This is a genomic window from Bradyrhizobium sp. (assembly GCF_035935975.1).
Lineage (GTDB): Bacteria > Pseudomonadota > Alphaproteobacteria > Rhizobiales > Xanthobacteraceae > Bradyrhizobium.
On the sequence record NZ_DASYWN010000007.1, the window covers coordinates 167,477 to 223,048 of the forward strand.

The following is a 55,572-nucleotide window of genomic DNA, read 5'->3' on the forward strand; positions in this document are numbered from 1 at the left end:
ATTGGTTTAGAGTAGTTTTCAATACATGAGTGATTCGCTCGAGCGGCTATATCTGGCTGTGCTCGCGGCCAGAGACCTTGATCCGGCAACATCGCGCACCGCGCGCCTGTTTCAGCGCGGCCCCTCCAAAATGGCGAAGAAGCTGGCCGAAGAGGCTATCGAAGTCGTGATCGATGCGGTCAACGGCGACAGCGAAGCCGTGGTTCGTGAAAGCGCCGATCTGCTCTACAATCTCACCGTGCTCTGGGCCTCGGCCGGCGTGCGGCCCGAGGACGTCTGGCGCGAGATGTCGCGGCGGGAAGACATGCTCGGCATCGCCGAGAAGCTGCCGAAATCGCCGATGAAGCTGCCCAAAGTCGCGTCACCCCGCATATCTACGCGGCGGCCAATTGTCGCGCTGGAAGGGCGCGGGACGCGCAAGCGCCACTAGATCGTCACAAAACCACGATGGACAAATCCGTCCCATGGTGCTTCATCGCGGCGCCATGCTGAAACGTATCTACGACTGGTGCATCGACGCCGCCCACAAGCCCTATGCGCTCTGGATCATGGGCGCGGTGTCTTTTGCCGAGAGTTCCTTCTTTCCGGTCCCGCCGGATGTGATGCTGATCCCGATGTCGCTGGCGCGCCCGCAGCGCGCCTGGGTCTATGCCACGGTCTGTACGATCACCTCGGTGCTCGGCGGCCTGCTCGGCTATGCCATCGGCGCGCTGCTGTTCGACTCGGTCGGTCACTGGCTGATCCAGGTCTATGGCCTCGGCGACAAGGTCGATGCCTTCCGCGCCTCCTATGCCGAATGGGGCGCGGTGATCATCCTGCTCAAGGGGCTGACGCCGATCCCCTACAAGCTCGTCACCATCACCTCGGGCTTTGCCGGCTATAATCTTCTCCTGTTCGTGCTCTGCTCGATCGTCGCGCGCGGCGGACGCTTCTTCATCGCCGCGATCCTGCTCAACCGCTATGGCGACTGGATCCGCGAGCGGATCGAGAAGCATCTCGGCCTGTGGGTCGCGCTCGGCGCCATCGTGCTGGTGCTCGGCTTCGTGGTCGCGATCAAGCTGATCTAGAGCATGATCCGGAAAAGTGTGAAGCGGTTTTCCGACAGGATCATGCTCGCTTCATAACACGCGCTTTGCCGCCGCGCCGGGTTCGGCTACGGTTGCGGTCATGATGGTTCGATCCGGCAATCCGGTCCTGCGACTGGGGACGCTGATAGCTGCGGCGCTTTCGCTCCTGCTCACAGCCGGCGGGACCGGCTGGCCGCAATCCGCTCCCACGCTCGGCTTGCGGGAGCAGGGGCCGCAGGCTGCGCCGCCGCCCTCGACGCCAGCGCCGGCCCGCGAGGAAAATCCCGGGCTGATCAACGAAATGGGCAAGCTGTTCGACAAGCTGCCCTCGATCCTGCCGCCGATCAAAAGCCCCAGCGAGACCATGAACGATCTGTCGCGGCTGGCGAAGCCGTCGACCATGGTCTCGGGGCGCGTGGTGTGCCCGGTCTCGTCGAACGGCGCGCCGGACTGCAAGCTCGCCGCCGACCAGCTCTGCCAGAGCAAGGGCTACAAGGAAGGCAAGGGCCTCAATGCCGACTCCGCCGAGAAATGCTCGGCCAAGGTTCTCATTCCGGGCAGGCAACGCAAACCGGATGACTGCCGCACCGATACCTTCGTCACCAGCGCGCTGTGCCAGAACTAAAGGACGTCGCGCGAGCATAGGAGTGCCCATGAGCCGCACGGAGCAGGACTTCCTCGGACAGCGTGAGATCGCCGACGACATCTACTACGGCGTCCAGACCATCCGCGGGAAGGAGAACTTCCACATCACCGGCATTCCGATGAACCAGGAGCCTTACTTCGTGAAGGCGCTGGGCTACGTGAAGAAGGCCGCGGCCATGGCCAACCGCGATCTCGGTGCGATCGACGCCAAGGTGGCCGACGCGATCATCCTCGGCTGCGACCGCGTCATCGCCGGCGACATGATGGATCAGTTCGTCACCGATTTCATCCAGGGCGGCGCCGGCACCTCGACCAACATGAACGCCAATGAGGTGATCGCCAATCTCGCGCTCGAGTCGCTCGGCTTCAAGAAAGGCGACTACCAGCACGTCAGCCCGAACGATCACGTCAATTACGGCCAGTCCACCAACGACACCTATCCGACCGCGTTTCGGCTGGCACTGATCCTGCGGCTCGAGAGCTACATGACGGCGCTGCGCCAGCTCCAGGAGGCCTTCTTCGCCAAGGGGCGCGAATTCGACCGCGTGCTGAAGATGGGCCGCACCCATCTGCAGGACGCGGTGCCGATGTCGCTCGGCGCCGAATTCCGGGGATGGGGCACCACGATCGGCGAGGAGGTCGACCGCATCTCGGAGGCGCGTGCGCTGCTGCGCGAGATCAATCTCGGCGCCACCGCGATCGGCACGTCGGTCACCGCAGCCGTCGGCTATCCCAAGCTGGCCGTCAGGCACCTGAGCGCGCTGACCGGCGTCGACTTCATTCTTGCCGGCGACCTCGTCGAGGCGACCTCGGACACCGGTGCCTATGTGCAGCTCTCCGGCGTCTTGAAGCGGACCGCGAGCAAGCTGACGAAGATCTGCAACGACATCAGGCTGCTCGCTTCGGGCCCGCGCGCCGGCTTCAACGAGATCAACCTGCCGCAATTACAGCCGGGCTCCTCGATCATGCCGGGCAAGGTCAACCCTGTCATCCCCGAGGTCGTCAACCAGACCAGCTTCCTCGTCATCGGGCTCGACACCACGGTGACGCTCGCGGCATCCGCCGGCCAGCTCCAGCTCAACGTGATGGAGCCGGTGATCTCGTTCGCGCTGTTCTTCTCGATCCGCACCATGGAGCGCGCCGTCAACAGCCTGCGCGAGAACTGCATTGTCGGCATTACCGCCAACGAGGATCACACCCGCAACATGGTGCTGAACTCGCTCGGCATCGTCACCGTGCTGAAGCCGCTGCTCGGCTACAAGCAATGCGCCGAGATCGCCCGCGAGGGCTACAAGAGCGGCAAGTCGCTGCACCAGATCGTCGTGGTCGAGCGCAAGCTGCTGACGCAGGAGAAATGGGACGAGATGTTCTCGTTCGAGCGGCTGATCAATCCGGATTTGATCGGGTAGGCGGTCGTTGTCCGCAGCTCTCGCCTCGTCATTGCGAGGAGCTCTTGCGACGAAGCAATCCAGACTGTCTCCACGGAAAGAGACTGGATTGCTTCCGCCTTCGCCAAAGGCTTCGGCGGACAAGTCGCTTCGCTCGCAATGACGGAGAAGACGGGTAACGGAAGGAATTCCGCGCGTTGGAATTGCGGTAACGGCATCCGCCACGGCGTCAAAACGCAATACTTGACAGTGGAAAGATTGCCTTGTTGGTATGGCTCCCAACTTCAGTTTGACCGCCAGAAGAGGATCGTTCCGCAATGTCCATGCCTGCCTTGTTCAAGGGGCGCCTGTCGATCCCCGTGATCGGTTCGCCGCTCTTCATCATCTCGGTGCCCGATCTCGTGATCGCGCAGTGCAAGGCGGGTGTGGTCGGCTCGTTCCCGTCGCTGAACGCGCGGCCGCCGGAACTGCTCGACGAGTGGCTGGCGCGGATCACCGAGGAGCTCGCGGCCTACGACCGCGCCCATCCCGACAAGCCGTCGGCGCCGTTCGCGGTCAACCAGATCGTGCACAAGTCGAACAACCGGCTCGACCACGACATGCAGCTCTGCGCCAAGTACAAGGTGCCGATGATCATCTCCTCGCTCGGCGCGCGCGAGGAACTGAACCAGGCGGTGCACGGCTGGGGCGGCATCGTCTTCCACGACGTGATCAACCAGAAATTCGCCCACAAGGCGATCGAGAAGGGCGCCGACGGCCTGATCCTGGTCGCGGCCGGCGCCGGCGGTCATGCCGGCACGATCTCGCCGCTCGCCTTCGTTGCCGAGACACGCAAGTGGTTCGACGGTCCGATCGCGCTGTCGGGCGCCATCGGCAACGGCAAGGCGATCCGCGCCGCGCGCATCCTCGGCGCCGACTTCGCCTATATCGGCTCGGCCTTCATCGCCACCAAGGAAGCCAACGCGGTCGAGAAGTACAAGGAGATGATCGCGGGCTCGACGGCCGACGATATCGTCTATTCCAACCTCTTCACCGGCGTGCACGGCAATTACCTGAAGCCGTCGATCCTCGCCGCCGGCATGGATCCGGAGAACCTGCCGACCTCCGATCCCTCCAAGATGAATTTCGGCACCGACGCCTCCGGTGAGCGCGCCAAGCCGAAGGCCTGGAAGGAGATCTGGGGCTCGGGCCAGGGCATCGGCAGCATCGAGGGCGTCGTCCCCGCTGCCGAGCTGATTGCGCGCTTCAAGAAGGAATATGACGAGGCGATCGATCCGCCGTTGTGATCGGTCTCGTGTCCCGGACGCGCTGCAGCGTGCAACGCTGCTGCGCAGAGCCGGGACCCATCGCCGCAGCACATGGACCCCGGCTCAGCAGCGCACCGCAATAGCGTCAAAGACGCGCGTAAACGCGCTGATGGCGCTGCGCTGCGTCCGGGGAACGCCAGACGAGACATCGAGCAAGATATGACTGCCATCTACCGCGTCGACGGCAACAGCGTCGTCACCAGCCCCAATGCCGCCGGGCCATGGGATCGGCGCATGCAGCACGGCTCGGCGCCGTCGGCGCTGGTGACGTGGGCGGCGGAGCGCATTCCGACGCCGGTGCCGATGAACATCGCGCGCGTTACCATCGACCTGATGCGCCCGGTGCCCGTTGCGCCGCTCACGATCGAGACGGAGGTGCTGCGCGAGGGCCGCAAGATCCAGCTCTGCGAGGTCAGGCTGCTCGCCGACGGCGTGCAGGTCGTCGGTGCCACCGTGCTCAAGATCAAGCAGCAGGCGCAGCCTCTGCCCGATGACGTCAGGGATCTGCCGGTCACGCTGCCATCGCCCGAGGACTCGCTGGTCGAGGACGGCCACGGCGCGACCAGTCCGTTCGCGGGCATGGTCTCGATGCGCGCCGCACGCGGCCGCTTCGGCCAGGCCGGCGCCGGTGCAATCTGGTTTCGCCTCGATCATCCGCTGGTCGAAGGCGAAGCGGTTTCGCAGGCGATGCGCGCTGTGGTCGCCGCTGATTTCTCCAACGGCACCGCCTCGATGCTCGACTTCCGCACCTGGACCTACATCAACGCCGATCTCACCGTGAGCCTCGCGCGCCCGCCGGTCGGCGACTGGATTTTGCTCGACGGTGAATCCTGGATCGGACCTGATGGTGCGGGGCTCGCGATGTCGCGGCTCGCCGATCGGCAGGGCTACTTTGGCCGCGCGGTGCAGAGCCTGGTGATCGAGAAGCGGTGAGCGTGACGTCAAACGCCGTGATCGCGCATTGGGCGATTGAACGGCAGGCTTCCGCCGCCGCGGAAGGGATGCTTGGCCGTGTTCGACGTGGCATCCTGCCAGTTCATATTCCGTAGAAGATCTTGATCTCCCACAGCACCACGACGATAGCCGTGATCAGCGTGATCGCGGCGACTGCACTTTCCAGGGAAGCGACTCTCATTTCTTACTCCGCTTCCCAGCCCCGTCAGCGGGTCTAGTTGATTCCCTGATTCGCCCGCAATCGGTCGGCCGCCGTGAACGTGCACTCCGCCGCGGGTTGTGGTGCCGGAGCCACAATGGCTCCGTAAAATCCCGGGGTTTTACCCCACCATCCGGTCTCGACCGCTCCAGAAGCCCGCTCGCAATACCTTTTTGTCGACCTTGCCGACGCCGGTCATCGGCAGCTGCTTGACGAACTGGATCTGCTTGGGCGCATGGGCCGAGCCCTTCCGCGACCGCACCATGTTGATCAGCTCGTCCGGATCGGGCTTTGCGCCCTCGCGCGGCACGACGACAGCGGTGACGGCTTCGCCCCATTTCTCGTCGGGAACGCCGACGACCGCGACCATCGCGACATCGGCATGCTGCGACAGCACGTCCTCGACCTCGCGCGGAAAGATGTTGAAACCGCCGGTGACGATCATGTCCTTCTTGCGGTCGAGGATGAACATGTAGCCGCGCTCGTCCTTGCGTGCGATGTCGCCGGTGTGCACCCAGCCGTTCTTCAGCGTCTCGGCGGTGATGTCGGCCCGCTTCCAGTATTCCGCCATCACGTGCGGGGCGCGCACGCAGATCTCCCCGGCCTCGCCCGTCTTCACCTCCTGGTCGTTGTCGTCGAGAATCTTGACCTCGCAGGCCGCGATCGGGAAGCCGCAGGACAGGAACAGCTCCGGCGTCTTGGGATCGTGATCGGCCTTGCGCAGCACCGAGACCGGATAGCATTCGGTCTGGCCGTAGAGCTGCGAGAACACCGGGCCGATGCGCTCGATACCTTCGATCAGCCGGCTCGGCGACATCGCCGACGCCCCGTAGAGCACGAGCTCGAGCGAGGAGAGGTCGGTCTTGCTCAGCGCGGGATGATCGAGCAGCACGTAGATCATGGTCGGCACGAACAGCGTGAAGTTGATGCGCTCGCGCGCGATCGTCGCCAGCACGGCCTCGGGATCAAAACCCTTCAGCATGTGCACGGTGCCGCCACGCATCAGCGTCGGCAGCACCTTCGTGCCCGCGACGTGGCTGATCGGGGCCACCGTGAGATAGCGCGCGGCCTCGGGGATCTCGAAGTCGGCGAGGATCGCGGCGGCGGCCCCGGCGTTCTCGCGGTGATAGCGCAGCGCGCCCTTGGACTTGCCGGTCGTGCCGCCGGTGTAGTTCAGCGTGGAGAGATCGTCGAGGCCCGCGAGGCATAGCGGGCTGGCGTGGCCTTCGATCTCGATGGCCTGCAGCAGATCGACGCCATAATCCGCCGGTCCCATGGTGAAGACCGCCTTGAGCATGCTTGCTTTCGCCGCGAGTTCGCCACCACGCTCGCGGTACGCGGCGGCATCGACCACCAGCACTTCGGCTTCGGAGTCCTCAAGCTGAAAGAGCTGGTCGCTCTGCGATCCCAGCGGGTGCAGCCAGGTGATGCAGCACCGCGACAATTGCGCGGCGACACCGGCGCACCAGGTGTCGGCGCGGTTCGCGGTGAGGAAGGCGACGCGCGCGCCGGGCTGCAGGCCAAGCCGCATGAACACGCCCTGGATTCGTCCAATCAGGTCGATGGTGCCCTGATAGCTCAGCGATCCGCCGGGCCAGGCGAACGCGGTACGATCGGGATAGCGCGCCAGCGCCCGTAGCGTCTGCGCGCAAGTCGGGGACGATGCGTGGAGCGGATCGGACATATGTTCCCTCGCTGCTTTTTTGTCGGCGTTTTGCGTGCCAATGTTTGCCGCAACGCTAGCACAGGGAATGCGGGATGGAACGACAAAGCCCGCGCGAGGGAGGCATGCGTGAGTTCAGATCGACTGCAACGTTTCGCTGATCGTCTCGCTTTGCCGCTGATCGCTGCGCCGATGTTTCTGGTGTCGGGCGTCGAGCTCATGGTCGCTTCCTGCCGGAGCGGCGTGATCGGCAGCTTCCCCACCGCGAATTGCCGCAACACGGAACAACTCGACGAGTGGCTCACTGACATCAGCGCGCGGCTGCGGCAGCACGAGGATCAGACCGGCCGGAGGGCGGCGCCGCTCTGCCCGAACCTGATCGTGCACCGCTCCAATGCGCGGCTCCCGCAGGATCTCGCCTTGCTGCTGCGGCAGAGACCGGAGATCGTCATCACCTCGGTCGGCTCGCCCGCGCCAGTGTTGAAGCCGCTGCATGACGCTGGCGCGCTGGTGCTGGCGGACGTCGCCTCGATCCGCCACGCCGAACGCGCAGCCGAAGCAGGTGCCGATGGGCTCGTGCTGCTCACCGCGGGCGCGGGCGGGCAGACCGGCTGGCTTAACCCGTTCGCCTTCGTTCGTGCGGTGCGCGCGTTCTACGATGGCATCATCGTGCTTGCGGGTGGCATCAGCGATGGCCGTGCGCTGCGCGCCGCGGAAGTGCTCGGCTGCGATCTCGGCTACATGGGCACGAAGTTCATCGCGACGCGCGAGAGCATGGCGGATGACCACTACAAGCGGATGCTGGTCGAGAGCAGCGCCGACGACATCCTGCTGACCACCGCGTTCACCGGGCTTCAGACCAGCATGCTGAAGCCGTCGATCGTCGCTGCGGGTCTCGATCCCGATGACCTGCCGGCGCGCGGGGCGATCGACATCGCCAAGGACATCGACGTCGCCGCGCGCGAGAACCGGCCCAAGCGCTGGCGCGATATCTGGAGCGGCGGGCATTCGACATCGGGCGTGACCGACGTGATGCCGGTCGAGGATCTCGTGGCCCGGACGGCTGCCGAGTACCGCGACGCCGGCGGCGCGTTAACGTTCCGCGCTGGCCAGCACGGTTAATCCCGCATGGCTCCGACAGCCCGCATTTAACGGCAGATTAACCAAGCCCCGCCAAGAATCCCCTCACGGCCGCCAATCAGGACCGAGAGGGACAGGCGATGGACTTCGATTTTCTCAACAGCAAGACAGCCGCAACGCTGGACGAAATTCGCGTCCGCGTCGCCCACGCGCTGGCCCGCCACCCGCTGTGCCGCAATGTGCGCTTCGACATCGTCAGCGTCCCCCGTACCCGCCGGGGCGGCAACTGGACGGTCACGCTGCAATCGGTCGAGCCGCGGGCGGTCTGGGAGGCCTCCGAGATCGTCGCCGACATCCAGGACGCCTACGATCTGGCCGCAGCCGCCTGATTTCCTTGGCTTTTTCGGGGCGTGTCGCTGCAGGCACAGCGATTGTCGCAACGAAGGCACACTCAAGCCTTATTTCGCGCCCTTTTTCCGGGCAACGCTAACAAACTCGTGAAGCCGGCACTTCCGGAGAGACGTTTGTCCAGAGCCATCACCATCGTCGTCCTGACCTGCTTCCTCGTCCTCGGTGCGGCCACCACCGCCATTCTCGGCCGCGACAGCGTACCCAGCGTCAGTGCCGAGATGATCACGCAGGCTCCGCCGAAGCAGCTTTCGACCAACCGCGCCGCCAAGGCCGACCGTCTGGTTCCGACGCTGGCGCTGGCCTCGGCCGCAATCGAGCCGGTGCAGGTGTCCGCCGACAAGCTCGCGCAGGCGCCGGTCCTGACCGAGCCGTTGCGCCAGGCCTTTGCCGCCGCCACGCCGTCCGATTTCCCGATGTCCAAGGCCAACGCGCATGAGGCGCCCGCCGCCGGGGCAGTTCCTGCCGTCGAGGTCCCGGCCAAGCCGAAGGTCGTCGCCAAGCCGCAGCCGCAAAAATCCTATTCGCTGCTGTCCGACGTTCAGATCTCGGGCATCAAGGATCGCCTGAAGCTGTCGTCGTCGCAGGAATATTACTGGCCCTCGGTCGAGACCGCGCTGCGCAACGTCGCCCGCAAGATCCAGGCGAACAAGCTGTCCAATCCGAACGCGCCGCCCGGCTCGCAGATCGATCCGAATTGCGACGAGGTGCAGGAGTTGAAGTCGGCCGCGATGCCGCTGTTGTTCCAGCTGCGTGACGACCAGAAGGAAGAAGTGCGCAAGCTCGCCCGCCTGATCGGGCTCGAGAAGGTCGCGCAGCAGATCTGAGGCGCGGTTCCCGCCGACATCAGGAACATCCGGCAATCCTCACGCGTTGCCCGCCCCAAACAGGGAGTGGGCTCATGCGCGCCTCGACAGCCTATTTCGTCGGTGCCGGAACGATCGTCGCCGCCATCGCCATTGGTCTCGGCGGCGGCATCGTCGCCGGCAATATCATGAATCCGATCGCGCCCAAGCAGGGGCCGGATACAAGCAAGATGGCGCAGCGCGCTGAAACCGCTGCGACACCGGCGACGACGAATGCGCCGTCCGAGCGCGTCCAATATCTCACCGGCACGCAGGCTTTCGGCGCGGTCATTGCGGTCCCCGCGCAGGCGCAGGACGAAGCCAAAGCTGACATCAAGCCTGCGATGAAGCCCGAGACGCAGGCCACGCAGGCGAACGCTGAATCGCCGGCGCCGCCGCCGTCGCAAGCGGCGGCCGTCGAGCCGCCCAAGCCGGCATCGGCTTCGCCGCTGCAAGCCGCAAAACCTGGCGAGCAGCAGACATCGACCGAGCCGTCCGCGTCCCCCGATAACGCCTACGCCAAGGCCAGGGATTCCGACGTGAAGCGTGCTGCGTCAGAGCGGCGCCGGGTGGAGCGTCGCGAGCGCTGGGCCGATCGCCATCGTTACGATTCGCGCGAGCAACGCGGTACGCGCGACCGCACCGACTGGGACGACGTCGCCCGCAATGTTCGCGAAGATTCAGATTCACGCGATGTTGCGAACCGTCCGCGCAGCGGCTTCCCACGAATGATGCTGTTCGGTCCCGACGACGATTGACGTGCCGGCGCGCCCAGCGGCTTGCTGAGCGCGCGATCTTCTTTCCGGAAAGTATCAACCGCCGTGCGACTCGACGACCTTGCGGCAGGGATCCGAGAGCTTCGACTTGTTCTCGCGCAGGCACGCGTTCATCTGCGGCGGCTTGCCGATATGCTCGGCGCAGAGTTTGCTGGCGTCGCTGCGGCAGGCCATCTGCTCCTGCGGAGTCGGGCCGGATTGCGCCGCGGCAGGAAGGACGGCGGCGGCGAGCAGCAGCGCGGCAAGAACTGAAGTCTTCATAAAGCACCTCTCTGGAATCGTGATTGGCCCCGCTTGGGATCGGGCGGGCCGGACCATCTCGCAGAGGCCTGCGGGCGGTCCATGCCATGTTCATGGCATCGGCGTGAGCTCCCCACGGCTGCACCCCCATCTTCATGGCATGTATCGGCGCGCCGTCTTTTGCCATTCAGGCTGCACGTCGGCTGCGAAACCCGGTGATTGCACCGGGACGCCGAACGGGAAGCAGGAGAGCAAGATGTCGATGAAAGTGGGAGCGCTGAGCGCCGGGCTGACGATCATGGTGCTGGCGGGTGCGGCGATGGTGTCGCTGGGCACGAGCCCGGCGCAGGCTGTGGTTTATTGCAAGACGGTCGGCGTGCCCAAGGGCTGCGTGGTGCGGCCGACGGCGGCGGTGGTGGTTGCGCCCGGCGCGCCGGTGGCTGCAGCCGCCGTCGCCACGCCCGGCGTCGGTGCGCCCGGTGTCGGCGTTCGCGCGGGAACGCCGATGAACCGCGGCGGTCCGGTCAACCGCGTCGGTGTGCGCTGACGATCTCGTTCGATTGAGTTGATTGCATCGTTTCGGGCAAAGGAGCCGTGCGGACGACCCCCCCGTCCTCCGCAGGCAGATCATCCAGCCCGTTCCCTCTCTCCGCGCGTCCCACCCGCTCGGGGAGGGGGCTTTTCAGCCCGCAGCCGCGTCGCTGTCGAGGAAAATCCGCGGCAATTGCAGCCGCACCCGCGTGCCCGAGGCATCCGAGCTCAGATCGAGCGTCGCGCCGCAACGCGCCGCGCGGCTTCTCATGTTGCGCAGGCCTCGTGCGGTGTGCCTCGCGCCGACGGCTTCGCCGTGGCCGGGCGGTAAAAAACCGCAACCATCGTCGATCACGCTGATCACGCCGTACGGTCCCTGGCTTCCGTCGAGCGTCTCGATCGTGACGGCGATGTTGTGGGCCTGGGCGTGCTTGACTGCATTGGTCACGGCCTCGTCGAGGATGCGCACGATCTGGATCACGTGCCATGGCCGCAATTCCGGATGCAGCGGCAGGCCTTGCGGCGTCGCCACGCGCCAGTCGAGCGCGATCTCGTGCGGCCGCAATTGAGCGGTCGCGCGCTCGCGCCAGGAGCCGAGCGCGAGCATGAGGTCGCCGCCGATGTCGTCCATGGAGTCGATGACGAGGCGGAGATCCTTCAGCGCTGCGCGGGCCGCATCCGTGATGGTCGCACCCTCATGGCCGCGCTCGGACAGCGCGACGATGCTGACGAGCTGGCCGCCGAGGCCGTCATGGAGGTCGCGCATCAGCCGTGTGCGCTCGTTGGCGAGGGCTGCGGCGCGGGCGCGCTCCTCCTCGCGGGCGAAGCTCGCCTTCAGCCGCTCCTCGGCCTCGCGCACGCGGGTCACCAATTGCCCGGCAAAGCTGTCGACCTGGTTCAGCGCGCGGGCAAAGCGCCAGGTCAGCCCGGCGCCGATCGCGACCAGCATCGCCGAATAGGACAGGCGCGAGACGAAGATGCGCTCGTTGGTCACGATCTCGAACACCGACAGCATGTCGTGGACCCAGCACGTCAGCACGATGGTCACCGCGCAGCCGATCGTGAAGCTGGCGGCGTCCTGCCGCCGCACCACCGCGGTTGCGGTCACGCAGGCCATCAGGAACAGGCAGATCCCGACCGTGGGGATGCCGAGCACGAGAAACAGGATGCGCGGCAGCGGCGGGCCGGCGATCAGCCCGACCGCGAACACGATGAGGCCCGGCACGAACAGCAGCATGCCGTAACGCGGCCAGCGCCAGCCGAAGAACAGCACGCCGAAGGTGACGATCAACGCGCTCTCGGTCGGCGCAGAGGCGAGCAGCACCGCGGCGAGCCGCGATACGGTGGCCGGCGGTACCGGCGGCGGCATGAATGCCTGGACCACGCCGAGCACCATCGCCACGGCCAGCACGCCATAGACCGGCTCGCGGCGCCGCATCAGCCACATGATCGCGAGGATGACGGCGAGGATCGACTGCCAGGCGGAGAACGCCACCTGCAGCGTGACGAACAGCAGCGTGCGTGTCTCGTAGGACGGGCGCAAGGCCGCATCCGGTCCGACATAGACGGTGTCGAGAAAGCCCTTCAGCGGTCCCCACACGAACAGCCGCACCGTGATCTCGTTGCTGCCGTCATGCAGCAGCGAAGAGGAGATGACGGCGATCTGCGGCGTGTTGCGGTCGGGCCGGTTGGCATTGGCATCGCGGCGGGAGTCGAGCACGACGACGCCGTTGACGGCGACCTCCACCGCATTGCTGAAGCGCGGCAGGTAGACCGACCAGCCCGATGCCGCATCGCCGCTTCGGAAGGTGAAGGCGCCGGTATAGAGCGGCGGATCCGCCAGCGAATAGCGTGAAGAAGTGAAGTGCGGCAGCGTCACCGCGCGCGTCACGCCATCCTCGCGCAGCGAAAATCCGCTCAGCGCAAAGTCTTCGGGATCGCTGGGCTGGAGCAGCCGCAGCCCGAGGATGGTGGCGATCACGATCAGCGCTTGCAGCAGCAGATAGGGTACGAGGCGCGACACGATCAGCCGGCGCCGTGGGCGTGTGGGGGCCTTCGCCGCGATCTCGCTCACAGCTTGATCAGGCCCTGCTGCACCGCCTCGAACACCGCCTCGCTGCGCGTGTGCACCTCGAGCTTGCGATAGATGTTCTTGATGTGGCCGGGCACGGTCTGCTTCGACAGGCCAAGATGGCTCGCGATCTCGGCGTAGCTGAAGCCTTTTGCGATGCCCCAGAGGATGTCGATCTCGCGCGGGGTGAGTCTTGCGGTGTTGAGCGCGGGGCCCGGCGGCGGCTCCGCCGTGCTCTGCGCGGTCCCCTGCGTCCTGCGCACGATGAAGCGGGCGATCGAGGCCGAGATCGGCGAATGGCCGGCGACCAGGTCGCGCACAGTGGTGGCGATGTCGGTCGGGAAGGCGTCCTTGAGCAGATAGCCGGTGGCGCCGACAGTGATCGCCGAGATCACGCTCTCCTCGTCGCCGAGCGCCGAGATCACCATGATCTCTGTGTCGGGAAAGCGCTGCCTCATCTCGCGGATCAGTTCGATGCCGTGGCCGTCGGGAAGCCTGAGATCGGTGAGCAGCACGCGCGGGGCCGCCTCGCCCAGCGCCGAGCGGGCCTCTGCCAGGGTGCCGGCGCTGCGGACCTCGTAGCCCGCCTTGACCAGCGCGTCCTGGAGCCGCCAGCAGGTCGGCGCGTCGTCCTCGACGAGGAGGATGGTGATGGCCTCACCCGTCTCGCCCTGTTCGCTCATGTTCATCGTCCCGCACCGCGTGTCCCCCGCGGCGCGAGGCCAAGTTTAGCCGCAGCGCGGATGCCGTGACACCCATAATCATGGGGCTCGACAGCCCGGTGGCTCCTCTATTGGGCAGACACGGTCTGCGCCGGCTTTTCAGGCGGCTGCGACGGCACCGGAAGCCGCTGCACCTTAATCCGCGCCGTGCCGCTGTTGTTGTCGTAGAATTTTTCGGTCCGCCCCTGGAAGGGAGCGAGCCACCGCGGAATCAAACCGCTGGGCAGCACGGTCGGAAAGATCTGGACGGCGTCGTTGACGTAGAAGAACAGCTCGCCGGAATCGGGGGCGACGAACTCGGCCACCACATGGCCGGTCAGATGCTGTCCCTTCCACACCTCACCGGCGGCCGGCAGGTCTTCGGTCGGAATCGGCTGAAAATCGCCGAGCGCTTCCAGTTTCGCGCTGCGCGGATCCTTGTCACCGAGCTCTTCCTCGACGCGGACCCAATATCTGTGCTTGGAGCTCTTATCCAGATCGTCCTCGGCTGGAAGTGTCGGGTTCTTCCGGCGCGGCAGCACGTCTGCCGGCTCGACATTGACGGCCGTGAGCGGGATGTCGTTCATCCCCTTGGAACCGACCCGCACCACCGGCTCGAACCAGTCGGCGCCATAGAGCCGGCGCATCGGCAGGAAGATGTAACGCGCCAGGTCCGTCTGGAAGCCGTTCACGCCGGTCATGATGGTGCGGTCGAACCAGGGCTCGTCGATGTCGAGCCAGACGCGATATTTGCGGCCCTTCTCGACGGCGAGACCGCTCCACCAGCAGAAGTCCCGGGTTTCGAACGCGGTGCCGGCAGTCAACGGCTCGTCGAGGACCGGCTTGCCGCGTTCGGCGTGCGTGCCGCTGGCGTCCTTGATCTCAGGCGGCGCGCAGACCCTGCCGAGCGCGACGCGGCCGGTGAAGGTGCTGGTGGATGCGATCAGCAAGGCCGAGCTGAAAATGATGAACAGGAAGCCGATCGGCATGAGCCGTCTGGCGAACAGGTTGCGGGCCCCTCCGGCGTTGTGCCGCATCCAGTTGGCGAAGGAGAGCGCGCCGCTGGACGTTGCGATGTGTTTACGGCTTGCCTTGCGGCGCGGCGTGTTCCAGGCGAGCCGCGCGCGCTCCTGGATATTGTCGCGCAGTGCGGAGTTCTTGTTCCAGACCCAGAGCGTGACCAGCAGCACGGCCGATGCCAGCACCGGGTAATAGGTCGCAATGTCGAGCCACGGCGCCGCATAGGACGGCAACAGGTTTCTCAGGATATTGGTGAGCGGCGCCACGACCGCGCCGAGTAGCCAGTCGGCGTCGGTGACGAGCTTCAAGAACCAGGTGTCCCGGAGGCCGTTGTCCTCGGACGAGCCGACCAGGCCGCGGGCGATCCACGGAAAGACCGCGATCAAGGCGACCATGAACAGCAGCGAGAAATACGCCACGCGGCGCCACCACACCGTGTCGCGCGTCAGGCTCGACATAGCCGGATCGGGCGTGCTCATCGTGGTGAAGGCTTTGGCCTCCAGCATGCGTCGCGGACCCGTCGCCTTTGCCAGATAGGCGACCTTCAGCACCTCACGGAAGGCCGCTTCCTCACGCTTCTTCTCTTCCTCGTCCTCTTTTTCCGATTGCAGCGGCAGCAGCGTTCCTTCCGGCAGCACCGTTCCGTCCGGAAGCGTCGTTTCGGCCGGCAGCAGCACGAGGCAGTCTGCTGGAAGCATGATCGGCGCGTAGTCGTCGCAGCCGAACAGCATGCGCTCGATGACGGCGAAGTGCACGACAGGCCGGCCGCCGTTCTCTTCGCCGATCAAAATCGGGCGCGGCCCGTAGCGGTACAGCACCGCCGCGCCGCTGCGCGAATCGTGCCGCGGTCCGATCGCCGACTGATATTCCCTAAAATGCTCGATCTCGCCGTTCTGGAAGCGGAGCTTGTCGCCGAGCTGCTCGACCATCCAGACCAGCGGAACGAAGGACAACGTGGATTCCGGGTAGCCGCCGCCGATGTCGGAATGGACGCCCGCGAACCATACTTCCTTGACGACCTGGCCGTCGGCCAGGTGGCTCTGGTCGATCCGGAGCGGATGGAACGTCGTGCGCTCGTCATCCAGCGCGAGCGCGTGACAGGCCTGCCTGACCTTGTGCGACAGCCGGTGATTGCGGAACGAGATCGGCCAGATCGCCCAGTCGATGGCGAGGCGGAGCTCCTCGACCGGGACGCCGAACGCCTCGACGGTGTCGAACAGTCCGAGGAATTCGATCTCGACGTCCTTGCGCACGCCCATCCTGCTGCGCACGTCGGCATAGGAACGGTGTCCACAGATCCCGTGATAAATGAAGAGCAGGAGGTCGCGGATCCAGCGGGTGACCCAGATCGTCGGGAGGCTCTTGGTCCAGGGCACGGTGGCCCGGCGATATTCGCGCCAGGCCGCCTTGACGTTGCGCTCCATCTCCGCATGCGACACGGGGGTGTCGTCGATCACGGCAGGCACGAGACCCTGGCTGGAGATCATCGCCGCCAGCGTGCGCGCGGTGAAGGCGCCGCGGCTGAAGCCGAAGATGTAGATCTCGTCGCCCTCGCGCCAGTTCCAGCACAGAAAGCGGTAGAGCTTGCGGACGTTGGAGGGAACGCCGATGCCGGTGGCGCCGTCGAGCGCGGCGAGCGGCGCCCAGCCGGCGGTGCCGACGCCCTTGATGTAATGCGCGATCTGATCGGGCTCGGTATGATCGAGCGCCTCATAGAGACGCCAGACGCTGGATTCCTGGGTGGTGAACGCATTGCCCGTGCCGTCGGCGAACAGCACCAGCTTGCGCCTCGGCGCCGGTGCGCCGGGTGCATTCGTCGCGACCCCTGGATCATCGTGCGTGTGGTTCGGCCTTGCAGGACCACCGTGCAGCGCCTCATCCTGGTGCGTCATGGACCCCTCCGAAGATTCAGGTGGGATGCTTTCGTGCGGCATCCTTGAAATTCATCCGTGATCTCATCGTGAAGCAGTATTTCACAGCCGCGTCTCCCCGGCCGTCTATGAACTCCGCCACAATCGGCAAAAGAAAAGCCCGGGTAAGCCGGGCTTTGAGTCCTGTTTGCGAAGCGGCCGCTATTGCGAAGCGGCCGCCCGGGGCCCGCTGTTACCTAAAATGTTTCGACCCGCGGCGGCGGATAGCGCCGCGCCAGCGCCGACAGCGGCAGATGCCGCTCGCCCTCCGGCAGCTCCAGGAAGGCCAGCACCTGCGGCCGCTTCCAGTCACCGACGCCGAAATCCATCGCCGTCCATTTCTGTGGCTCGGGGCCTTCGAGGCCCCGGACCCAGACGAAATAGCGGGGGAAGTCGTCGGCCTCGCTGTCCGTCGTGCGTTTCCTGGCCATCAAAACTGCTCACTGGATCGATACGCGCTGCTGCATATAGGTATTGGTTCGGCGAAGTCGAACTTCCCCAGTCGCCGGTCCTGTAAGGGCTGGATCGGTTGGTTAATGCGCGGGCCTGAAGATATGAACGCAGCCACGATCGATAGCTGGGGTGACGCCTCGGACATTACGAAAAAGCTGATCGGATCGTGGTCCCTCAACCGGATCATCGAAGGTCAGGCAACGATGCTGGGTACCGCGATCTTCGTACCGCCGGACAGCCGGTGGTTGGCCTATCGCGAGCAGGGATATTTGACGCCTGCGAACGGCACCACGATGCAGGCCGAACGCGAATACCTCTTCAGCAGCAGCGACGACGGATTCAAGGTGTTCTTCGGGGAAGATCCGCCGCGGCTGTTTCACGAGATTCGATTGTCCGTATCGTCCGGAGGGGAGCTGAGCGGACATGCGCACCATCTCTGCAAGCGCGACGAGTATCGCTCGACCTACACCTTCCTGCCGGATGGAACGTTCGTCATCCGTCATGTGGCGTCAGGCCCGGGCAAGGACTACGCGATGAACACGACCTACACGCGTCTCCCCTGATCGAGCCGCCGCGATGGCCGTTGCTGCAGGATATAGGTATTGGTTCGGCGAAGTCGAACGCCTTGCGGCAGGGGCGGCCAGGATATGACCTTCAAGACAGTGACGGAATCGATCCGGATCGCCGCGGAGCCCGGACGTGTGTGGGCCGCGATCACCGATCCCCAGGCAGGCGACAGATGGCGCAACGCTCACTTCAAGACGGATTGGCGCGTCGGTGAACCTTTCGAGATCGAGGCTGTCATCGGCGCGGCGCGTTACCGCGACAAAGGCCGCGTCCTTGCGATCGAGCCACCATCCTTGCTGCGCTACGCCTATTGGTCGCGCGTCTCCGGGCTGCCGGACGTCCCTCAATCCTGGTCGACGATCACGATGACGCTCGAGGCCGAGGCCGGGGAGACGATCCTGACAGTCGAGCAGCAGGTGCCGCCGTCACCTCCGCGCTCCGGGCGGGGCTGGGAGATCGGCGAGGAGTCCGGTTGGAAGCACGCAGCCTTCTACTGGCGCAGCGCGCTCGCGATGTTGAAGCGGGCCGTGGAAGGTTAGCGCGGGCGCCGGCGAGGTCGCGCTACTGCCAGAGCCTGCTCTCTGCCACGCGATTAATGTCGGCGAGCCGGCGGTCGGCGTCGGCGCTCAGATCGATGCTCGCGACCAGCGTCAGCAGGCGATGATAGGCGCCGTCGGCGATTTCGACCGGCAGCGGAGCCTCGTCAAAGGCCTCGACATAGCTGCCGACGAGGCCGCTCAACAGGCGGCACAGGCCGCGCTGGGCGGGATCGTCCCGGCCGAGCGTCTCGAGCTTTTGCTGGAATGTCCGGAAGGTGCGCAAACCGTGGTGCTGTTCGGAAAGCCACGTATGCAGGTCGTTCATGTGAGCTCCTTCGAGTTACGGAAGAAGCTACCGGTTTATACAGGCGGGATGTGACGATTGGAAGGGGAGGAGGAGCCGGCTTTGCTGAGGCAGTCCGCCTTCGCCAAGGCTTCGGCGGGACAGCCTTCGCTGCTCTTCGCCTCGATGGTGCGAACCTTGGCTCGCCCAGCCGTAGCTGCGAAGCAGCGAAGGCTGGTGCCCCTGGCCGGAATCGAACCAGCACTCCTTGCGGAACTCGATTTTGAGTCGAGCGCGTCTACCAGTTCCGCCACAGGGGCCCTCGGTCGGCCCCCCAAAGCGGGCGTCGCGAAGCCGGCGGACTATAGCCATGGGCAAGGCGGGGTCAACCCGCGCCAAAGTGATCCCGGCCGTTCTCGACAGCCGCATGGGCCGGGGTTAGAGCCTTGGAAAGCGACCCATCGAAAAGAGGCTGCCGTGACGACCCAGAGTGCCGCAATACCTGCATTCAAACCGGCGGCCACCGGCCCGGCTCTGACCGCCTCGCTCGCGGTGACACTGATTGCGGCGGCCACGATCGCGGGCGCCTGGTTCTTCCAGCTCGTGCTGGAGATCCTGCCCTGTCCGCTCTGCCTGGAGCAGCGCTACGCCTATTACCTCGCGATCCCGCTCGGCGCGCTGACGGTGCTTGCTGCGCGGAGCGGCGCACCACGGCCGCTGCTGCTCGCGGGGCTCGCGATCCTCGCCCTGGTGACGCTCGCCAATGCCGGCCTCGGCACCTACCATTCCGGCGTCGAATGGGGGTTCTGGAAGGGACCGACCGACTGCTCCGGTCCCGTCGTCAATCTCGGCAGCGCCGCCGATCTGCTGTCGAAGCTCGATACCGTGAAGGTGGTCCGCTGCGACGAGGTGCAGTGGCGCTTCCTCGGCCTTTCGCTCGCCGGCTACAACGTGCTGATCTCGCTGCTGATGGCCGCGATCGCCGCGTGGGGATTCATGCGGACGGCGAAGCGCTAGGCACCCTACGAGAGCGGCGCTCGCCACCTAAGCAGCGCCCCGTCAATCATCCACATCGTCCTGCGTGCGCCCGAACAGGTGCACGATGCCCGGTGTCGCGATCGTCACGAACACGAAGCGCGACAGATGATGCGCGCCGACGAAGATCGGGTCGATGTGCAGCGTCAGGGCCAGCGCCAGCATCGCATCCATCGCGCCCGGTGCGAAGGCGACGACGACGTCGGAGAACTTCACCTGCGTGGTGAGCGCGACGATGCCGACGAAGATCGCGGAGACGGCGATCGCGACCGCGAACGAGCCGAGCGCCGCGTTGATGTGGCCGGCGAGCGTCTTGATCCGCATCCGCGCAAAGCGGCTGCCGATCAGCGCGCCGATGCCGATCAGCGCCACGCCGCGCACCCAGTTCGGCAGACCGCCCTCGACCCAGCCTGCGCCATGCAGCACGCTGGAGGCGATCATCGCGCCGAACATCCAGCTCGCCGGAAACTTGATCAGCCGCAGCAGCAGCGCCGCAGCCAGCGAGGCCGCGACCAGCTCGACGAGGTCGAGCGGCGAGGCGATCGCCGTCGCCAGCGTCGGCGCGGCGGACGGCGCGACGCCCGCGATGGCGAGAACCATCGGCAGGGCGGCGGTGAGGATGATCACGCGCATGGTCTGCACCACCGCGATGCCCGGCAAATCGGCGCCACGCTCGACCGCCAGGATCGTGATCTGGGACAGCGCGCCGGGACTGCCGGCGAGGAAGGCCGAGGTGCGGTCCCAGCCATGGATGCGCTGGAGGTAATAGCTCGAGCCGAAGGTCGAGCAGAAGGTGGCGAGCGCGAGCAGCCCGATGGTGAGCGGATAGGCGCCGACCTGTTGCAGCAGATGGCGCGAGACGACCGAGCCCAGCGAGATACCGAGCAGCACCAGCACGGTCTGGGTCAGGATCGGCGGGAGCGTCAACTGGCGGCCGGCGATCGCGGCGATGCCGACCGCGATCATCGAGCCGGAAATCAATCCGCCGGGAAGGCCCGCGACGAGAAACACGAGGCCGCCGGCAGTGCCGATGACGAGTGTCTCCACCGTGCTCAAGATCTTGGCACGGCTTGGCCATTCGAACGGCAGGGAGGCGGTGATTTGCTTCACGCCACCTTATCGCAAATCAGCAAGAGGCGCACAATTGCAGCCAAGTCATGCCGCAATGCGCGCGCCCCTCACGGATGAGCGTGAGCCGTATTGTGACGGATTTACTTCTTGTCGGCCGCGGGAGCAGTAGTGCCGGCCTTCGCGGTCTTGATGCATTCGGAGCGGAATTTCTTGCGCTCCTTGCCGTGCAGGCCCTTGGCGTCCGCCTGCTTGGAGCATTCGAGCGACTCGGCCGAGTGCTCCTTCGGGGCCTTCTTGTCGGCGGTGGCCGCAGCATCGGTCTTGGCGTCAGCCTTGGCGGCGGGCGCCGCGGTCTGCGCGAACGCGGTGCCGGTGGCGAGCAGGGAGGCGAGAGCGACGGCGGCGAGGCGAGAGGCGAGGATCATGGTGTTGCACTCTGTCTTGGGAGAATTTGCGAAGGGCTCGGAACGTCGGCTCGCCTTGCTGAACGCGACATGAATAATCTGAACGGCGCGATCACTATATTTTGGCGGCCGGAGCCATCGCTTCCTTGTCGCAAGCCGGCAGCACGCTAGGATAGCAATCCTCGGTTCACTTCCCCCAAGGGCAAGACCAAGGGGAAGACCAAGGAGGAGACAGGGATGACCATTCAGGCAAAATTGTTGTGTGCGGTTGCGGTGTCGGGATTGGCCGCGCTGGTGGCGAGCGCGCCGGCGCAAGCGCTGACCTCGCAGGAGTGCAGCGCGAAATACCAGGCCGCCAAGAAGGACGGCTCGCTCGGCACCATGAAGTGGAATGACTTCCGCAAGGCCCAGTGCGGTGCGGATGCAACGCCTGCCGCGGCACCGGCTGCCGCTGCTCCGGCCGCGCCCGCGGCTCCCGCCGAGCCCAAGCAGGCGAAGAAGGAAGCGGCCCCCGCCGCCGCGCCGACCCTGCCGGCCGGCCCCGCGGTCTATCCGAACGCGGTCGATCCGAAATACGCCAAGGAGACCGCCGGCAAGGCGCGCCTCCACACCTGCGTCGACCAGTACAATGCCAACAAGGCCACCAACGGCAATGGCGGCATGAAGTGGATCGAGAAGGGCGGCGGCTACTACAGCGAATGCAACAAGAAGCTGAAGGGCGCCGCCTGAGCTTCGAGATGATGCGATGGCCGGAGCAACGCTCCGGCCATTTTGCTTTAGTCCAACAGCTTCTCGGCCGACTTTGCCACGAGCTGTGATCGCTTGCGCGGGCCGCGCTCGACGAACAGCAGGCTCTGGCCGAAGATGAAGCAGTAGAACAGGAAGGCCTGCGCCTCGGCCTCCTCGGCCTCGAGGCCGGTCGCGCGATAGAGTTCGGCGACATGCTTGAGCCGTGCCGCGTCCACGCTCGCCACGGCAGCTGCCGCGCGCTCGTCCGAGCGGGCCCATTGCCGGATCGCCAGCTCGATCGCCATGCCTTCCGGATTCAGCCGCTCGGAATAAAGCTGGATGACGGCCTTGAGGCGCTCGCGCGGCTCCTGCCCGTCGAGGCTGGTCTGCTGCGCGATCGATGCCGCGCGTCCCTCGCGCCAGCGTTCCAGCATGGCCGCGAGCAGCGCGGCGCGGTCGGCGAAGCGGCGGTAGAAGCCGCCCTTGGTGACGCCGAGATTCTTGGCGAGGACCTCGACCCGCACCCCCTCGACGCCTGCGCGGGCGAGCTCGGTAAACCCTGCCTCGACCCAGACATCGCCCTTGCCGTCGCTCATGAAGGAAGCCTCACCGGTTCTTGATACGGTGCCGTATTGCTAACGCGTCTGACGCCTGATACGCTACCGTATCAAGATCAAAAGACGGGCGAGGGCAGGGAATGGCGATGGAGCAGCAGGCGACCTATCGCGGCACGGTCTATCCGTGGCAGTGCGATCACGTCGGCCACATGAACATCATGTGGTATGTCGGCAAATTCGACGAAGCCAACTGGAATCTGTTCGCCCGCCTCGGGCTGACGCCGGGCTATTTGCGCGCCTCCGGCCGCGGCATGGCCGCCGTGCAGCAGAACATCACCTATAAGCGCGAGCTGCTCGCCGGCGACATCGTCGAGGTCACGAGCCATCTGCTCGAGCTCCGCGAGAAATCGATCCGCTTCCGGCACGACATGATTAATGCCGAGACCGGCGAGCTCGCCGCGTTCTGCGAGATCACCGGCGTGCACATGGACCGCAAGCTGCGCAAGTCGGCGCCGTTCGAGGATGCGATCCGCCGGATCGGTTTGGCGCATCTCGCCGAGCCGGCCGAGGCCTGAGCCATGACTGCGTTCGAGCCGAAAAACCCGGGCTATCGCGCGGCCGCCATCTCAATGTTCGACCGCCAGCCCGCGATGCACACGCTCGGTATCGTGATCGTCCGCCTGGCGCCTGGTGAGGTCGAGCTCGCCATGCTGCATTCGCCTGCGCTCACGCAGCAGAACGGCTTTGTCCATGCCGGCATCATCACGGCCGGGCTCGACAATGCCTGTGGTGTCGCAGCTTTCACCCTGATGCCGTCCGAGGCCGATATCCTCACCGTCGAATTCAAGACCACGCTGCTCGCGCCCGCTCGCGGCGAGCGCTTTGTCTTCAAGGCGGAGGTGGTCAAGCCGGGTCGGACGCTTACCTTCTGCGAGGCGAGGGCCTTTGCCGAGCACGACGGGAAGACCACGCTGATCGCGACCATGACCGGCACGCTGATGGCGATGCTGCCACGCGAGGCGCCGCGCGCGCCAGTTGCGAACCGCGCATAGCCCGGCGATGACATCGCGCCCGTAACGCCCTATATGAGCCGTAACAATGTCCGGTTCCGATCCGTATTTTGCGGTGATGGGACCGAAACGGGACGAGATATGGCTGGATTCAGGACTAAGGCCCTTGGGCCGACGCGCCGCGCGGCGTTGACGTTGATCGGGGCGGGCGCCTTCGCGGCTGGCGGCATCAACTGGGCGCGCGCGGCCAGCAGCGATGACGAAGTGCTCACCGAGGCCAAGGTGCTGCGTGATCCCGACGTTCCCGTTGCCGGCAATCCCGACGGCAACATCAGCATCATCGAATGGTCCGACTACAATTGCCCCTATTGCCGCAAGCTCGAGCCCGAGCTGCGCCAGGTCGTCCAGGACGACGGCAAGGTCAGGCTGGTGATGAAGGACTGGCCGATCCTGGGCCCGGTGTCGGTCACGGCGGCGCGGACCGCGCTCGCAGCGAAATACCAGGACAAGTACCATCAGGCCCATGACGCCATGATGGGCGTCAGCTCGCGCCTGACCGAGCCGCGCATCAACGAACTGCTCGCGGCGGCCGGCGTCGACATGGACCGCCTCAAGAGCGACCTCACAGCGCACGGCAAGGACATCGATGCGCTCCTCAAGCGCAACAACGAGCAGGCCGAAGCCTTCGGCTTCCGCGGCACCCCGTCGTTCATCGTCGGCAAGTATCGCGTGCCGGGCGTGCTCAGCATGGCCGAGTTCGAGCAGGTCATCGCCGATGCCCGCAAGGCCAAGATGAACTGAGCCGCCATATCGATCGCGGCCAATACAAAGGCGCCGCCGCGGATCCGCGACGGCGCCTCGTTCATGTCTGGCGGGTCGAAATTACTTCGACGAGATCCGGACCCAGTCCTTGTGGGCGCGATCACGCAACGCATCCCAGTCGGCCTTGGCGACGTCCCAGTTCACGATGGTGCGATTGTTGGTCGCGACCTCGCCATTGGCGACGGATGAGGTCTGCATGGAGTCATAGACATAGACGCCGCCCGCAAGCAGCAGCGCGCCCAAAATCATTCCGAAAAAAGTCTGCATGTCGAACCTCCGGTGTCGCGCCGATAACGTCGGCACGGCGTGATGGTTCCGCGGCGATGCGGCGCATCTAAGGAGAGGTCGTTCATTCTCCGTTCAGCCACCCAAGCAGCTCCGCGTTGATTTCGCGCGGATAGGTGTGGCTGAGATCATCGATCTCGCGATAGGTGACGTTGGCGCCGGCGGCCGAAAGCGTTGCCTGCGTCTGGCGCGCAGTCTGCACCGGAAACATCCAGTCGAGCTTGCCGTGGGTGATGAAGATGGGCAGGCCGTTGAGGCGCTCGGCATCAGCCATCTCGGCCATCAGCGGATGGAAGGTCGCCGACACCGGTGCGAGATGCGTGAAGGGCGAAGCGCCGTCGAGGCCGGTGACATAGCTGAAGGTGCCGCCGTCGCTCATGCCGGTCAGCAGCATGCGCGAGGCATCGATGCTCCAGCGGTTGCGGACGGCCTCGAGGATGCGCATGAGGTTCGGCGTGTCGGCATCGTCCCCCATCAGCGCCCAGGTCGAGCCGGTCGCGGTCGGCGCTACCAGGATCGCGCCGAGACTGCGCGCATCGCGCAGCCAGCTCCACAGGAAGCCACGGCCGTTGCCGCTGCCGCCATGCAACGCCATCACCAGCGGCATGGCGCGATCGGGCCTGTAATATTCGGGGACATAGACCGAGAAGCCGCCGCGGCTTCCGGGCTCGTTGTGATCGTGGAAGATGCCGGTATCTTCGCTCGCGCCTGTCTCCAGCCGGGCCAGCAGTTCCTCGTTCTCGCGATTGGCATTGTTGAGGAAGAAGCTGCTCACCGGCGGAAACTGCACCGCCAGCGGATAAAGTGCCTCCTGTGCGCGCGGAAGGTGACGCAGTGCGCGGAAGACGGCGACGAGGTCGCCGTTGCCGCGCTCGACCTCGCGAATGCCGGCGAAGGCGGCGAGCGTCTCGTTGCAGGCCGCATCGAGCCGGCTACGCAAGCCGGCGAATTGTTCGGGCCATTCGCCGATCGCTGCCCGTGCGGCCTGAAGCGTCTCGTCCGGCGCGCCGATGGCGTTCATCACGGTGGCAAAGGCCGGCGGATGCAAATGCCGCTGGAAGTAACCGAGCGCCTCCAGCGCGCTCAGCAGCGGCGGCAGCACGGTCACGATGTCGTCAACGACGGCCTCGGTCATCGCCGCTTCCTCACTTGAATTCGGTGATGTCAGTGCAGCTTCGGCGCCTTGAGCAGCTTGAAGCGGTCGGTCGAGGTCACCGTGACGTCGAAAGTGACGCCTTCATGATGCACGGTCAGCGGCACGTCGACGCCGGCGTCGCCGAGCGCCCACATCTTCTTGTAGAAGGAGGTCTGGCTCGTCACCTTCTCGCCGTCCACCGCAAGGATGACGTCGCCGGTCTTCAGCTCCGCGCGCGCGGCCGGCCCGTTGGCGGAGATCCCGATCACGACCACGCGGTTGTCGATTTCGGTCGAGAAGAGACCGAGCCAGGGACGCGACGGCTTGTTGACGCGACCGAACTTGCGCAGATCGTCGAGGATCGGCTTCAAGAGGTCGATCGGCACGATCATGTTGACGTGCTCGGCCTTGCCGTCGCGCTCACGCTCGAGCTGCAGCGAACCGATGCCGATCAACTCGCCGTGCTCGTTCAGCAGCGCGGTGCCGCCCCAGTTCGGATGCGCAGGATAGGTGAAGATTGCCTCGTCCAGCAGATATTCCCAATAGCCGGCGAATTCCTGCTTCGCCACGATCTGGCTCGCCACCGAGCGCGTGCGGCCGCCGGCGCCGCCGACCACGACGCGGTCGCCGATCCCCGTGTCCGCCGAATTGCCGAGCGGCAGGGGCTCGATGTCGAGCTGACCGAGCGCCTGCACGAGACCGAAGCCGGTTACGGAATCGAAGCCGAGCGCATGTCCTTCGACGACGCGCCCGTCGGCAAGGTGCAGCCACACCGATTCAGCCTCGGTGATGAGATAGCCAATCGTCAGCACCAGCCCGCGGTCGATCACGACGCCGTTGCCGGCGCGTTCGGTGCCCAGCGTCTCGGCACTGAATGCGTCCGGCGGGATGATGGCGTGCAGGCCGACGACGGAGGCGAGCGCGCGGTCGAGATCGAAACCATAGTCGCTCGCACGCGGCTGATTGGCCGGCGGCACTCTCCATTCGGTCAGGGCGGGCATGGAGTTCTCCTGGCTGAGTGCATGGCTCCGCCGTGACTAGCGGAACGAGGTGCGAAGCACAGATAATTTAGGCTGGAGCAGGCCGTCTTGAAAGCCTCGTTTCCGAACTATTCGGCAGAAGGCCGTGTGAATTCTTTGAAAGGCGCAGGAACGGCACGTGCACAGATGGCAGGCGACTGCTCATTCCAGCCTCAGCCGCATGGCTGATGTCCCGCGAGGTGCTAGGCGGCCTGCAATGAAGCTGCTAACCATTGCCGCTTCGTTTGACCAAGAGATCACGGACCGAAGCAAATGGATAACCGCAGCGAAATCTGGCGTGGCGTCGACACGATCAAGGCGCGTTTCATCGACCTCAGCGACAAGGTCTGGGGCATGCCGGAGGTCTGTTACACCGAGGCGCGGTCCGCCGCCGAGCATCTCGCCGAGCTGCGTCACCAGGGCTTCCGCATCACCGAGAACGTTGCCGGCATCCCGACCGCGCTGATGGGCGAATGGGGTGAGGGCGGACCGGTCATCGCCTTCATGGGCGAATATGATGCGCTGCCGGGACTCAGCCAGGAGGCGGGGGTCGCGGAACACCGCCCGGTCGAGACCGGCGGCCATGGCCATGGCTGCGGCCACAATCTGCTCGGCTCCGCCGCACTGCTCGCCGCAACCGCGGTGAAGGACTGGCTCGCCGAGAACAAGGTGCCGGGCCGTGTGCGCTATTATGGCTGCCCGGCCGAAGAAGGCGGCGCGGCCAAAGCCTTCATGGTGCGCTCCGGCGCATTCGAGGACGCCGACATCGCCATCACCTGGCATCCGCACAGCTTCTGGGAAGTGGCGGTGACTCCGTCGCTCGCCAACACGCGCGCCGACTTCATCTTCACCGGCCGCACCTCGCATGCGGCGGCTTCGCCGCATCTCGGCCGTTCCGCGCTCGATGCGGTGGAACTGATGAATGTCGGCGTGAACTACATGCGTGAGCACATGCCGAGCGATGCGCGCGTGCACTACGCGCTGCTCGACACCGGCGGCATCGCGCCCAACGTGGTGCAGGCGCATGCGCGCGTGCGCTATTCGATCCGCGCCCGCGATCTGCCCGGCATGAACGAGCTGGTCGGGCGCGTGAGCAAGATCGCCGAGGGGGCGGCGCTGATGACCGAGACCAAGGTCGAGATGAAGATCATTTCCGCGGTCTCCAACATCCTGCCGAACACGCCGCTGGAGCAGGCGCTGCACCGCGTGATGGAAGAGCTCGGGCCGCCGCATTTCGACGAGGCGGACGAGGGCTTTGCCAGCCAGATTCGCGCGACGCTGACCGACAAGGACATCTCGTCGGTCTATTACGCGATCGGCATGGAGCCGACCGATCGGCCGCTGGCCGACTTCCTGGTGCCGCTCGACGCCAAGCGCAACCCGCTGGTCGGCTCGACCGATGTGGGCGATGTGAGCTGGGTGGTGCCGACCGTACAGGTTCACGCACCAACGGTTGCAATCGGCACCCCCTTCCACACGTGGCAGGTTGTGGCGCAGGGCAAGAGCGCACACGCTCACAAGGCGATGGTGCAGGCGGCCAAGGCGATGGCAGGGCTCGGCATCAAGGCGCTGGTCGAACCGGCGCTGATCGATGCCGCGAAGGCGGACCTGAAGAAGCGGACGACGAAGACACCTTATGTCTGCCCGCTGCCGGATCACGTCGCTCCGCCGCTGACCATGTCTGTGGCGTAAAATTCGTCTCGATACTTCGTCTGATCCGGCGAACAAATTTTCCGCAGTGCAACGTGGAATCCGGCGTGTTTTGATGCCGGATTGCCGAACGGTTGGGCTGCGGAACGTAGTTTTGCCCAACAGACAGCCAGAACACCGTTTGCATACACACGGTCGCAGTTGACGCGCGGCCTATTCGGTGTGCCATCTACCGCCAGACAAAACCCGGCGGCCGTCTTGCGGCCGCCTGCATCCATACGGGAACCAGACGGGGGACAACCATGCTGGATAAAGAACTGCGTTCGATGATCGGTGACGTGAAGGACGGGCGGATGGATCGCCGCGCCTTCATCCAGCGCCTGGCCGCTGTCGGCCTCACCGCCCCCCTGGCGAACCAGATCCTCGCGCTCGGCGGTGTTGCCATGGCGCAGAGCCCAAACCCCTATCCTCCGACCAAGCGCGGCGGCGGCGGTCCGCTCAAGCTGTTGTGGTGGCAAGGGCCGACCCTGCTCAATCCGCATTTTGCCACCGGCACCAAGGACCAGGACGGCTCGCGCCTGTTCTACGAGCCGCTCGCAAGCTGGGACGCCAACGGCAATCTCAATCCGATCCTCGCCGCCGAAATTCCGTCGATCGAAAATGGCGGTCTCACCGCCGACGGCAAGTCGGTCACCTGGAAGATCAAGCCGGGCGTCAAATGGCATGACGGCAAGCCGCTGACCGCCGACGATTTCGTGTTCACCTGGGCCTATGCCAGCGATCCCGCCACCGCCGCGGTCTCCGTCAGCACCTATGCCGACATGACGGTCGAAAAGGTCGACGATCTCACCATCCGTATCCAGTTCAAGAATCCGACGCCGTTCTGGGCCAATGCGTTCGTTGGCGCTTACGGATGCGTCATCCCGAAACATCTGTTCGCGGACTACAAGGGATCGAAATCCCGCGAGGCGCCGAACAATCTCGCCCCGGTCGGCACCGGTGCCTACAAGTTCGTCGAGTTCAAGCCGGGCGATCTGGTCCGTGGTCAGCTCAATCCCGACTACCACATGGCCAACCGTCCGCATTTCGATACCATCGAGATGAAGGGCGGCGGCGACGCGGTCTCCGCGGCGCGCGCCGTGATCCAGACCGGCGAGTTCGATTTCGCCTGGAACATGCAGGTTGAAGACGACGTGCTTCTGCGCCTCGAGAAGGGCGGCAAGGGCAAGACCGTCTATGCCACCGGCGGCGACATCGAGTTCATTGCGATCAACTTCACCGACCCGAACACCGAGGTCGACGGCGAGCGGTCCTCGATGAAGACCAAGCACCCGATCCTCTCGGATCCGAAGGTACGCAAGGCGCTGGCCCTGCTGGTCGACCGCGAGTCCGTCAAGAAGGCGATCTACGGCCGTGCCGGCCGCACCACCGCCAACTACCTCAACGGCCCCGAGAAGTTCGTCTCGAAGAACACCTCGTGGGAGTTCGACGTCGAGAAGGCCTCGAAACTGCTGGACGAGGCCGGCTGGAAGGCCGGTGCCGACGGCATCCGCGAGAAGGACGGCAAGAAGCTGAAGCTGCTGTACCAGACCTCGATCAACGGTCCGCGCCAGAAGACCCAGGCTATCGTCAAGCAGGCCTGCCAGAAGGCTGGCATCGACGTCGAGCTGAAATCGGTGGTCGCGTCGGTGTTCTTCTCGTCGGACGTCGCCAACCCCGACACCTTCCCCAAATTCTATGCCGACATCGAGATGTTCCAGATCCCGATGACGCAGCCGGATCCCGCCCTTCACATGAAGCGCTACATCTCCGCCAACGTGGCAACGAAGGAGAACAAGTGGCAGGGCCAGAACTTCCCGCGCTACGTCAACAAGGACTATGATGCGGCGATCGCCGCGGCCGAAACCGAGATCGATCCGGTCAAGCGCGCCGCGCTCTACATCAAGTGCAACGACCTGCTGTGGCAGGACACGGTGTTCATCCCGGTGATGCATCGCCTGAAGGTGGAAGCTGCGGCCAACAACCTGCGTCCGGCGCTCAGCGGCTGGGCGAACGAGACCGACAACATTCAGGACTGGTACCGGGAGGCATGATCGTACGGGCATAGACGGGATTCTTCCCTATGAGCCAATATGTCCTGCGTCGCCTGTTGATCGCCATTCCGAGCTTGCTCGGCATTTCCGCCGTGCTGTTCTTCGTCCTGGCGCTCGCGCCAGGCGATCCCTTCTCGGAACTGGCGACCAATCCGAACGTGCCACCGGAGGTGCAGGCCGCACTTCGGGCCAAGTTCGGCCTCGACGATCCGATCTATCTTCGTTACCTGCACTGGCTGACGGCCATGGCGCATGGCGATTGGGGCTTCTCCTTCGTCAGCCGGATGGACGTCGACAAGCTCATCCTCCAGCGCCTGCCGGCCACGCTCTACGTGATCGGCTCGGCGCAGGTCCTGGCTTTGCTGATCGCCATCCCCGTCGGGGTCTACGCGGCGACGAAGCCGTATTCGCTGTTCGACCAGATCGCGAACACGCTCGCCTTCGTCGGCTTTTCGCTGCCGACCTTCTTCACCGGCATCCTGTTCATCCTGATCTTCTCGGTCACGCTGGACTGGCTGCCATTCGTCTATTCCACCGACGTCAAGGGGACCGGCATCCGCTGGGTGCTCGAGATGGTCCGGCAGGCGATCATGCCGGTGGCGGTGCTCGGCCTGTTCCAGGCGGCATCGATGACGCGCTTCGTGCGCTCGGCGATGCTGGACGTCATCCGGCTCGACTACGTCACCACGGCGCGTGCGAAGGGCCTCGGCCAGGCCACGGTCATCGTCAAGCACGTGATGCGCAATGCCATGATCCCGGTCGTGACGCTGATCGCGCTGCAGATGCCGGCGGTGTTCGGCGGCGCCATCGTCACCGAGCAGATATTCCGCATTCCCGGCATCGGCTCGCTCTTGATCTCCTCCATCCTTTCCAACGACACGCCGGTGGTGATGGCCGTCACCTTCGTCTTCGCGTGCCTCGTGGTGCTGTTCAATCTCATCGCGGACGTCCTTTATGGCTGGCTTGACCCTCGCATCTCCCTCCGCTGAGCGGCGTGTTTACTCGCCGTGGCGCGAGACGTGGCGGCGTTACAGCCGCCACAAGCTCGCCGTGGTCAGTGCGTTCCTGCTGCTCATTCTGATCCTGGCGGTCGTCGTCGGCCCCTTCGTCTGGCGCATCAAGATCAACGACATCGACATCGTGGCGGGCATGCAGGGACCTTCGCTCGCGCATCCCTTCGGCACCGACGATCTCGGCCAGGACATCCTCGCCCGCATGATCTATGGCGGACGGATCTCGCTTGCGGTCGGATTGGCCGCGATGCTGGTCTCGGTCTTCATCGGCACGCTGGTCGGCTCGCTCGCCGGCATGTCGCGCGGCGCGCTCGGGCACGGCCTGATGTGGCTCACCGATCTGTTCCTGTCGCTGCCGCAATTGCCGCTGCTGTTGTTGCTGATCTATCTGTTTCGCGACGGCCTGAAGACCATGTTCGGCCCGGAGGGCGGCATCTTCATCCTGATCGTGCTGGTTATCGGCGGCCTGCGCTGGATGCCGGTCGCCCGCCTCGTACGCGCCCAGTTCCTGTCGATCCGCGAGAAGGAGTTCGTCGAGGCGGCGCGCGCGCTCGGGGCGAGCCCGGTGCGGCAGGTGGTGCGGCACATCCTGCCCAATGCCGTCGGTCCCGTGATCATCGCCGGCACCATCGACGTTGCGGCCGCCATCATCGCGGAATCGACGCTGTCCTTCCTCGGCCTCGGCTTCCCGCCGGATACGCCGACCTGGGGGCGGCTGTTGTTCGACGCCAAGGACTTTCTCGACATCGGCCCGCACTGGGCGCTGTTTCCGGGCGGTGCGATCTTCATCGCGGTGGTCGCCATCAATTTCATCGGCGACGGTCTGCGTGACGCGCTCGACGCGCGACGGGTGATCTGATGGCGCCGCTGCTCGAAATCAAAGGGCTGAAAACCCACTTCTCCACCGACGACGGCATCCTGCAGGCCGTCGACGGCGTCGACATCACCATCAACAAGGGCGAGACGCTCTGCGTCGTCGGCGAATCCGGTTGCGGCAAGACCGTGACGGCGATGTCGATCCTGAAGCTGATCGCGATGCCGCCCGGCCGCATCGCTGCCGGCCAGATCATCTTCGAAGGCCGCGATCTGGTGCCGCTGACGAGCAGTCAGCTCGACGAGATCCGCGCCAAGGAGATCGGCTTCATCTTCCAGGAGCCGATGACCTCGCTCAACCCGGTGCTCACCGTCGGCGAGCAGATCGCCGAGAGCCTGCGTCGCCATGAGGCCGTGACCAGGAAGCAGGCGATCGAGCGCACCATCGAGATGCTGAAGCTGGTGCAGATTCCCAATGCCGAAGGCCGCGTGCACAACTATCCGCACCAATTCTCCGGCGGCATGCGCCAGCGCGTGATGATCGCGATGGCGCTCGCCTGCAAGCCGAAGCTGATCATCGCCGACGAGCCCACCACTGCGCTCGACGTCACCATCCAGGCGCAGATCCTCGACCTCCTGCAGGACATGAAGGAGCGCTTCGGCATGGCGGTGATGCTGATCACCCATGCCATGGGCGTCGTCGCCGAGACCGCGCAGCGCGTCGTCGTGATGTATGCCGGCAAGGTGGTCGAGGAGGCCCTCGTCGACGACCTGTTCGGCGATCCCCGCCATCCCTATACGCAAGGCCTGATCCGCTCGATCCCGCGCATCGATCTCGACAGCGAGCACAAGACGCGGCTGGAGGCGATCGGCGGTTCGGTGCCGATCCTGATCAATCCCCCGGTCGGCTGCCGGTTTGCGCCGCGCTGCCGCCACGCCATGAGCATCTGCACGGAGAAGGAGCCGCTGCTCCGCGAGGTCTCGCCCGGTCATCGCATGGCCTGTCACCTCGGCGATACCAATCTGGGAGCCGCGTCATGAGCGAACCCTTGCTCCGCGTCAGCGGCCTGAAGAAACATTTCCCCGTGCTCGGCGGCCTGCTGTCGCGCCAGGTCGGCAGCGTCTACGCGGTCGACGGCGTGTCGTTCTCGGTCAATCGCGGCGAGACGCTCGGCCTTGTCGGTGAATCCGGCTGCGGCAAGTCCACGACCGGGCGTTGCGTGCTGCGCCTGATCGAGCCGACCGACGGCGAGGTCACCTTTGACGGCCAGGACGTCCGCCAGCTCAGCGGTAGTGACCTGCGCGCGATGCGGCGGAACATGCAGCTGGTGTTCCAGGACCCGTTCGCCTCGCTCAATCCGCGCATGACGGTCGGCGCCATCCTCGGTGAAGCCTTCACCATCCACAATCTCGCCTCGTCCGCGAAAGAGCGCGAAGAGCGCGTCGCGGGCCTGCTGGTGAAGGTCGGGCTCAAGGCGGAGCACATGCGCCGCTATCCGCATGAATTCTCCGGCGGCCAGCGCCAGCGCATCGTGATCGCGCGCGCGCTCGCGGTCGAGCCGAAGTTGATCGTTTGCGACGAGCCGGTTTCGGCGCTCGACGTGTCGATCCAGGCCCAGGTCATCAACCTCCTGGAAGACCTCCAGGCCGAGATGAACCTCACCTATCTCTTCGTCGCGCACGACCTCTCGGTGGTCGAGCACATCTCCGACCGCGTCGCGGTGATGTATCTCGGCCGCATCGTCGAGCTCGCAAAGGCCAGCGACCTCTACCGCAACCCGCAGCATCCCTACACGAGGGCGCTGCTGTCGGCGGTGCCGGTGCCCGACCCGAAACTCAAGCGTGAGCGCATCCGCCTCAAGGGCGACGTGCCGAGCCCGATGAAGCCGCCCTCGGGGTGCCACTTCCACACCCGCTGCCCGATCGCGCAGCCGCGCTGTGCGGAAAGCGCGCCGGAGTTGCGGGAAGGGGCGGGCGGCCACTTCGTGGCGTGCCATCTCGCCTGACGCCGAGCAAGGCGATGCACGCCTTCATTCGCCCTGAAGCAGGCCATGCTCCGACAGGGTCTGCCTGAAAGCCTCCACCGAATTGTAGTGATGCGCGAACAGGCCCGCCTCGCGCGCACCGGCGACATTGGCCGCGAGATCGTCGACGAACAGGACGGTTTCCGGTGCCGCCTGTAGCTCCGACAGGCAGAGGCGGTAGCAGCGCGGGTCCGGCTTCGCCGTCTTGAACTGCGCCGAGGTGTAGATTCGCGAGCCGAACAGCGGGCGCAGGTCCGGCAGCAGGGTGTCGATATGATCGGCAACCAGCGTGGTGTTGTTGGTGAGGACCGCAATATCGACGGTGTCGCGGAGGCGGCGGGCCATCTCCAGCATCGCGAGGTCGGCCTGCATCGAACGGCGCCGCGCCTCCACCCACTCGTCGAGCGAGAGCGGATAGCCGATGCGCTCGCCAAAGCCCCGAAGATAGTCCGCGGCGTCGATCGCGCCGGAATCGCCGAGCAGCTCGAAGCCGCTGTCCCAGATCGCCGCATGGACGGCTTCGCTGCTGGTCCCTGCGAGCTCGGCCAGAGATGCGACACGCTTGCCCCTGTCGTAGTCGCAGAGGACATTGTCCATGTCGAAGAGAACAAGCTTGATTTCGTCAGTCACGGCAACACTCTCGGATGGGCCGAACATCCGGCCGCGATCCCAAGTCATATCGCGCCCGAACGCGGGCGACAAATCAGACACCCGCGTCAGGTTGCTGCGTTGCGCGTGCGAGAGGCGAGCCTGTAGGTTTGCGTTCGCTGCGCTCGGTGTACGGCCTATCCTTCCAGCGTGAAGCCGACGCGCAGCGTCACCTGGTAGTGGCGTACGGTATTGTTCTCGATGTGGCCGCGCGTCTGCACCACCTCGAACCATTTCATGTCGCGGACGGTCTTGGCGGCGCGGCTGATCGCGTTCTTGATCGCATCCTCGATCGAATTCTCGGACGATCCGACCAATTCCAGGATCTTGTAGACGTGATCCTTCTCGGCGGTGGGCATGCTGTGCCTCCCTGTGTTGTGGCGGGCCCGGATATTGCTCCCGCGGTGCATATGGGAGCGCCGGGCCTCCACTCTGAACGGGCATCCTGCGCTTCGGGTTCCCTGCTCGGCGATGGCCCGCATGCGCCAGCCGAGGTGGAGCGGGCTCAACCGGCCTGCTAAGCGCTATCCATGGATTCGGCGCGGCGCGACAGGACGATCGGCTCTCTCTGCCTCTGCGTGACGGCGTTCGGCTGGGCGCTGAACTGGCCGTTGATGAAGCTGCTGCTTCAGGAGTGGCCGCCCTTGTTCGCGCGTGGGCTGGCAGGCGTCTGCGCTTCGCTCATTCTCGGGACCCTAGCACTGAGCCGGAGGGAATCGTTCGTCGTTCCGCGCGAGGCGATCCCGCGGCTGCTGTTTGCGACCCTCACCAATGTCTTTGCCTGGATGGGGCTCGGCACGGTCGCGATGAAATACGTGACCGTCAGCGAAGGCGCGCTGCTCGCCTACACCATGCCGATCTGGGCCATGCTGTTCGCCTGGCCGGTGCTGCACACGCGGCCGACCCTGCGGGACGTTTTCGGGCTTGTTCTCGGTGTGGCCGGCGTCGTGCTGCTGCTGAGCGGCAACGGCTTTGCGTTCGGCGCCGACAAGCTGCTGGGCATTGCGCTGGCGCTGTCCTGCGCCATCCTGTTCGCGCTCGGCAACGTCCTCAACCGCAAGCCGCTGCCGATGCCGCCGCTGGTGGTCGTTGCCTGGCAGGTCGGGCTCGGCTGCGCCACGATGCTGATCCTTGGTCTGCTGTTCGAGCAGCCGAACTTCTCGGCGATCACGCCGGTTGGGCTCGGCTGCTTCGTCTATATGACGCTGGTGCCGATGGGGATCTGCTACGTCACCTGGTTCGAGACCTTGCGCCGTCTGCCGCCGACCTCGGCCTCGACCGGTATGCTGATCGTCCCCGTCATCGGCGTCATCTCCGCCGCGATCATCCTGGGCGAACCGCTGGGCCTGCGTGAATGGACGGCGATGGCGCTCACGCTCGGCGGCGTGACGCTGGCGCTACAGCGATCCTAGGACGGCTGCTGCGCCGCTTCCGGTACGACCGGCGCGAGCTGCGTTCCGCGCCAAACCAGCTGCAGAAGCAGAACCAGCAACGCCATCAGCGCAAAGCCGCCGATCGCCGGTGCGAAATGCTGATCGAGATCCACCTTCTGCCCGAATTGCATGGCCAGTCGCGCCGATTGCAACAGGCCATAGGCGCCGGCGAGCAGGATCAGGCCGTAGGCCACGTCGCGCTCGCGCGGGCTCGCGATCCTGACGAGATCGGGCAGTGCCAGCGCCAGACCGACCCCGAGGATCGGCAGGTCGTAATCATAGGCATAGGGGCTGATCATCACCGACACCATCACGGTGACGCCGAGCGTGAATCTGGACGACAGGCCGCGGGCGGCGCCGACGAGGACGGCGAGCAGGGCGAGACCAGCAACAGCAACCTGTCCCCAGAAGGCGGCGCTCGCCGGAAAGCCGGCCATGTAGAGCGCGGCATAGGCCGAGATCATGCGGAAGAGCGGATAGAAGCCCTGCTCGAGATAGCTCGCCGATTCCCTGATCGACCCCAACCACGCGATCCAGATCTGCCAGCCGAACAGCAGCGTGCAGAGCAGGGCGCTCGCCAGCACGACGACCGCCGCAGTCGCGAGCGCGATCCAGCGCCGCGTCGCCAGCAGGTAGACGCCGACGGCAATGGCAAGGTGCGGCTTGATGACCATGGCGCCGAGCGTGAGGCCAGCGAGCCATTGCCGCCCGTCGACATTGAGGCAAACCAGCGCGATCAGCGCGCCGGTGAGAAAGCCATTCTGTCCGCAGCCGATGGTGATCGCGAGCGCCGGAAACAGCACCACCAGCACCTGCGCGAAATTCGCGCCCGCGATCGCGCGCAGGGCCACGAGATAAAGCGCGAGTGTCGCGGCAGTGAACAGGAGATAGCCGACGCCGACCGGCAGGAATGCGAACGGCGCCAGCAGGAGAGCGTATTGCGGCGGATAGGTCCAGGGCATGAAACTGGTCATGCCGCCGGCAGCCTCCATCTGCATCTTCAGCAGCGCCTCGAAATGATAGACTTGGTCGAGGTCGCCGCGCCAGACGCGCTGCGCGACGATGTGGAAGGCGTCGAAATCGGCGAGCTCGCGGGTTGCCCAGCTACCCCAGCGGGCGAACCAGAACGCCTTGAATGACACGATCACTGCCAGCGCGGCCAGCGCGAAACGCACATAGGTCGTCCGCTTCGACGGTGAGAGGCGAACCTGTTCCAGTGTTTCGGCGAGCATGGCGGCGGCGACCTCGAACCTGACGGATGGGCGGCCGGGCGGGTCCGCAGGTCCCCGCCAAACTGCCATCGGAGGCTTAAGGGACGGTAACGATTAGGGAGGGATTTTGGGGGCGCGCCTGTCTGGCAGACCGGGGCGCGAGGATCCGGGCCGGTTCAGGTCGATATGCCTTTTCGAAATCGCCCGCGGGCGTCGGACGGGCGCGCTTGCCCGTTCAGGGACGGCCGCGCTAACCTTTGCGGGTTTCCCGGCATGCTCGATGTGCGGTGATGATCCATCGTTGGACGAAGGGCGCTCTGGTTGCGATCGGTTTGTCGGCCGTGCCTGCGCCCATTGCCGCGCAGGACGAGCTTCATGACGCGCCGCGCAGCCTGTCGCTGCAAGTCACCACCGATCCTTCCACGATCGAGTGCCGCAGGCTTCAGACCGTCAACCCCAGCTCGCTCGTGTTCCTGCCGCTGCGCCGGACCTTCAACGACGATTTCGACGAGCATCCGCTGTCGCATGGACGCTGGGTGCCGCATTACGCCGGCGGTGCGGCGTGGCCCGAGGCGCGCTATTGGGGCGGTGACGGCTCCGACTTCAAGCGTAAGACCAGCGCCAATGGCGAACAGCAGATCTATGTCGATCCGCGCTACGCAGGCCGTGCGGGGGCGCCGCTCGGGCTTGATCCGTTCAAGGTCAAGGACGGCGTGCTGTCGATCGTCGCCAGCCGTACGCCGCCGGAATTGAAGTCGGTGTTGTTCAACAACGAGTACATCTCGGGAATCCTGACGACGCAGGGCACCTTCGCGCAGAAGCACGGGTATTTCGAAATCCGCGCCAAGGTGCCGGTCGGTCATGCGGTGTGGCCGGCATTCTGGATGCTGGCGGATGACGGCGGCTGGCCGCCGGAGGTCGACGTGCTGGAGGGCCGCGGCGAGCGACCCGGTGATCTCGTCATGACCACGCATTGGCGGATTTCCTCGACCCAGAAGATCCAGTCCTGCGGCTTCGACTTCGCGCTCGGCGATGCTTCGCGCGCATTCCACAATTACGGTGTGCTCTGGGAGGAGGACCGGCTGGTCTATTTCATCGACCGCATGCCGGTCTCCGACATCAAGGTGCCGATCGGCTTCGACGATCCCATGTACATGATCGTCAATCTCGCGATCGGATCGAAATTCTTTCCAGGCGTCAGTCAGGTCGATGCGGAATCGCCACCGAGTGTCGCATTCGAGATCGACCGGATTTCCGTCTATCAGATCGACATGGAGCAGGCCCGGAGATAGCGATGTTCGCAAAAGTCTCGCGGCGCGATTTTGCCAGGTTCGCGGGCTTGACCGCGCTTGGCGTAGCGGCCGGCGCGCGGGCCACAGAGACGCCCGCGCGAGGCGCGCCCTTCCCGAAGGATTTCCTGTGGGGCACGGCGACCTCGTCCTACCAGATCGAAGGCGCCGTCAACGAGGATGGCCGCGGCAAGTCGATCTGGGACATTTTCAGCCACACGCCCGGCAAGATCGAGGACGGCTCCACCGGCGACCGCGCCAACGAGCACTATCATCGCTACAAGGACGACGTCGCGCTGATCAAGGCGCTGGGCGTGAAGGCCTACCGTTTCTCGATCGCATGGCCGCGCATATTTCCGGACGGAACCGGCCAGCCCAATCCGAAGGGATTGGACTTCTACAATCGCCTCGTCGACGAGCTGCTCGCGAATGATATCGAGCCCTATGCGACGCTCTATCACTGGGACCTGCCGCAGGCGCTGCAAGACCGCGTCGGCGGCTGGCAGTCGAGCGACACCTCGAAAGCCTTTGCCGACTACGCCGCCTACGTCGCCGCACGCCTGACCGATCGCGTGAAGCATGTCTTCACCGTGAACGAGGTCGGGCGCTTCGTGAATTTCGGCTATGGCTGGGGCATCGACGCGCCCGGCCTCAAGCTGCCGACCGCGCAGCTCAACCAGGCCCGTCACCATGTCGCGCTCGCGCACGGACTTGCCGTGCAGGCGATCCGCGCCTCCGGGCGCGCCGGCACGCGTGTCGGCGCGGCCGAGAACATCGCGGCCTGCGTGCCGGCGATCGCCACGCCGGACAACATCCGCGCCGCCGAGATCGCGACGCGCGAGCTCAATGCCGGCTTCCTCGGCGTGGTGCTCGAGGGCAAATACACCGACGGCTTCCTCGCCTATGCCGGCGCGGACGCGCCGAAGTTCACGGCCGAGGAATTGAAGATCATCGGCACGCCGAACGATTTCGTCGGTCTCAACATCTACGCACCGCAGTTCTACGTCACGGCCTCCGACAAGGCACCGGGCTTCCACGTGCTGCCGTTCCCGAATTCGTTCCCGCATATGAATTCGGAATGGCTGCGGGTCGGCCCCGAGGTGATCTATTGGGCCCCGCGCCTTGCGGCAAAGATCTGGAACATCGACACCATCTACATCAGCGAGAACGGCACCTCGTCCGAGGACAAGATTTCCGCCGACGGCCAGGTCTACGACCTCGACCGCATCATGTTCCTGCGCAATTATTTGACCCAGATGCAGCGCGCAGTCGCCGAGGGTGTCCCGATCCGCGGCTATTTCCTCTGGAGCCTGATGGACAATTTCGAATGGATTTTCGGCTACGGCAAGCGCTTCGGGCTCTACCGGGTCGACTTCGAGACGCAGGTGCGGGTGCCGAAACTGAGCGCGGCGTTCTATCGTGATGTGATCGCGCGGAACGCGATCGGGGTGTGAGCCGGAGGCGAAGTGCTCACGGCTCGATCTTGCATTCGAACCGCGGCGCCAGAGTGGGCGCGGGATTGACATCGGAGCATGCGATCCCCGGGACGGCATGGTTGCGCCGATCAATCGGGCACCATTTGCCGTTCTGCTTGGCCCAGGCAATGCCGCGATAGTGCAGCGCGAAATAGACCGGCTCGTCATATTGCGGCTCGGCCGTCACGTGCCCAGCCGTATCGACCAACCCCCATTTGCCGTCTTTCAAGAATGTCAGGAGGCCGAAGTCGAGATTGATGCCGACGCGCACGGCGTCGGCGTCGATCCAGACCTCGCCGCCGGGAGACAGGATCACGCGTTTTCCGCCAGCCTGAGACATGATCGCGTTGTCGATATCGCACATGACGCCCGGACGAGGCTGCATGACCCAGGATTGATCCTTGATCCGGATGATCCCTGTTGCGCCGGCGCTTGAGACAAAGGCGGTGCCGTCTGGCCGAATTCGGGCGGCGTCGAATTTTGGCTCGATCAGCCACGTCCCGTCCAGTTTCATGATGCCGCGCTTGCCGGCAATGGATGCGACCAAGGGATCGGAGTTGTTCGAAAGGTAGTCGAACCTCGGCTCGATCAGCCAGCTGCCGTCGGATCTTATGCGTCCCCACTTTCCGTCGATCTTGACATCTTTGGCGTCGGGTCCGACCGGCGTGACTGCGTCGAACTGCATCGGCGCAAGAGGCCTGGAGCGTGCGTCGACCAACTGGAGCTTGTCGCCGATCTTCAATGTGTACGGCGGCGCGCGCCCGCATGTCGCATCGATCAACCGACCTCCGAGCGGTTGCAGGGGGCTTCCGTCTCCCGTGTAGTACAGCCATTCCTTGTTCATGTAGGCGACCAGTCGCCGGTCTTGGCATGCCTCGACGGGCTGATCGAACTCGGCGGCGAGCAACACGCGGCCATCGAGGTCCAGGAGGCCCCAGCGGTCCGCTTGCTTGAAGTGCCATCCGAATGGCGATTCGGAGTGCGGCTCCCGGTGCCGGGCAATCGCCAGGTGAATTTGCTGATAGCTGGTTTGAAATATCCAGGAACCGGATCGATCGATCACACCGACGCTGCCGTCGCGTTCCGCGGACGTACGTCCGATGCCGAGCCGGAACGGCCACGCCTTGTCGAAGACCGGCTCGATGGTCAATTGCCCGCTGCCATCGACGAAGCCGACCTTGCCGTCGAGAGTCACGCGGGCGAGGCCGTCGCTTAACCCCTCCGCCTTCTGATATCTCGGTTGAACGAGCCAGTTTCCGTCGGCCTGCAAAAGCCCCCAAAGTCCGTCGCTCTCGACCCAATGGACTGTTGGATTCCCTTTATCGAATTCACGCGGCGGCAGGCCCGGCGGTTGGATCCACTGACCGGACATATCGATGACGCCGCTATTCATGAAATCGAAGGGGAAGGACACGCTGACGCCATCTGCGGTGTGGGTGACCGTGATTCCGGAAAAATTCTCGCTGCCGACCTTTCCGCCGCGTCGTCGAACATCCGATACCTGGAAGCGATCGGGGCCGATCGCTTCGATGAACCCGTATGTTGGTGCGAAGATCATCTTGCCGCTGCGATCGATCAGGCCCGATCTGCCCTCGACCTCGACTTGCGCGAAGCCAAACTTGTAGTCGTCCACGAGGCTGTATTGCGGTGTGACGACCTCGTGTCCTTCGTCGTCCACCAAGCCGTAGAGCCCTCTGATGCGGACTGCGGCGCGCTTCTCCGCGAAGCTGCCGACCCAATCGTATCGCGGCGGCACTGCCACCGAACCGTCACGCCAAACCGCACCGCACAGACCGCCCGGGAAGGTGCACATGGCCGATGGAAAATCTGTTGGCTTGCCTGATCCTGAACGGTCTTTGGCCGCGACCTTGGCCTGAAGGATGGCCTTGCCGACAGGCGTGAGCTCCGACGGCAGGTCCTGTGCAACCGCGCCATTCGCGAATGAGAAAACAACCAATGCGACTTTGAACCAGCTGCATGCACCCATCGCGACCTTCCCGGTATTCCGGTTGGGTCGGATACCGATGATCCGTGGCGAGAACGTGTCCTGGACTTCCATTACAACCAAAACGATTGGCCGGTCTCACGAATGTCGAACCCGCGCGCCGTTCGGACGCAACGCTCAGGCATCCCGGCCGCTACGTTGCAATCGAAACAAAGATCCCGCGATCGGAAACATTCCCGTAGTGCGGCCCACGCAGAGAAGGGCGGTGAAGCAAATCACCAAGGGAATGAACATGAACCGTCATTTTGGGCAGCGCGCGGTCGTCATCGGAGCGGGGATGGGCGGATTGTCTGTGGCCGGGGCGCTGTCCTCCGCATTCAAGGAGGTCGTCATTCTCGAACGCGACACGCTGCCGGCCTCGGTCATGTCCCGCGCCGGCGTTCCCCAAGACCGGCATCCGCATCTTCTTCTGGCCGGTGGATTGCAGGCGCTCGACTCCCTCTTCCCCGGATACGCGCAGGATCTTGCTGCCGCCGGTGCGGTTCCCGTGAACGTCTTTGACGACGTCCAGTACGAGCGGCCGGATGTCGGCGCTCTGCCGCGGCGCGATTGCGGGACGTCACTGCTGTGTGCCTCGCGGCCGCTGATCGAGCACACCTTGCGCCGAAAGGTCGTCGCGATTCCCAATGTCGCCTTGCAATCGCAGAGCCGCGTGACGGAGATCGTGCCGGCTGCGATGCGGCCGATGGTCAAGTTCGAGAGCGATGCAGGCGTCGGTGCCGCAATCGAGGCGGATCTCGTGATCGACGCATCCGGCCGCGGCGCGCCGACGCTCGGCCTGCTCGACGTGCTCGGCTGGGAAAAGCCGCAGGAGACCGTCGTCGGCGTCGACATCAGCTACACGACCGCGGTCCTCAGGCCAACGCGGACGTCGTTCAACTGGCTTAATCTGGTCACCTTGCCCGATCCGGCCATTTCGGCGACCGCCGGGCTGATCATTCCGCTCGAAGGCGGGCGCTGGTTTGCATCGATTTCCCATCACGGCGCCACGGATCGGCCGAACACCTGGGAGGAGTTTCTCGCCGTCGCGCGCCGGCTGAACACGCCGGCGATCTACAACGCGATCTACAAGCTGTTGCCGCCCGGTGGTCTCCGGCATTTCGTGCTCGATGCGAGTCGCTGGCGGCATTTCGAACGGCTCGAGCGGCTGCCGCGCGGGATTCTCCCGGTGGCGGATTCGCTGTGCCGGTTCAATCCGGTCTACGGGCAGGGCATGACGGTCGCAGCCCGCGAGGCAAAGCTGCTGCACGACCTCCTGGGGCGCGTCGACGGGGAGGAGGATCCGATCGAGGCGCTCCAGGCCGCATTCATGTCGGAAGTGGGGGCGCTGCTGCAGGCGCCCTGGAACATGGGCGTGATCGCCGATTTCGCCTATCCGACCACGCGCGGCGAGCGTCCGGAGCGTTACGAGGAAAGCCGGCAGTTCGAAGCCGCTCTGTTCCGGGCCGCCGTGGCCGATCCGGTGGTTCAGCGGGCCTTCTCCGATGTCGTGCAGCTCATGGCGCCGTTCGACCTGCTCAACGAGCCCGATATCCGGCGGCGAATCGAGTCTCATTCCCTGGTGCAAAGTGCCTGACGCTCGATGAGACGAAGACCCGTCGGCAAGCCGGCGGGTCTTTTGCTTTTGGGCTCAGCAGAATGATCGGGCGCGCAGCGGTGGACACTGTCTCGGCCTACGGATCCAGCTCCGTATCCCAGTAGAGGTAGTCCAGCCAGCTATCGTGCAGATAGTTCGGCGGGAACAGGCGGCCGTTGCGGTGAAGCTGGTGCACGGTCGGCGCGAATGCGCTCTGGCGCGGAAACATCTTGGCCTGCGCGGGCGTGAGATTGCCCTTGCGCAGGTTACAGGGCGAGCATGCCGCGACCACGTTCTCCCAGGTGGTCTGGCCGCCTTTGCTGCGCGGGATGATGTGATCGAAGGTGAGGTCTTCGGGCGAGCCGCAATATTGGCAGGCGAAACGATCACGCAGGAAGACGTTGAACCGGGTGAAGGCCGGATGGGTGGTCGGCTTGACGAAGGATTTGAGCGAGACGACGCTCGGCAGCTGCATTTGCAGCGTGGGGCTGTGGACCGCCTGATCGTAGTGAGCGACGATGTTGACGCGATCGAGGAACACCGCCTTGATCGCGTCCTGCCACGACCACAGAGACAGTGGGTAGTAACTCAGCGGCCGGAAGTCCGCGTTGAGGACCAGCACCGGCCAACTGCCTTGCGAGACATGTGCGTTCAAGTAACGCTCCCGGCCTCCAATATACGCTGCGAAGCAGCATGTATTGACATACTACATGCAGCGTGACGGGATTGTGAAGCCCGTTGAGCGACTTATTCAGGCGCAAGCAATACGGCGGCGGGGTGGCAAACGCTCAAAAACGCCGCGATTCGGGGAGGGGTCCATGCGAGGCTGGTTGGCCGCGCTGCTCGCGGCCGTGCTCGGCGCGGCGCCGATTTGCGCCGTTGCGGCTGAGGATTATCCGACGCGCCCCGTCACCATGATCGTGCCGTTCCCGGCAGGCGGCGCCACCGACACCCTGGCGCGTTTCCTCGGTGAACGCCTGACCGCCGAGCTGAAGCAGCCGATCGTGATCGAGAATGTCGGCGGCGCGGCCGGCTCGCTCGGCGTCGGCCGCGCAGTGCGCGCCAGCCCCGACGGCTACACGCTGTCGATCGGAACCTCGACCACGCATATGCTCACCGGTGGGCTCTATGCGCTGCCGTTCGATCTGCTCCGCGATCTCGAGCCGATCATCCTGATCGGCAGCGAGCCGCTGCTGATCGTCGGCCGCAAGGATCTGCCGGCGGACGATCTCAGACAATTGATCGCGTGGCTGATGGCCAATCCGGACAAGGCGTCGGTCGGGATTGCCGGCGTCGGCGCGACCGGCCATCTCGCCGGCATCGCGCTGCAGAAGGAGACCGGCACTAAATTTCAGTTCGTGCCTTACCGCGGCAACGGCCCGGCGATGCAGGACCTCGTCGCCGGCCAGATCGACGCCATGATCGAGCCTGCCTCCAACTTCAGGGCGCTGGTCGGCGCCGGCAGCATCAAGACGTTCGCGGTGACGAGCAAGACGCGCTCGCCGTCCTGGCCGAACATTCCGACGGCCGATGAAGCCGGGCTACCAGGCTATTCCGCTTCGCTCTGGTACGGATTGTGGGCGCCGAAGGGCACGCCGAAAGACATCATCGCAAGGCTCAGCACCAGCATGGTCCAGATCCTGGCGAGCCCGCAGGTGACGCAGCGCTTTGCCGAGCTCGGCATCCAGGTCTCGCCCCCCGCGCAGCAATCGCCCGAGGCATTGCGCGCCTGGCAGAAGGAGGAGGCTGAGCGCTGGTGGCCGATCATCAAGGCGTCGAGGGTGAAGGTGGAGTAGGGCGCCGCCGCGACCGCTGTCATGCCCCGGCTTGACCGGGGCATCCAGTACGCCGCGGCCTTACGGTTTCAGCCACTGCCGTCTCTGGAATACTGGGTCGCCCGGTCGAGCCGGGCGACGACAGTTGAGTGTGTGGCGCCGCGCGCCCCGATTACTCCCGCACCCGCTCCAGCTTCTGCAAGCATCGCGTCGCGCGCACCACGGCTGGCATTTCCTCGTTCGGAAAACTCGTCGTCCAGTTGGTGACGCCGACCTCGCCGACATAGATGTCGCCCCTTGAATCCAGCGCGATGCCGTGCGGCGCCAGGAATTTGCCGCTGGCAACGCCCGGGCCCGCTTCGCCGCCGAGCCGCGCGATGCGCTTGCCCTGCGCATCGACGATCGACAGCCGCGGGCCGAGATTGGGCACGTTGCGGTTGATGTCGAGGCCGGGACCGAGCTCGCCGATGACGAAGGTCGGACTCTTGACCCCGCCGCAGCAGCACAGCGCGCAGGGGCGGTGCAGATTGTTCCACTGCGTCTCGTATTTGCCCTCGCCATTGAACACCTGCACGCGATGGTTCTCGCGGTCGGCGACATAGACCCAGCCGTCGGCATCGGTGGCGATATTGTGTACGATGTTGAACTGGCCGGGATCGGTGCCGGGCTCGCCCCAGCTTTTCATCAGCTTGCCGTCCGGTGTGTATTTGTGCACGCGCGCATTGCCGTAGCCGTCGGAAACGTAGATCTCGCCCTTCGGCGACAGCGCGGTATGGGTGCAACGGTGGAACGGCTCGCCGCTCATGAACGGCGCCGGCTTTGCCGGAATGCCGATCGTCAGCAGCACCTCGCCGTCGGTGGTGCATTTGCGCACGGTGTGGTCGCCGTCATCGGTGCAATAGAGATTGTCGTCGGCATCGATGTGCAGGCCGTGCGCACGGGAGAACAGGCCTTCGCCAAAACTCCGGAGGAAATTTCCTTCGCGGTCCAGCACCACCATCGGATGCTCGCCGCGGTTGAAGACGTAGACCCGGTCCTTGCTGTCGACCGCGACCGAGGCGACGTCGGTGAGCTGCCAGCCGTCGGGCAGCTTGGCGAAATTTTCGACGACGCGGTAGCGGTGCTCGCCGGTGCCGAGAATGGCTGGCATAGTAAACTCCCTTTAGATCGCCTCAGCTGCGCTCAATCGTCTCCACACTGTCATTGCGAGCGCAGCGAAGCAATCCAGACTGTCTCAGCGGAAAGATTCTGGATTGCTTCGCGGAGCCTGTCATCGGGCCGCGCTTCGCGCGGACCCGGTGGCTCGCAATGACGGGAGGGTTAAACGGTGCCCGCCTCGCGCCCCAAAATTCCTTCCTCGATGGCCTTGATCTGTAGAGCAAGGTATTTCGAGTTGATCCGGCACTGCGCGAGGCTGCCGGCAATGAACCACAGGCCGGGCTGCTTCGTGCGCGCATACATGTTGCGCAGCTCAAAGCCGTCGCCAAAGCCCCAGACCGGGCCGACGCGGTCGGCGACGGCATCGCCGAATAATTTCCGCACCAGATATTCCTGCGGCTTGTAGCCGGTGGAGAGCACGATGAGGTCTGCGGTGATGCTCGTGCCGTCCTTCATCTGCGCGCCGTTGGCCGTAAAGCTCGCGATGTCCTCGAACTGCCTCAGCTTGATCGCGCCCTCGACGATCAGATTGGAGCAGCCGACGTTGAAATAATAGCCGCCGCCGCGCGTGAGGTATTTGAACTGCCAGCCGGTGCCGGCCTCGCCGAAATCGAGCTTGAAGCCGACGCGGCGGAGGCCGTCGAGCAGCTCCTTGTCGAGCTCCTTCGACTGCTCGGTCAGCATCACATGGGTCTTCTTCGCCAGCGGCGTCGGCATCGAGGCCGCGATCAGATCGTTGTCCTCGAGCGTGCCTTCATTGTAGGTCGCATAGGCGAGCTGTGCCGAGGGCTCGATATTGGTGACGAGCGTGGGCGAGCGCTGCACCAGCGTCACCTCGGCGCCGCTGGAATAGAGATCCTGCGCGATGTCGTGGCCGCTGTTGCCGCTGCCAATGACGATGGCGCGCTTGCCGGTCCAGTTCTCGCCGTCCTCGTAGCGGCTCGAGTGCAGCAGAGTGCCCTTGAAATTGTTCAGTGTTGGAATCTCCGGCATGTTGGCGATGCCGCTGACCCCGGTCCCCATCACCACATGGCGCGGATGCATGGTGCGCTTGCTGCCGTCGGAGTGCCGCAGCGTCACCGTCCAGTGGCCCTTGGCCTCGTCATAGGCGCCGCCCTCGAACTCGGTGCCGGTCCAGAAGTTCAGCTCCATGGCGTCGACATAGGCTTCGAACCAGTTGGCGAGCTTGTCCTTGGGGATATAGGTCGGCCAGCTCAGTGGGAACGGCATGTAGGGCATGTGATTGACCTGCACCTGGTTGTGCAGGGTCAGCGCGTGATAGCGCTTGCGCCAATTGTCGCCGATCCGCGCCTCGCGATCGACGATCAGCGTGTCGATCCGCAACTGCTTCAGTCGCGCTGCGATCGCGAGCCCGGCCTGGCCGCCGCCGACCACCAGCACGGCCGGCTCGCGGTCGGAATAGTCGCGTGAGGCGTTGCGCAGATCGAGCCAGTTCGGCCCGCGGAAATCGCGCGAGTAGGCCTGGCCGCGCGGCTGCGACAGGCCGAGCTGTTCCTCGAACCCCTTGAGCTCGTCGAGCGCGGTGAGCAGCGTCCAGGCCTTCAGCCGGTCGCCGTCCGCGGGATCGGGCATCAGCCGCACGATGCCGCTGCCCCGGCCAAGTGACGTCTCGAAATTGAAGATCGCTTCGATGTTGTTGGTGCCGGCGCGCGTCACCCAGCGCGGTGCCGCGCGGTTCGGCGCAATCTTGAAATGGCCCGGCGCCACTTTCGGCGCGAGCGTCGCCAGATCTCGTGCGATCGCATCACGGCCGGCAAGTGTTTGCAGGTTCCAGCTTAGCGCCAGCACGTCGCGCCAAAAGCTGTCGGCGAGGAAGAGGCGGTCGAGCGCGCCGGGCTCAGGCTTGCCCAGCGCGCGCTCAAACTCATCGAGCCAGGCTTGTACGGAAGCGGAAATATCCTTGGTCCTGTCCAGCATCTGCGACCTCGTGCCGTCTTCGCGGCGTTTCCTCTTGAGATCGACGCTATACCGGTTCTACGGCCGCAAAAAGCGCTTTACCCGAGCAGCGAGAGCATGTGGCCCTGCTCAGGCGGAATGCGGCCCTTCAGCGTGTCGAGATAGACCTGCCGCACCGCGTCCGGGCCGCAGCTCTCGACCACGCTCAGGCTTCTTTCCAGCACCGGCGCAAAGCCGGACCACGCCGCGCCAAAGCGCTGCTCGATGCCGCCCGGGCCCCATTCCTTGGCGCGCTTGCGGATCTGGTCGGGGGCGAAGAACCAGCGCGGCTTTGCGCCGGGCGGTGCGCCTTCGTCGGGCTCGGTGGCGCGATGCGTCAATCCGACGCGTACCGAGCATTTCATCTGATCGCGGAAGTGCCGATGCAGCCCGGCGCGTAGCGCGCTGTTGCCGGCCATGTCGACGAAGGCGACCGGCGCGTCCGATGGCAAGGACGCGATGCGATCATAGGTGACGACCTGGTCATAGCAGCCGAGCGAGGTGACGAAGCCGGTATTGCCGGCCGACGTGAGGCCGATCACCTTGCGGCCGCGCGTGTGCAGCAGATGCGCCAGCCCAAACGCGGTCTTGCTCGATGCGCTCGACAGTAGCACGGTGCGCGCGCCGAAATCCTCGTTCTCGGCGAGGAAATCGTCGACCAGGAACGACAGCATGAACAGCGGCCGCAGCAGCGCCTGGTAGTCGCCCTGCCTGCCGGCATAGGCGGGATCGCCGCCGACGCGTGCATAGGCGTTGTAGACCGGCGCGACGCCCTGCCGGTGCGCGGCGCCGTCGCGCAAGCCGCGCTTGCTGACGTCGGTGGCTTCGATGACGAGATGCGTCGCCATCGGAAAATAGCCGAACAGGCGCTCTCCGACGGGAACGTTCGGATGCTTCGAGGCGATCACCTCGCCAAAGCCCCACACCGGAATGTTGCCGAAGCCGCCGGGTGCCGGAAACAGCTGCCAGTATTTCAGCTCGTCGCCGAGCACCGCATAGGTGATGTTGTTGGCCGTAAAGGCGAAACGGTCGACCTTCACCAATAGTGCGTCCTGCGGCAGTGCGTCCGCCGTCGGCAGCTCGGTCGAGATCGTCCTGCAATTTTCGAAATCGTCTCGTGCAACGATGAAGTCGGTGGCTGTCATGATGTCAGATCCCGGCTTGTGTCCGTGCCGGCATCTCATCGATCACGCGCGCGATATTTGCAACAGCAACATAGTTTTAAACGCTGTTCGTTCGCGACCCGCTAGGTTTGGTTTGCCCAATAAGGCTCGCGCAGCTTGCGCTTGAAGATCTTTCCGGTCGCCTCGCGCGGCAGCGCGTCGCGGAATTCGACGTCCTTTGGCACCTTGAAGTTGGCCAGTCGCTCGCGCAGGAACGCCTGGACCGCGACGGCAGAGATCGCGGCATCCGGTTCGGGCTCGACAAAGGCGCACAGCCGCTCGCCGAATTCCGCATCGGGGATGCCGAACACGGCGCAATCGCGCACGCCGGGCATGCCGATCAGCACGTTCTCGATCTCGGCGGGGTAGATGTTGACGCCGCCCGAGATCACCATGTCGCGCTTGCGGTCGCACAGGAACAGATAGCCGTCCGCGTCGAGATAGCCGACGTCGCCGACGCTGACGAGACCGTTGCGGCCGGCTTCGGCACGCGCCTCGGCCTTGCCGTGATAGTCGAAGTCGGGCACCGAGGTCTGCCGCATGTAGATCTCGCCCGGTTCATTGACGTCGCACAGGCTCCCGTCGGCGCGGAAGATCTTGACGATGCCGCCCTCGATGGCGCGGCCGACCGTACCGGGTTTCCTCAGCGCCTCGTCGGCGGAATGCCACACCGGAATTCCGGTCTCGGTCGAGCCGAAATATTCGTTGATGACCGGCCCCCACCAATCGATCATCGCTTTCTTGATGTCGGGCGGACAGGGTGCCGCGCCATGGACGACAAAGCGCAGCGAGGACAGATCGTAGCGGCGCCTGACTGCGTCGGGCAGGCGCAGCAGGCGCACGAACATCGTCGGCACCATATGCATGTGCGTGACGCGATGCCGCTCGATCAGTTGCAGCAGGTCTTCGGGATCGAATCGGGGTTCGAGCACGATGGTGCAGCCGTTGCGATAGGCCATCATGCCGTAGGAATGCGGGGCGGAATGGTACATCGGGCCGTTCATCAGAACGACCTGATCCTCATTCGGCTTGACGCCATAGGCGATCGCCCCGACGCGCTCGGAGGCCGCGATCTGTTCAGGGCGCATCGGCAGGCGCCGCACGCCCTTCGGCATCCCGGTGGTGCCTGACGTATAGAACATCGGCGCGCTGCGGCGCTGCGGCTCGGTAAGCTCCGCCTGGCTGTCCCGCCAGCTGTCCCAGCCAGTCAATCCGTCCGGGACGCCGGTGAGTCCAACCGGAATCTCGAATGCCCTGGCGATCTCCGGCGGCGTCGCGACGACCAGCAGGGTGAGGCCGTCCGGCAGGCCGCCGCGAATCTGCGGCAGCAGGTCGGCGTGGCAGACCAAGACATCGGCGCCGCTGTCGGCCAGGATATAGCGGACTTCGGCGGCCTTCAGGTGCCAGTTGATCGGCACCACCGGCCTCGCGAGCGCCGCGGATGCCGCGACCACCTCGAACAGCGCAAAATCATTACGCAGCATCATCGCGACCGGCGTGCCTTCGCGGCCACCGAGCCTGCTGAAACCGCTCGCAGCCCGCCTGATGCGGGCCTGGATTTCGTCATAGCCGATCCGGCGTTCGCCGCTGATGATCATGGCGCGTCCTTTTTGTTTCGCTTGAGCCTAGCGATCATCCAGCACGTCGCCAAATCCCACCCAGCTCTTGCCGTTGAAGCGGCGAAGCTGAAGCTGCTGGAACGGGAGATAATCATCCGGGCCGGTCGAAACAGCCATGCCCGGCAACAGTAGCGGCAACTTGATTTCCTTCAGCGAGGCCGCCTGGCGCATGATGTTGTCGCGGCTGACATCGTCCTTGCACGCCCTGAGCACCGTCATCAGCAACGTGGCATAGTGATAGCCCGCGGCATAGTTGGAGTTGGAGAGATCCGCGCTCGGCATGTACTGCTTCATGAAGGCGAGATATTCCTTCACGCCGGGATCGTCGGCCCATTGCGGGTCCATCGTGTCCTTCTGATTGCTCGACGAGATCAGGCCGACCGCGTTGTCGAGCCCGGCCGGCTCGAGGAACGAGATCGAGGAGGCCGACGTCGGCACGAAGAACAGGTCCGGCTTCCAGCCGATCTCGGCCACACCCTTGATCGCCTGCGAGGTGAACTTTCCGAGCACGACGCCGAACAGCACGTTGGCGCCCGAGGCCTTCAGGGTCGAGAGCTGCGAGCTGATCGTCGGCGCGCTGGTCTCGTAGCTCGCCTCGGCGATGATCATGCTCGCGGCTTTGGCTCCGAGCGCGCGCTTGAAGCCTGCGACATAGTCCCGGCCGAAATCGTCGTTCTGGGACAGGATCGCGATTTTCGCGTCGGGCTTGGACTGCAGGATGTACTTGGCATAGACGACGCCCTCGGATTCGTAGGCTGCCATGCCCGGCATGGTCCACGGGTTCTTCTGCGGATCGGCCCATTTGGTGGCGCCCGAGAGCACGAACAGCTGCGGCACCTTCTTGGCGTTGAGGTAGCGTTGCACGGCGCTGTTGGTGGCGGTGCCGAGCGAGCCGAACATCATCAGCACCTCGTCCTGCTCGACCAGCTTGCGGGTCTGCTCGACCGTCTTCGGCGGCGAGTAAGCATCGTCCAGCGAGATGAACTTGACCTTGCGGCCGCTGATGCCGCCCTCGGCGTTGATCTTCTCGAAGAAGGCCTCCTGGGTGCGGCCGATGGCGCCGAAGCCCGAGGCCGGACCGCTATAGGGCAAGGTCTGTCCGATCCGGATATCGTCGGCGCCGGCGGAGCCGACGACCAAAGTCAGCAATGCAACGCCAAGCAGAGCGGCTGCCCGCATCATGGTGTCCTCCTGTCGTTTGTTGTCAATCCGAGACGTCAGGCGCTGGCGCGCAGCAGGAAGTCCTGTCGCGCCTGATCGAACTCGTTCTTCATCCGGTCGACGAGCTCGGCGACCGGCGGCGCATCCAGGATCTGGCCGATGCCCTGACCCGATCCCCAGATGTCGCGCCACGCCTTGGATTTCATGTTGCCGCCGGAGCCGAAATTCATCTTCGTCTTGTCGGCGACCGGGAGATTGTCCGGATCAAGCCCGGCGGCCGCAATCGACGGGCCGAGATAATTGCCGTGCACGCCGGTGAACAAATTGGTGTAGACGATGTCGTGCGCGGCGTGCTGCGTCAAAGCCGCCTTGTAGGCTTGGTCGGCATTGGCCTCCTGCGTCGCGATGAAGCGCGTGCCCATATAGGCGAGGTCGGCGCCCAGTGTCAGCGCGGAGGCGATGCCGTAGCCGTCGCTGATCGCGCCCGACAGCAGGATCGCGCCGTCGAACCATTGCTTGACCTCGCGTACCAGCGCGAAGGGCGACAGCGTGCCGGCATGACCGCCGGCGCCGGCGCAGACCAGGATCAATCCGTCGACGCCCTGCTCGGCGGCCTTGCGCGCATGCTTGACGTTGATGACGTCGTGGAACACCAGCCCGCCATAGGAGTGTGCGGCCTCGACGATCTCCGCGGGCGGACGCAGTGAGGTGATGATGATGGGCGCCTTGTGCTTCACACAGGTCTCCATGTCCTTCATCAGCCGGTCGTTGGAGGCGTGGCAGATCTGGTTGACGGCGTAGGGCGCGACCTTCTTGCCGGGATTGAGCGACTTGTATTCGCCGAGCTCGTCCTCGATGCGGCTCAGCCATTCGTCGAGCTTCTCGACCGGACGGGCGTTGAGCGCCGGAAACGAGCCGACCACGCCGGCTTTGCACTGGGCGATCACCAGCTCCGGTCCGGAGACGATGAAGAGAGGCGAGCCGACGACGGGTAGCTCCAGATTGTTCTTGAGCAGAGCAGGCAGTGCCATCCGATCCTCCTGACAACGCACATCACGGCCTGCCGGCCGGAGGTGAGCGCTTCCATGTCGATTTTCGCGCCGGCGGAATGTCCGCCGCCTGCGCATTTGCCCCCACTATAGGGTTGGACGGCCGGGAGCGGATCGTTCAATATTGAACACGTGCATATTCAATTTTGTACGGGGCCGCCGGTGGATTGGGATCTCTGCAAGACCTTCGTCGCAGTCGCCGACACCGGCAGCTTCACCGCTGCGGCGCGGCGGCTGCACGCCAGCCATCCGACCGTCAGCCGCAAGATCGCCGCGCTGGAGGCACAGCTCGGCACCAAGCTGTTGGCGCGTGCGGCGGAGGGATTTGTGCTCACCGCCGACGGCCGGACGCTGCGCGAGCATGCCGAGGCGATGGCGGCTGCCGCGCTCCGGGCCGAGGCCGCGGTTGGCGCGGGCGGCCGCAAGGCGCGTGGCACGGTCAAGCTCTCGATCGGCGCGACGCTGGCCTCGCACTGGCTGATGCCGCGGCTGCGATCCTTTCTGGGCGCGCATGACCACATCCGGCTCGAGATCATCACCCATCCGTTTCCGGCCAGCGTGCGGCGACGGGAGGCCGACGTCGTGTTGCGCCCCGTCGACAGCGGCGAGGAAAATCTGGTCGGTCGCAAGATCGGCCGCCTCGGCACCGGCTTCTACGCCTCGCGCGACTACGCCGCCGGCCGGTCCCTGCCGGAGCGGAGCGGCGAGTGGAAGGGGCATAGCGTCATCGGTTTCGCCGATCAGGATTCCAACGCACAGCTGGCGCGCTGGAGCGATACGATCACGCGCCAGGGCACCGTGGTGATGCGCTGCTCGTCGCAGGGCGACATGCTGGCGGCGGTGCGCGCGGGAATCGGAATCTCCGCGCTGTCGTGCTTCGTCGCGGAGAGCTATCCGGACCTCGTGCGCGTCGCGCCGCAAAAGCTCGCCAGCGTCGCCGATCTCTGGCTGCTCGCCCATCCCGACCTGGTCGAGCTGTCCGCGGTGCGCGCCGTGATCGATTTCGTGGCCGAATGTGCCCGGGCCGATCGCGAGCGGTTGCGCGGCTAGTTCGATCCGGCGAGCACGCCCTCGCGCTTCTTCACCGCACGATAATAGCTCCACCACAAATGCGCGGCCGCGCCGCGCAGCGGACGCCAGGGTTCGGCGAGCGGCGCCATCTGCTTCTCCGTCGGCCGCGCCTGCAGGCCAAGGCCGATCTTGATGCCCTCCTGCACGGCGAGGTCGCCGGCCGGCCAGGCATCGCCATGGCCGAGGCAGAACAGCAGATAGACGTCCGCGGTCCACGGCCCGATGCCGGGCAGCGAGATCAGCGTGTGATGCGCGGCGTCAGCGTCCTCCTCCGCGAGCACGTCGAGGTTCAGCCGCTGCGCGGTGATCTCGCGCGCGAGATGCTTCAGCGTCTTGATCTTGGCGGCGGAAAGGCCGAGCCGCCCCAGCCGGTCGGTGCGGGCGCGGCGCACCGCGTCATGGTCGAGCGGATCGAACGCCGCCGACAGCCGCCCCCAGATCGCCGCCGCGCTCGCCGTCGAGAGCTGCTGCCCGCAGACGATGTGAGCGAGCCCCGTAAAGCCCGGCTCACGCCGCCGCAGCGCCGGCATGCCCGCGATCTCGAGCACGGGCTTGAGGCGCGGATCGCGCTTGATCAGCGCATGGACGGCCTCTTCGAGATCCGACTGGGTTTCGAGGTGGATGGTCATGATGACACCGGCTCGAGGCGATGCGGAATTCGCGTCCTGTGGACGGC

At 65.2% G+C, this 55,572-nt stretch carries 54 protein-coding genes, 1 tRNA gene and 1 pseudogene; 30 read left to right on the top strand and 26 right to left on the bottom strand.

Annotation, left to right across the window (positions count from 1 at the left end; genetic code table 11):
* The first annotated feature begins 25 nt into the window (after nt 1-25).
* The 6 genes from hisE to VGR99_RS02720 all read left to right on the top strand — a co-directional run bounded on the left by hisE (nt 26) and on the right by VGR99_RS02720 (nt 5,340).
* Nucleotides 26-430 (top strand): phosphoribosyl-ATP diphosphatase, encoded by a 405-nt coding sequence (gene hisE / locus VGR99_RS02695; RefSeq protein WP_326896758.1) that lies wholly within the window; start codon nt 26-28, stop codon nt 428-430.
* Between the two features lie 34 nt (nt 431-464).
* On the top strand, nt 465-1,067 hold the full coding sequence (locus tag VGR99_RS02700) for a YqaA family protein (RefSeq protein ID WP_326896759.1): 603 nt from the start codon (nt 465-467) through the stop codon (nt 1,065-1,067).
* A gap of 100 nt (nt 1,068-1,167) precedes the next feature.
* On the top strand, nt 1,168-1,692 hold the full coding sequence (locus tag VGR99_RS02705) for a hypothetical protein (RefSeq protein WP_326896760.1): 525 nt from the start codon (nt 1,168-1,170) through the stop codon (nt 1,690-1,692).
* Nucleotides 1,693-1,720: 28 nt separating this feature from the next.
* Nucleotides 1,721-3,121 (top strand): aspartate ammonia-lyase, encoded by a 1,401-nt coding sequence (locus VGR99_RS02710; protein ID WP_326896761.1) that lies wholly within the window; start codon nt 1,721-1,723, stop codon nt 3,119-3,121.
* Between the two features lie 296 nt (nt 3,122-3,417).
* Entirely contained in the window at nt 3,418-4,386 is a 969-nt protein-coding gene (locus VGR99_RS02715; protein ID WP_084806387.1) for an NAD(P)H-dependent flavin oxidoreductase, read from the top strand.
* Between the two features lie 180 nt (nt 4,387-4,566).
* On the top strand, nt 4,567-5,340 hold the full coding sequence (locus VGR99_RS02720) for a thioesterase family protein (RefSeq protein WP_326896762.1): 774 nt from the start codon (nt 4,567-4,569) through the stop codon (nt 5,338-5,340).
* Between the two features lie 341 nt (nt 5,341-5,681).
* Here the strand turns inward: VGR99_RS02720 and VGR99_RS02725 are convergent, their stop codons facing one another.
* On the bottom strand, nt 5,682-7,244 hold the full coding sequence (locus tag VGR99_RS02725) for an AMP-binding protein (RefSeq protein ID WP_326896763.1): 1,563 nt from the start codon (nt 7,242-7,244) through the stop codon (nt 5,682-5,684).
* A gap of 108 nt (nt 7,245-7,352) precedes the next feature.
* On the opposite strand from VGR99_RS02725, the gene VGR99_RS02730 reads away from it, so the two are divergent.
* The 4 genes from VGR99_RS02730 (at nt 7,353) to VGR99_RS02745 (ending at nt 10,314) form a co-directional block, all read left to right on the top strand.
* The gene (locus VGR99_RS02730) at nt 7,353-8,345 is read left to right on the top strand and encodes a nitronate monooxygenase (protein ID WP_326896846.1); all 993 of its coding nucleotides are present in this window, start codon (nt 7,353-7,355) and stop codon (nt 8,343-8,345) included.
* Nucleotides 8,346-8,443: 98 nt separating this feature from the next.
* Nucleotides 8,444-8,692 (top strand): hypothetical protein, encoded by a 249-nt coding sequence (locus tag VGR99_RS02735; RefSeq protein WP_194479426.1) that lies wholly within the window; start codon nt 8,444-8,446, stop codon nt 8,690-8,692.
* Nucleotides 8,693-8,827: 135 nt separating this feature from the next.
* Nucleotides 8,828-9,538, top strand: coding sequence for a hypothetical protein (locus VGR99_RS02740; RefSeq protein WP_326896765.1), 711 nt, complete (start codon nt 8,828-8,830; stop codon nt 9,536-9,538).
* Between the two features lie 74 nt (nt 9,539-9,612).
* A complete protein-coding gene (locus VGR99_RS02745; protein WP_326896766.1) occupies nt 9,613-10,314 on the top strand; it encodes a hypothetical protein in 702 nt (233 codons plus the stop codon).
* A 54-nt stretch (nt 10,315-10,368) separates the two neighbouring features.
* On the opposite strand, the gene VGR99_RS02750 is transcribed toward VGR99_RS02745, so the two are convergent.
* The gene (locus VGR99_RS02750; RefSeq protein ID WP_326896767.1) at nt 10,369-10,593 is read right to left on the bottom strand and encodes a cysteine rich repeat-containing protein; all 225 of its coding nucleotides are present in this window, start codon (nt 10,591-10,593) and stop codon (nt 10,369-10,371) included.
* Nucleotides 10,594-10,828: 235 nt separating this feature from the next.
* Here VGR99_RS02750 and VGR99_RS02755 point away from each other — a divergent pair, with 235 nt between their 5' ends.
* Nucleotides 10,829-11,119, top strand: coding sequence for a hypothetical protein (locus VGR99_RS02755; protein ID WP_326896768.1), 291 nt, complete (start codon nt 10,829-10,831; stop codon nt 11,117-11,119).
* A gap of 135 nt (nt 11,120-11,254) precedes the next feature.
* Here the strand turns inward: VGR99_RS02755 and VGR99_RS02760 are convergent, their stop codons facing one another.
* From VGR99_RS02760 to VGR99_RS02775, 4 genes are all read right to left on the bottom strand, one after another.
* Nucleotides 11,255-13,177 carry a sensor histidine kinase gene (locus VGR99_RS02760; protein WP_326896769.1) on the bottom strand — a complete coding sequence of 641 codons (1,923 nt, stop codon included), beginning with the start codon at nt 13,175-13,177 and terminating at the stop codon, nt 11,255-11,257.
* Entirely contained in the window at nt 13,174-13,857 is a 684-nt protein-coding gene (locus tag VGR99_RS02765; RefSeq protein ID WP_326896770.1) for a response regulator transcription factor, read from the bottom strand. The genes VGR99_RS02760 and VGR99_RS02765 overlap by 4 nt, the downstream gene beginning before the upstream one ends.
* Nucleotides 13,858-13,964: 107 nt before the next feature.
* Nucleotides 13,965-16,787 (bottom strand): DUF2235 domain-containing protein, encoded by a 2,823-nt coding sequence (locus tag VGR99_RS02770; protein ID WP_326896771.1) that lies wholly within the window; start codon nt 16,785-16,787, stop codon nt 13,965-13,967.
* Between the two features lie 215 nt (nt 16,788-17,002).
* Nucleotides 17,003-17,236, bottom strand: coding sequence for a hypothetical protein (locus tag VGR99_RS02775; protein WP_326896772.1), 234 nt, complete (start codon nt 17,234-17,236; stop codon nt 17,003-17,005).
* Nucleotides 17,237-17,341: 105 nt separating this feature from the next.
* Here VGR99_RS02775 and VGR99_RS02780 point away from each other — a divergent pair, with 105 nt between their 5' ends.
* Together VGR99_RS02780 and VGR99_RS02785 are read left to right on the top strand one after the other, a co-directional pair.
* Entirely contained in the window at nt 17,342-17,821 is a 480-nt protein-coding gene (locus VGR99_RS02780) for a DUF6314 family protein (RefSeq protein WP_326896773.1), read from the top strand.
* Between the two features lie 84 nt (nt 17,822-17,905).
* The gene (locus tag VGR99_RS02785; RefSeq protein WP_326896774.1) at nt 17,906-18,364 is read left to right on the top strand and encodes an SRPBCC family protein; all 459 of its coding nucleotides are present in this window, start codon (nt 17,906-17,908) and stop codon (nt 18,362-18,364) included.
* 22 nt (nt 18,365-18,386) lie between these two features.
* Here VGR99_RS02785 and VGR99_RS02790 read toward each other — a convergent pair whose 3' ends face one another.
* A complete protein-coding gene (locus VGR99_RS02790; protein ID WP_326896775.1) occupies nt 18,387-18,689 on the bottom strand; it encodes a hypothetical protein in 303 nt (100 codons plus the stop codon).
* Between the two features lie 193 nt (nt 18,690-18,882).
* A tRNA-Leu gene (locus tag VGR99_RS02795) sits at nt 18,883-18,967 on the bottom strand.
* A 157-nt stretch (nt 18,968-19,124) separates the two neighbouring features.
* Between VGR99_RS02795 and VGR99_RS02800 the strand changes: the two genes are divergently transcribed.
* Complete coding sequence (locus VGR99_RS02800) at nt 19,125-19,664, top strand: disulfide bond formation protein B (RefSeq protein WP_326896776.1); 540 nt, start codon at nt 19,125-19,127, stop codon at nt 19,662-19,664.
* A gap of 42 nt (nt 19,665-19,706) precedes the next feature.
* Here VGR99_RS02800 and VGR99_RS02805 read toward each other — a convergent pair whose 3' ends face one another.
* Together VGR99_RS02805 and VGR99_RS02810 are read right to left on the bottom strand one after the other, a co-directional pair.
* Nucleotides 19,707-20,792 (bottom strand): AbrB family transcriptional regulator, encoded by a 1,086-nt coding sequence (locus tag VGR99_RS02805; RefSeq protein WP_326896777.1) that lies wholly within the window; start codon nt 20,790-20,792, stop codon nt 19,707-19,709.
* Between the two features lie 101 nt (nt 20,793-20,893).
* Nucleotides 20,894-21,178, bottom strand: a complete 285-nt coding sequence (locus VGR99_RS02810) for a PsiF family protein (protein WP_326896778.1) — start codon at nt 21,176-21,178, stop codon at nt 20,894-20,896.
* A gap of 216 nt (nt 21,179-21,394) precedes the next feature.
* Between VGR99_RS02810 and VGR99_RS02815 the strand changes: the two genes are divergently transcribed.
* The gene (locus VGR99_RS02815) at nt 21,395-21,886 is read left to right on the top strand and encodes a hypothetical protein (RefSeq protein ID WP_326896779.1); all 492 of its coding nucleotides are present in this window, start codon (nt 21,395-21,397) and stop codon (nt 21,884-21,886) included.
* A 47-nt stretch (nt 21,887-21,933) separates the two neighbouring features.
* On the opposite strand, the gene VGR99_RS02820 is transcribed toward VGR99_RS02815, so the two are convergent.
* Nucleotides 21,934-22,482: a TetR/AcrR family transcriptional regulator gene (locus tag VGR99_RS02820; RefSeq protein WP_326896780.1), complete on the bottom strand. Its 549-nt coding sequence runs from the start codon at nt 22,480-22,482 to the stop codon at nt 21,934-21,936.
* A 107-nt stretch (nt 22,483-22,589) separates the two neighbouring features.
* Here VGR99_RS02820 and VGR99_RS02825 point away from each other — a divergent pair, with 107 nt between their 5' ends.
* From VGR99_RS02825 to VGR99_RS02835, 3 genes are all read left to right on the top strand, one after another.
* Nucleotides 22,590-23,018, top strand: coding sequence for an acyl-CoA thioesterase (locus VGR99_RS02825; RefSeq protein ID WP_326896847.1), 429 nt, complete (start codon nt 22,590-22,592; stop codon nt 23,016-23,018).
* A 3-nt stretch (nt 23,019-23,021) separates the two neighbouring features.
* Complete coding sequence (locus tag VGR99_RS02830) at nt 23,022-23,495, top strand: PaaI family thioesterase (RefSeq protein ID WP_326896781.1); 474 nt, start codon at nt 23,022-23,024, stop codon at nt 23,493-23,495.
* Between the two features lie 99 nt (nt 23,496-23,594).
* Nucleotides 23,595-24,254 (top strand): DsbA family protein, encoded by a 660-nt coding sequence (locus VGR99_RS02835; RefSeq protein WP_326896782.1) that lies wholly within the window; start codon nt 23,595-23,597, stop codon nt 24,252-24,254.
* Nucleotides 24,255-24,335: 81 nt separating this feature from the next.
* Here the strand turns inward: VGR99_RS02835 and VGR99_RS02840 are convergent, their stop codons facing one another.
* The 3 genes from VGR99_RS02840 to VGR99_RS02850 all read right to left on the bottom strand — a co-directional run bounded on the left by VGR99_RS02840 (nt 24,336) and on the right by VGR99_RS02850 (nt 26,696).
* Nucleotides 24,336-24,542 (bottom strand): hypothetical protein, encoded by a 207-nt coding sequence (locus VGR99_RS02840; protein ID WP_326896783.1) that lies wholly within the window; start codon nt 24,540-24,542, stop codon nt 24,336-24,338.
* An 82-nt stretch (nt 24,543-24,624) separates the two neighbouring features.
* Complete coding sequence (locus VGR99_RS02845; protein ID WP_326896784.1) at nt 24,625-25,695, bottom strand: phospholipase; 1,071 nt, start codon at nt 25,693-25,695, stop codon at nt 24,625-24,627.
* Nucleotides 25,696-25,724: 29 nt separating this feature from the next.
* Nucleotides 25,725-26,696 carry a S1C family serine protease gene (locus tag VGR99_RS02850; protein ID WP_326896785.1) on the bottom strand — a complete coding sequence of 324 codons (972 nt, stop codon included), beginning with the start codon at nt 26,694-26,696 and terminating at the stop codon, nt 25,725-25,727.
* A gap of 291 nt (nt 26,697-26,987) precedes the next feature.
* On the opposite strand from VGR99_RS02850, the gene VGR99_RS02855 reads away from it, so the two are divergent.
* From VGR99_RS02855 to VGR99_RS02880, 6 genes are all read left to right on the top strand, one after another.
* Nucleotides 26,988-28,406 carry a M20 family metallopeptidase gene (locus VGR99_RS02855; protein WP_326896786.1) on the top strand — a complete coding sequence of 473 codons (1,419 nt, stop codon included), beginning with the start codon at nt 26,988-26,990 and terminating at the stop codon, nt 28,404-28,406.
* 260 nt (nt 28,407-28,666) lie between these two features.
* A complete protein-coding gene (locus VGR99_RS02860; RefSeq protein WP_326896787.1) occupies nt 28,667-30,457 on the top strand; it encodes a peptide ABC transporter substrate-binding protein in 1,791 nt (596 codons plus the stop codon).
* A 29-nt stretch (nt 30,458-30,486) separates the two neighbouring features.
* Nucleotides 30,487-31,446 carry an ABC transporter permease gene (locus VGR99_RS02865; protein ID WP_326896788.1) on the top strand — a complete coding sequence of 320 codons (960 nt, stop codon included), beginning with the start codon at nt 30,487-30,489 and terminating at the stop codon, nt 31,444-31,446.
* Nucleotides 31,412-32,329 (top strand): ABC transporter permease, encoded by a 918-nt coding sequence (locus tag VGR99_RS02870; protein ID WP_326896789.1) that lies wholly within the window; start codon nt 31,412-31,414, stop codon nt 32,327-32,329. The genes VGR99_RS02865 and VGR99_RS02870 overlap by 35 nt, the downstream gene beginning before the upstream one ends.
* Nucleotides 32,329-33,324 carry an ABC transporter ATP-binding protein gene (locus VGR99_RS02875; protein ID WP_326896790.1) on the top strand — a complete coding sequence of 332 codons (996 nt, stop codon included), beginning with the start codon at nt 32,329-32,331 and terminating at the stop codon, nt 33,322-33,324. Before VGR99_RS02870 ends, VGR99_RS02875 begins: the two co-directional genes overlap by 1 nt.
* Entirely contained in the window at nt 33,321-34,289 is a 969-nt protein-coding gene (locus VGR99_RS02880) for a dipeptide ABC transporter ATP-binding protein (RefSeq protein ID WP_326896791.1), read from the top strand. The genes VGR99_RS02875 and VGR99_RS02880 overlap by 4 nt, the downstream gene beginning before the upstream one ends.
* Before the next feature lie 24 nt (nt 34,290-34,313).
* Here VGR99_RS02880 and VGR99_RS02885 read toward each other — a convergent pair whose 3' ends face one another.
* On the bottom strand, nt 34,314-34,964 hold the full coding sequence (locus VGR99_RS02885; protein WP_326896792.1) for an HAD family phosphatase: 651 nt from the start codon (nt 34,962-34,964) through the stop codon (nt 34,314-34,316).
* 128 nt (nt 34,965-35,092) lie between these two features.
* Complete coding sequence (locus VGR99_RS02890; RefSeq protein ID WP_326896793.1) at nt 35,093-35,314, bottom strand: dodecin; 222 nt, start codon at nt 35,312-35,314, stop codon at nt 35,093-35,095.
* Nucleotides 35,315-35,485: 171 nt separating this feature from the next.
* On the opposite strand from VGR99_RS02890, the gene VGR99_RS02895 reads away from it, so the two are divergent.
* Nucleotides 35,486-36,367, top strand: a complete 882-nt coding sequence (locus VGR99_RS02895; protein WP_326896794.1) for a DMT family transporter — start codon at nt 35,486-35,488, stop codon at nt 36,365-36,367.
* Here VGR99_RS02895 and VGR99_RS02900 read toward each other — a convergent pair.
* Entirely contained in the window at nt 36,364-37,689 is a 1,326-nt protein-coding gene (locus VGR99_RS02900) for a glycosyltransferase family 87 protein (RefSeq protein ID WP_326896795.1), read from the bottom strand. The genes VGR99_RS02895 and VGR99_RS02900 overlap by 4 nt on opposite strands.
* A gap of 200 nt (nt 37,690-37,889) precedes the next feature.
* Between VGR99_RS02900 and VGR99_RS02905 the strand changes: the two genes are divergently transcribed.
* A complete protein-coding gene (locus VGR99_RS02905) occupies nt 37,890-38,891 on the top strand; it encodes a glycoside hydrolase family 16 protein (protein WP_326896796.1) in 1,002 nt (333 codons plus the stop codon).
* 2 nt (nt 38,892-38,893) lie between these two features.
* Entirely contained in the window at nt 38,894-40,342 is a 1,449-nt protein-coding gene (locus VGR99_RS02910; RefSeq protein WP_326896797.1) for a GH1 family beta-glucosidase, read from the top strand.
* Nucleotides 40,343-40,358: 16 nt separating this feature from the next.
* On the opposite strand, the gene VGR99_RS02915 is transcribed toward VGR99_RS02910, so the two are convergent.
* Nucleotides 40,359-42,350, bottom strand: coding sequence for a WG repeat-containing protein (locus VGR99_RS02915; protein ID WP_326896798.1), 1,992 nt, complete (start codon nt 42,348-42,350; stop codon nt 40,359-40,361).
* On the opposite strand from VGR99_RS02915, the gene VGR99_RS02920 reads away from it, so the two are divergent.
* Nucleotides 42,328-43,944: a squalene monooxygenase gene (locus VGR99_RS02920; protein ID WP_326896799.1), complete on the top strand. Its 1,617-nt coding sequence runs from the start codon at nt 42,328-42,330 to the stop codon at nt 43,942-43,944. The two genes, VGR99_RS02915 and VGR99_RS02920, sit on opposite strands and share 23 nt — an antisense overlap.
* A gap of 97 nt (nt 43,945-44,041) precedes the next feature.
* Here the strand turns inward: VGR99_RS02920 and VGR99_RS02925 are convergent, their stop codons facing one another.
* Entirely contained in the window at nt 44,042-44,599 is a 558-nt protein-coding gene (locus VGR99_RS02925; RefSeq protein WP_008142962.1) for an HNH endonuclease, read from the bottom strand.
* A 163-nt stretch (nt 44,600-44,762) separates the two neighbouring features.
* On the opposite strand from VGR99_RS02925, the gene VGR99_RS02930 reads away from it, so the two are divergent.
* Nucleotides 44,763-45,740: a Bug family tripartite tricarboxylate transporter substrate binding protein gene (locus tag VGR99_RS02930; protein ID WP_326896800.1), complete on the top strand. Its 978-nt coding sequence runs from the start codon at nt 44,763-44,765 to the stop codon at nt 45,738-45,740.
* A 151-nt stretch (nt 45,741-45,891) separates the two neighbouring features.
* Here the strand turns inward: VGR99_RS02930 and VGR99_RS02935 are convergent, their stop codons facing one another.
* The 6 genes and pseudogenes from VGR99_RS02935 to VGR99_RS02960 all read right to left on the bottom strand — a co-directional run bounded on the left by VGR99_RS02935 (nt 45,892) and on the right by VGR99_RS02960 (nt 53,807).
* Nucleotides 45,892-46,869 (bottom strand): peptidyl-alpha-hydroxyglycine alpha-amidating lyase family protein, encoded by a 978-nt coding sequence (locus tag VGR99_RS02935; protein WP_326896802.1) that lies wholly within the window; start codon nt 46,867-46,869, stop codon nt 45,892-45,894.
* Between the two features lie 170 nt (nt 46,870-47,039).
* A complete protein-coding gene (locus VGR99_RS02940; protein WP_326896803.1) occupies nt 47,040-48,815 on the bottom strand; it encodes an NAD(P)/FAD-dependent oxidoreductase in 1,776 nt (591 codons plus the stop codon).
* 77 nt (nt 48,816-48,892) lie between these two features.
* Nucleotides 48,893-49,978, bottom strand: coding sequence for a DUF2855 family protein (locus tag VGR99_RS02945; protein WP_326896804.1), 1,086 nt, complete (start codon nt 49,976-49,978; stop codon nt 48,893-48,895).
* A gap of 101 nt (nt 49,979-50,079) precedes the next feature.
* A pseudogene (locus tag VGR99_RS02950) lies at nt 50,080-51,603 on the bottom strand (acyl-CoA synthetase); the annotation flags it as partial.
* 18 nt (nt 51,604-51,621) lie between these two features.
* On the bottom strand, nt 51,622-52,797 hold the full coding sequence (locus tag VGR99_RS02955) for an ABC transporter substrate-binding protein (RefSeq protein ID WP_326896805.1): 1,176 nt from the start codon (nt 52,795-52,797) through the stop codon (nt 51,622-51,624).
* A gap of 35 nt (nt 52,798-52,832) precedes the next feature.
* Nucleotides 52,833-53,807 carry a nitronate monooxygenase family protein gene (locus tag VGR99_RS02960; protein ID WP_326896806.1) on the bottom strand — a complete coding sequence of 325 codons (975 nt, stop codon included), beginning with the start codon at nt 53,805-53,807 and terminating at the stop codon, nt 52,833-52,835.
* Nucleotides 53,808-53,987: 180 nt separating this feature from the next.
* On the opposite strand from VGR99_RS02960, the gene VGR99_RS02965 reads away from it, so the two are divergent.
* On the top strand, nt 53,988-54,875 hold the full coding sequence (locus VGR99_RS02965; RefSeq protein WP_326896807.1) for a LysR family transcriptional regulator: 888 nt from the start codon (nt 53,988-53,990) through the stop codon (nt 54,873-54,875).
* Here VGR99_RS02965 and VGR99_RS02970 read toward each other — a convergent pair.
* Complete coding sequence (locus VGR99_RS02970) at nt 54,872-55,525, bottom strand: DNA-3-methyladenine glycosylase 2 family protein (RefSeq protein WP_326896808.1); 654 nt, start codon at nt 55,523-55,525, stop codon at nt 54,872-54,874. The genes VGR99_RS02965 and VGR99_RS02970 overlap by 4 nt on opposite strands.
* Nucleotides 55,526-55,572: the final 47 nt, after the last annotated feature.

Bases quoted from the DNA above. Each gene is read 5' to 3' on its own strand.
- hisE (WP_326896758.1), top strand. From the start codon at position 26: ATGAGTGATTCGCTCGAGCGGCTATATCTGGCTGTGCTCGCGGCCAGA.
- VGR99_RS02700 (WP_326896759.1), top strand. From the start codon at position 465: ATGGTGCTTCATCGCGGCGCCATGCTGAAACGTATCTACGACTGGTGC.
- VGR99_RS02705 (WP_326896760.1), top strand. From the start codon at position 1,168: ATGATGGTTCGATCCGGCAATCCGGTCCTGCGACTGGGGACGCTGATA.
- VGR99_RS02710 (WP_326896761.1), top strand. From the start codon at position 1,721: ATGAGCCGCACGGAGCAGGACTTCCTCGGACAGCGTGAGATCGCCGAC.
- VGR99_RS02715 (WP_084806387.1), top strand. From the start codon at position 3,418: ATGTCCATGCCTGCCTTGTTCAAGGGGCGCCTGTCGATCCCCGTGATC.
- VGR99_RS02720 (WP_326896762.1), top strand. From the start codon at position 4,567: ATGACTGCCATCTACCGCGTCGACGGCAACAGCGTCGTCACCAGCCCC.
- VGR99_RS02725 (WP_326896763.1), bottom strand. From the start codon at position 7,244: ATGTCCGATCCGCTCCACGCATCGTCCCCGACTTGCGCGCAGACGCTA.
- VGR99_RS02735 (WP_194479426.1), top strand. From the start codon at position 8,444: ATGGACTTCGATTTTCTCAACAGCAAGACAGCCGCAACGCTGGACGAA.
- VGR99_RS02745 (WP_326896766.1), top strand. From the start codon at position 9,613: ATGCGCGCCTCGACAGCCTATTTCGTCGGTGCCGGAACGATCGTCGCC.
- VGR99_RS02750 (WP_326896767.1), bottom strand. From the start codon at position 10,593: ATGAAGACTTCAGTTCTTGCCGCGCTGCTGCTCGCCGCCGCCGTCCTT.
- VGR99_RS02755 (WP_326896768.1), top strand. From the start codon at position 10,829: ATGTCGATGAAAGTGGGAGCGCTGAGCGCCGGGCTGACGATCATGGTG.
- VGR99_RS02765 (WP_326896770.1), bottom strand. From the start codon at position 13,857: ATGAGCGAACAGGGCGAGACGGGTGAGGCCATCACCATCCTCCTCGTC.
- VGR99_RS02770 (WP_326896771.1), bottom strand. From the start codon at position 16,787: ATGACGCACCAGGATGAGGCGCTGCACGGTGGTCCTGCAAGGCCGAAC.
- VGR99_RS02775 (WP_326896772.1), bottom strand. From the start codon at position 17,236: ATGGCCAGGAAACGCACGACGGACAGCGAGGCCGACGACTTCCCCCGC.
- VGR99_RS02780 (WP_326896773.1), top strand. From the start codon at position 17,342: ATGCGCGGGCCTGAAGATATGAACGCAGCCACGATCGATAGCTGGGGT.
- VGR99_RS02785 (WP_326896774.1), top strand. From the start codon at position 17,906: ATGACCTTCAAGACAGTGACGGAATCGATCCGGATCGCCGCGGAGCCC.
- VGR99_RS02790 (WP_326896775.1), bottom strand. From the start codon at position 18,689: ATGAACGACCTGCATACGTGGCTTTCCGAACAGCACCACGGTTTGCGC.
- VGR99_RS02810 (WP_326896778.1), bottom strand. From the start codon at position 21,178: ATGATCCTCGCCTCTCGCCTCGCCGCCGTCGCTCTCGCCTCCCTGCTC.
- VGR99_RS02815 (WP_326896779.1), top strand. From the start codon at position 21,395: ATGACCATTCAGGCAAAATTGTTGTGTGCGGTTGCGGTGTCGGGATTG.
- VGR99_RS02820 (WP_326896780.1), bottom strand. From the start codon at position 22,482: ATGAGCGACGGCAAGGGCGATGTCTGGGTCGAGGCAGGGTTTACCGAG.
- VGR99_RS02825 (WP_326896847.1), top strand. From the start codon at position 22,590: ATGGAGCAGCAGGCGACCTATCGCGGCACGGTCTATCCGTGGCAGTGC.
- VGR99_RS02830 (WP_326896781.1), top strand. From the start codon at position 23,022: ATGACTGCGTTCGAGCCGAAAAACCCGGGCTATCGCGCGGCCGCCATC.
- VGR99_RS02835 (WP_326896782.1), top strand. From the start codon at position 23,595: ATGGCTGGATTCAGGACTAAGGCCCTTGGGCCGACGCGCCGCGCGGCG.
- VGR99_RS02840 (WP_326896783.1), bottom strand. From the start codon at position 24,542: ATGCAGACTTTTTTCGGAATGATTTTGGGCGCGCTGCTGCTTGCGGGC.
- VGR99_RS02845 (WP_326896784.1), bottom strand. From the start codon at position 25,695: ATGACCGAGGCCGTCGTTGACGACATCGTGACCGTGCTGCCGCCGCTG.
- VGR99_RS02850 (WP_326896785.1), bottom strand. From the start codon at position 26,696: ATGCCCGCCCTGACCGAATGGAGAGTGCCGCCGGCCAATCAGCCGCGT.
- VGR99_RS02855 (WP_326896786.1), top strand. From the start codon at position 26,988: ATGGATAACCGCAGCGAAATCTGGCGTGGCGTCGACACGATCAAGGCG.
- VGR99_RS02860 (WP_326896787.1), top strand. From the start codon at position 28,667: ATGCTGGATAAAGAACTGCGTTCGATGATCGGTGACGTGAAGGACGGG.
- VGR99_RS02865 (WP_326896788.1), top strand. From the start codon at position 30,487: ATGAGCCAATATGTCCTGCGTCGCCTGTTGATCGCCATTCCGAGCTTG.
- VGR99_RS02870 (WP_326896789.1), top strand. From the start codon at position 31,412: ATGGCTGGCTTGACCCTCGCATCTCCCTCCGCTGAGCGGCGTGTTTAC.
- VGR99_RS02875 (WP_326896790.1), top strand. From the start codon at position 32,329: ATGGCGCCGCTGCTCGAAATCAAAGGGCTGAAAACCCACTTCTCCACC.
- VGR99_RS02880 (WP_326896791.1), top strand. From the start codon at position 33,321: ATGAGCGAACCCTTGCTCCGCGTCAGCGGCCTGAAGAAACATTTCCCC.
- VGR99_RS02885 (WP_326896792.1), bottom strand. From the start codon at position 34,964: ATGTTCGGCCCATCCGAGAGTGTTGCCGTGACTGACGAAATCAAGCTT.
- VGR99_RS02890 (WP_326896793.1), bottom strand. From the start codon at position 35,314: ATGCCCACCGCCGAGAAGGATCACGTCTACAAGATCCTGGAATTGGTC.
- VGR99_RS02895 (WP_326896794.1), top strand. From the start codon at position 35,486: ATGGATTCGGCGCGGCGCGACAGGACGATCGGCTCTCTCTGCCTCTGC.
- VGR99_RS02900 (WP_326896795.1), bottom strand. From the start codon at position 37,689: ATGGCAGTTTGGCGGGGACCTGCGGACCCGCCCGGCCGCCCATCCGTC.
- VGR99_RS02905 (WP_326896796.1), top strand. From the start codon at position 37,890: ATGATCCATCGTTGGACGAAGGGCGCTCTGGTTGCGATCGGTTTGTCG.
- VGR99_RS02910 (WP_326896797.1), top strand. From the start codon at position 38,894: ATGTTCGCAAAAGTCTCGCGGCGCGATTTTGCCAGGTTCGCGGGCTTG.
- VGR99_RS02915 (WP_326896798.1), bottom strand. From the start codon at position 42,350: ATGGGTGCATGCAGCTGGTTCAAAGTCGCATTGGTTGTTTTCTCATTC.
- VGR99_RS02930 (WP_326896800.1), top strand. From the start codon at position 44,763: ATGCGAGGCTGGTTGGCCGCGCTGCTCGCGGCCGTGCTCGGCGCGGCG.
- VGR99_RS02935 (WP_326896802.1), bottom strand. From the start codon at position 46,869: ATGCCAGCCATTCTCGGCACCGGCGAGCACCGCTACCGCGTCGTCGAA.
- VGR99_RS02940 (WP_326896803.1), bottom strand. From the start codon at position 48,815: ATGCTGGACAGGACCAAGGATATTTCCGCTTCCGTACAAGCCTGGCTC.
- VGR99_RS02945 (WP_326896804.1), bottom strand. From the start codon at position 49,978: ATGACAGCCACCGACTTCATCGTTGCACGAGACGATTTCGAAAATTGC.
- VGR99_RS02955 (WP_326896805.1), bottom strand. From the start codon at position 52,797: ATGATGCGGGCAGCCGCTCTGCTTGGCGTTGCATTGCTGACTTTGGTC.
- VGR99_RS02960 (WP_326896806.1), bottom strand. From the start codon at position 53,807: ATGGCACTGCCTGCTCTGCTCAAGAACAATCTGGAGCTACCCGTCGTC.
- VGR99_RS02970 (WP_326896808.1), bottom strand. From the start codon at position 55,525: ATGACCATCCACCTCGAAACCCAGTCGGATCTCGAAGAGGCCGTCCAT.